Source organism: Streptomyces sp. NPDC093544, assembly GCF_040683495.1.
GTDB lineage: Bacteria > Actinomycetota > Actinomycetes > Streptomycetales > Streptomycetaceae > Streptomyces.
In genome coordinates this window covers 1-40,994 of the sequence record NZ_JBFBEA010000048.1, presented here as the reverse complement: position 1 = coordinate 40,994, position 40,994 = coordinate 1, and the positions used below count along the sequence as shown (strand labels likewise).

The 40,994-nt window shown below is 68.6% G+C and carries 43 protein-coding genes and 1 pseudogene; 23 read left to right on the top strand and 21 right to left on the bottom strand.

Annotated features, from left to right (window positions below):
* Positions 1 to 56 precede the first annotated feature (56 nt).
* A complete protein-coding gene (locus tag AB0N66_RS40560; RefSeq protein ID WP_365445343.1) occupies positions 57 to 821 on the bottom strand; it encodes a GntR family transcriptional regulator in 765 nt (254 codons plus the stop codon).
* 404 nt (positions 822 to 1,225) lie between these two features.
* Between AB0N66_RS40560 and AB0N66_RS40555 the strand changes: the two genes are divergently transcribed.
* The 4 genes from AB0N66_RS40555 (at position 1,226) to AB0N66_RS40540 (ending at position 5,913) form a co-directional block, all read left to right on the top strand.
* Positions 1,226 to 2,503 (top strand): extracellular solute-binding protein, encoded by a 1,278-nt coding sequence (locus tag AB0N66_RS40555; RefSeq protein WP_365445340.1) that lies wholly within the window; start codon positions 1,226 to 1,228, stop codon positions 2,501 to 2,503.
* Between the two features lie 84 nt (positions 2,504 to 2,587).
* Positions 2,588 to 3,577, top strand: a complete 990-nt coding sequence (locus AB0N66_RS40550) for a sugar ABC transporter permease (RefSeq protein ID WP_365445337.1) — start codon at positions 2,588 to 2,590, stop codon at positions 3,575 to 3,577.
* Positions 3,574 to 4,404 (top strand): carbohydrate ABC transporter permease, encoded by an 831-nt coding sequence (locus AB0N66_RS40545; protein ID WP_365445334.1) that lies wholly within the window; start codon positions 3,574 to 3,576, stop codon positions 4,402 to 4,404. The genes AB0N66_RS40550 and AB0N66_RS40545 overlap by 4 nt, the downstream gene beginning before the upstream one ends.
* 9 nt (positions 4,405 to 4,413) lie before the next feature.
* Positions 4,414 to 5,913, top strand: coding sequence for a glycoside hydrolase family 3 protein (locus tag AB0N66_RS40540; protein ID WP_365445331.1), 1,500 nt, complete (start codon positions 4,414 to 4,416; stop codon positions 5,911 to 5,913).
* 212 nt (positions 5,914 to 6,125) lie between these two features.
* Here the strand turns inward: AB0N66_RS40540 and nagB are convergent, their stop codons facing one another.
* Both nagB and AB0N66_RS40530 read right to left on the bottom strand, forming a co-directional pair.
* Positions 6,126 to 6,911 carry a glucosamine-6-phosphate deaminase gene (gene nagB / locus AB0N66_RS40535; RefSeq protein ID WP_365445328.1) on the bottom strand — a complete coding sequence of 262 codons (786 nt, stop codon included), beginning with the start codon at positions 6,909 to 6,911 and terminating at the stop codon, positions 6,126 to 6,128.
* Positions 6,912 to 7,088: 177 nt separating this feature from the next.
* Complete coding sequence (locus tag AB0N66_RS40530; RefSeq protein ID WP_365445325.1) at positions 7,089 to 7,841, bottom strand: SDR family oxidoreductase; 753 nt, start codon at positions 7,839 to 7,841, stop codon at positions 7,089 to 7,091.
* Between the two features lie 97 nt (positions 7,842 to 7,938).
* Here AB0N66_RS40530 and AB0N66_RS40525 point away from each other — a divergent pair, with 97 nt between their 5' ends.
* Together AB0N66_RS40525 and AB0N66_RS40520 are read left to right on the top strand one after the other, a co-directional pair.
* On the top strand, positions 7,939 to 8,655 hold the full coding sequence (locus AB0N66_RS40525) for a TetR/AcrR family transcriptional regulator (RefSeq protein ID WP_365445322.1): 717 nt from the start codon (positions 7,939 to 7,941) through the stop codon (positions 8,653 to 8,655).
* A 430-nt stretch (positions 8,656 to 9,085) separates the two neighbouring features.
* The gene (locus tag AB0N66_RS40520; protein ID WP_365445352.1) at positions 9,086 to 10,552 is read left to right on the top strand and encodes a PAS domain-containing sensor histidine kinase; all 1,467 of its coding nucleotides are present in this window, start codon (positions 9,086 to 9,088) and stop codon (positions 10,550 to 10,552) included.
* 227 nt (positions 10,553 to 10,779) lie between these two features.
* Here AB0N66_RS40520 and AB0N66_RS40515 read toward each other — a convergent pair whose 3' ends face one another.
* Together AB0N66_RS40515 and AB0N66_RS40510 are read right to left on the bottom strand one after the other, a co-directional pair.
* Positions 10,780 to 11,037, bottom strand: coding sequence for a WhiB family transcriptional regulator (locus AB0N66_RS40515; RefSeq protein WP_016639615.1), 258 nt, complete (start codon positions 11,035 to 11,037; stop codon positions 10,780 to 10,782).
* A 318-nt stretch (positions 11,038 to 11,355) separates the two neighbouring features.
* Positions 11,356 to 12,324, bottom strand: a complete 969-nt coding sequence (locus AB0N66_RS40510; RefSeq protein WP_365445319.1) for a diacylglycerol kinase family protein — start codon at positions 12,322 to 12,324, stop codon at positions 11,356 to 11,358.
* A gap of 182 nt (positions 12,325 to 12,506) precedes the next feature.
* Between AB0N66_RS40510 and AB0N66_RS40505 the strand changes: the two genes are divergently transcribed.
* On the top strand, positions 12,507 to 12,953 hold the full coding sequence (locus AB0N66_RS40505; protein ID WP_365445316.1) for a hypothetical protein: 447 nt from the start codon (positions 12,507 to 12,509) through the stop codon (positions 12,951 to 12,953).
* A gap of 48 nt (positions 12,954 to 13,001) precedes the next feature.
* Here AB0N66_RS40505 and AB0N66_RS40500 read toward each other — a convergent pair whose 3' ends face one another.
* The 3 genes from AB0N66_RS40500 to AB0N66_RS40490 form a co-directional block, all read right to left on the bottom strand.
* Positions 13,002 to 14,165 (bottom strand): RNA polymerase sigma factor SigF, encoded by a 1,164-nt coding sequence (locus AB0N66_RS40500; protein WP_365445313.1) that lies wholly within the window; start codon positions 14,163 to 14,165, stop codon positions 13,002 to 13,004.
* Positions 14,162 to 14,575 carry an anti-sigma regulatory factor gene (locus AB0N66_RS40495; RefSeq protein WP_266454474.1) on the bottom strand — a complete coding sequence of 138 codons (414 nt, stop codon included), beginning with the start codon at positions 14,573 to 14,575 and terminating at the stop codon, positions 14,162 to 14,164. Before AB0N66_RS40495 ends, AB0N66_RS40500 begins: the two co-directional genes overlap by 4 nt.
* Positions 14,576 to 14,885: 310 nt before the next feature.
* A complete protein-coding gene (locus tag AB0N66_RS40490; protein ID WP_365445310.1) occupies positions 14,886 to 15,146 on the bottom strand; it encodes a UBP-type zinc finger domain-containing protein in 261 nt (86 codons plus the stop codon).
* 62 nt (positions 15,147 to 15,208) lie between these two features.
* Here AB0N66_RS40490 and AB0N66_RS40485 point away from each other — a divergent pair, with 62 nt between their 5' ends.
* Positions 15,209 to 16,804: a Na+/H+ antiporter gene (locus tag AB0N66_RS40485; protein WP_365445307.1), complete on the top strand. Its 1,596-nt coding sequence runs from the start codon at positions 15,209 to 15,211 to the stop codon at positions 16,802 to 16,804.
* Between the two features lie 53 nt (positions 16,805 to 16,857).
* Here the strand turns inward: AB0N66_RS40485 and AB0N66_RS40480 are convergent, their stop codons facing one another.
* The 3 genes from AB0N66_RS40480 to AB0N66_RS40470 all read right to left on the bottom strand — a co-directional run bounded on the left by AB0N66_RS40480 (position 16,858) and on the right by AB0N66_RS40470 (position 18,959).
* Complete coding sequence (locus AB0N66_RS40480) at positions 16,858 to 17,844, bottom strand: pyridoxal-phosphate dependent enzyme (protein WP_365445304.1); 987 nt, start codon at positions 17,842 to 17,844, stop codon at positions 16,858 to 16,860.
* 117 nt (positions 17,845 to 17,961) lie between these two features.
* Positions 17,962 to 18,552 (bottom strand): N-acetylmuramoyl-L-alanine amidase, encoded by a 591-nt coding sequence (locus AB0N66_RS40475; protein WP_365445301.1) that lies wholly within the window; start codon positions 18,550 to 18,552, stop codon positions 17,962 to 17,964.
* Between the two features lie 173 nt (positions 18,553 to 18,725).
* A complete protein-coding gene (locus AB0N66_RS40470) occupies positions 18,726 to 18,959 on the bottom strand; it encodes a hypothetical protein (RefSeq protein WP_365445298.1) in 234 nt (77 codons plus the stop codon).
* A 254-nt stretch (positions 18,960 to 19,213) separates the two neighbouring features.
* On the opposite strand from AB0N66_RS40470, the gene AB0N66_RS40465 reads away from it, so the two are divergent.
* Together AB0N66_RS40465 and AB0N66_RS40460 are read left to right on the top strand one after the other, a co-directional pair.
* Positions 19,214 to 20,620: a family 2B encapsulin nanocompartment shell protein gene (locus AB0N66_RS40465; protein ID WP_365445295.1), complete on the top strand. Its 1,407-nt coding sequence runs from the start codon at positions 19,214 to 19,216 to the stop codon at positions 20,618 to 20,620.
* A gap of 116 nt (positions 20,621 to 20,736) precedes the next feature.
* Complete coding sequence (locus AB0N66_RS40460; RefSeq protein WP_365445292.1) at positions 20,737 to 21,819, top strand: family 2 encapsulin nanocompartment cargo protein polyprenyl transferase; 1,083 nt, start codon at positions 20,737 to 20,739, stop codon at positions 21,817 to 21,819.
* Positions 21,820 to 22,098: 279 nt separating this feature from the next.
* On the opposite strand, the gene AB0N66_RS40455 is transcribed toward AB0N66_RS40460, so the two are convergent.
* Entirely contained in the window at positions 22,099 to 22,698 is a 600-nt protein-coding gene (locus AB0N66_RS40455) for a TetR family transcriptional regulator (protein WP_365445289.1), read from the bottom strand.
* A gap of 165 nt (positions 22,699 to 22,863) precedes the next feature.
* Between AB0N66_RS40455 and AB0N66_RS40450 the strand changes: the two genes are divergently transcribed.
* From AB0N66_RS40450 to AB0N66_RS40430, 5 genes are all read left to right on the top strand, one after another.
* Positions 22,864 to 23,451, top strand: coding sequence for a dihydrofolate reductase family protein (locus AB0N66_RS40450; protein ID WP_365445286.1), 588 nt, complete (start codon positions 22,864 to 22,866; stop codon positions 23,449 to 23,451).
* 26 nt (positions 23,452 to 23,477) lie between these two features.
* Positions 23,478 to 23,681: a hypothetical protein gene (locus AB0N66_RS40445; protein ID WP_365445283.1), complete on the top strand. Its 204-nt coding sequence runs from the start codon at positions 23,478 to 23,480 to the stop codon at positions 23,679 to 23,681.
* Positions 23,682 to 23,787: 106 nt separating this feature from the next.
* Complete coding sequence (locus AB0N66_RS40440; protein WP_365445280.1) at positions 23,788 to 24,201, top strand: YciI family protein; 414 nt, start codon at positions 23,788 to 23,790, stop codon at positions 24,199 to 24,201.
* Positions 24,202 to 24,206: 5 nt separating this feature from the next.
* On the top strand, positions 24,207 to 25,448 hold the full coding sequence (locus AB0N66_RS40435; RefSeq protein WP_365445277.1) for a sigma-70 family RNA polymerase sigma factor: 1,242 nt from the start codon (positions 24,207 to 24,209) through the stop codon (positions 25,446 to 25,448).
* Positions 25,449 to 25,457: 9 nt separating this feature from the next.
* Positions 25,458 to 25,796 carry a DUF952 domain-containing protein gene (locus tag AB0N66_RS40430; protein WP_365445274.1) on the top strand — a complete coding sequence of 113 codons (339 nt, stop codon included), beginning with the start codon at positions 25,458 to 25,460 and terminating at the stop codon, positions 25,794 to 25,796.
* Between the two features lie 7 nt (positions 25,797 to 25,803).
* On the opposite strand, the gene AB0N66_RS40425 is transcribed toward AB0N66_RS40430, so the two are convergent.
* The 4 genes from AB0N66_RS40425 to AB0N66_RS40410 form a co-directional block, all read right to left on the bottom strand.
* A complete protein-coding gene (locus tag AB0N66_RS40425; RefSeq protein ID WP_365445271.1) occupies positions 25,804 to 26,583 on the bottom strand; it encodes a VOC family protein in 780 nt (259 codons plus the stop codon).
* On the bottom strand, positions 26,580 to 27,419 hold the full coding sequence (locus AB0N66_RS40420; RefSeq protein ID WP_365445268.1) for a hypothetical protein: 840 nt from the start codon (positions 27,417 to 27,419) through the stop codon (positions 26,580 to 26,582). The genes AB0N66_RS40425 and AB0N66_RS40420 overlap by 4 nt, the downstream gene beginning before the upstream one ends.
* Positions 27,420 to 27,491: 72 nt before the next feature.
* Positions 27,492 to 27,914, bottom strand: a complete 423-nt coding sequence (locus tag AB0N66_RS40415; protein WP_365445265.1) for a VOC family protein — start codon at positions 27,912 to 27,914, stop codon at positions 27,492 to 27,494.
* A 175-nt stretch (positions 27,915 to 28,089) separates the two neighbouring features.
* Entirely contained in the window at positions 28,090 to 28,515 is a 426-nt protein-coding gene (locus AB0N66_RS40410; protein ID WP_365445262.1) for a helix-turn-helix transcriptional regulator, read from the bottom strand.
* Positions 28,516 to 28,697: 182 nt separating this feature from the next.
* Between AB0N66_RS40410 and AB0N66_RS40405 the strand changes: the two genes are divergently transcribed.
* From AB0N66_RS40405 to AB0N66_RS40385, 5 genes and pseudogenes are all read left to right on the top strand, one after another.
* Entirely contained in the window at positions 28,698 to 30,149 is a 1,452-nt protein-coding gene (locus AB0N66_RS40405) for an MFS transporter (RefSeq protein WP_365445259.1), read from the top strand.
* Positions 30,150 to 30,153: 4 nt separating this feature from the next.
* Positions 30,154 to 30,735: a helix-turn-helix domain-containing protein gene (locus AB0N66_RS40400; protein ID WP_365445256.1), complete on the top strand. Its 582-nt coding sequence runs from the start codon at positions 30,154 to 30,156 to the stop codon at positions 30,733 to 30,735.
* 326 nt (positions 30,736 to 31,061) lie between these two features.
* Positions 31,062 to 31,166, top strand: a pseudogene (locus tag AB0N66_RS40395) (SAM-dependent methyltransferase); the annotation flags it as partial.
* A 291-nt stretch (positions 31,167 to 31,457) separates the two neighbouring features.
* Positions 31,458 to 32,768 carry a hypothetical protein gene (locus tag AB0N66_RS40390; protein WP_365445253.1) on the top strand — a complete coding sequence of 437 codons (1,311 nt, stop codon included), beginning with the start codon at positions 31,458 to 31,460 and terminating at the stop codon, positions 32,766 to 32,768.
* 304 nt (positions 32,769 to 33,072) lie between these two features.
* Positions 33,073 to 33,780 carry a site-specific integrase gene (locus AB0N66_RS40385; protein WP_365445349.1) on the top strand — a complete coding sequence of 236 codons (708 nt, stop codon included), beginning with the start codon at positions 33,073 to 33,075 and terminating at the stop codon, positions 33,778 to 33,780.
* A 7-nt stretch (positions 33,781 to 33,787) separates the two neighbouring features.
* On the opposite strand, the gene sodN is transcribed toward AB0N66_RS40385, so the two are convergent.
* Positions 33,788 to 34,183 (bottom strand): superoxide dismutase, Ni, encoded by a 396-nt coding sequence (gene sodN / locus AB0N66_RS40380; RefSeq protein ID WP_365445250.1) that lies wholly within the window; start codon positions 34,181 to 34,183, stop codon positions 33,788 to 33,790.
* 145 nt (positions 34,184 to 34,328) lie between these two features.
* Between sodN and sodX the strand changes: the two genes are divergently transcribed.
* Complete coding sequence (sodX, locus tag AB0N66_RS40375; RefSeq protein WP_365445346.1) at positions 34,329 to 34,763, top strand: nickel-type superoxide dismutase maturation protease; 435 nt, start codon at positions 34,329 to 34,331, stop codon at positions 34,761 to 34,763.
* Here the strand turns inward: sodX and AB0N66_RS40370 are convergent.
* The gene (locus AB0N66_RS40370) at positions 34,667 to 35,296 is read right to left on the bottom strand and encodes a CGNR zinc finger domain-containing protein (RefSeq protein ID WP_365445247.1); all 630 of its coding nucleotides are present in this window, start codon (positions 35,294 to 35,296) and stop codon (positions 34,667 to 34,669) included. The genes sodX and AB0N66_RS40370 overlap by 97 nt on opposite strands.
* A 115-nt stretch (positions 35,297 to 35,411) precedes the next feature.
* Here AB0N66_RS40370 and AB0N66_RS40365 point away from each other — a divergent pair, with 115 nt between their 5' ends.
* Positions 35,412 to 36,170, top strand: a complete 759-nt coding sequence (locus tag AB0N66_RS40365) for a class I SAM-dependent methyltransferase (RefSeq protein ID WP_365445244.1) — start codon at positions 35,412 to 35,414, stop codon at positions 36,168 to 36,170.
* Between the two features lie 172 nt (positions 36,171 to 36,342).
* Here the strand turns inward: AB0N66_RS40365 and AB0N66_RS40360 are convergent, their stop codons facing one another.
* The 3 genes from AB0N66_RS40360 to AB0N66_RS40350 are packed head-to-tail and all read right to left on the bottom strand — an operon-like array spanning position 36,343 to position 39,054.
* Positions 36,343 to 37,104, bottom strand: coding sequence for an amino acid ABC transporter ATP-binding protein (locus AB0N66_RS40360; RefSeq protein ID WP_365445241.1), 762 nt, complete (start codon positions 37,102 to 37,104; stop codon positions 36,343 to 36,345).
* The gene (locus tag AB0N66_RS40355) at positions 37,101 to 38,066 is read right to left on the bottom strand and encodes an amino acid ABC transporter permease (protein ID WP_365445238.1); all 966 of its coding nucleotides are present in this window, start codon (positions 38,064 to 38,066) and stop codon (positions 37,101 to 37,103) included. Before AB0N66_RS40355 ends, AB0N66_RS40360 begins: the two co-directional genes overlap by 4 nt.
* A gap of 28 nt (positions 38,067 to 38,094) precedes the next feature.
* Positions 38,095 to 39,054, bottom strand: coding sequence for an ABC transporter substrate-binding protein (locus AB0N66_RS40350; protein ID WP_365445235.1), 960 nt, complete (start codon positions 39,052 to 39,054; stop codon positions 38,095 to 38,097).
* A gap of 540 nt (positions 39,055 to 39,594) precedes the next feature.
* Here AB0N66_RS40350 and AB0N66_RS40345 point away from each other — a divergent pair.
* Positions 39,595 to 40,860 (top strand): NADP-dependent malic enzyme, encoded by a 1,266-nt coding sequence (locus tag AB0N66_RS40345; protein ID WP_365445232.1) that lies wholly within the window; start codon positions 39,595 to 39,597, stop codon positions 40,858 to 40,860.
* Positions 40,861 to 40,994: the final 134 nt, after the last annotated feature.

Sequence of the window (40,994 nt, the reverse complement as noted above, 5' to 3'; positions counted from 1 at the left end):
GGCACCGGGGATCGCCGCGACCGGCCCACCCGGCCAACGTAAGATGACGACAGGACCTAGTCCTGCGGGCGCTTCAGGCGCGCCACGAACTTGTACCGGTCCCCCCGGTACACCGACCGCACCCACTCCACCGGCTCGCCCTGTCTGTCGAGCGAGTGGCGGGAGAGCATCAGCATGGGCAGGCCGACGTCGGTGCCGAGCAGGCCGGCCTCGCGCGGGGTGGCCAGCGAGGTCTCGATGGTCTCCTCGGCCTCGGCGAGGTGGACGTCGTACACCTCGGCGAGCGCGGTGTAGAGCGAGGTGTACTTGACGAGCGACCTGCGCAGGGCGGGGAACCTCTTCGCCGACAGGTGGGTCGTTTCGATCGCCATCGGCTCGCCGCTCGCCAGGCGCAGTCGCTCGATGCGCAGGATCCGGCCGCCGGCGGTGATGTCCAGCAGGCCGGCGAGGGTCTCGTCGGCGGTGATGTAGCCGATGTCCAGGAGCTGCGAGGTGGGTTCGAGGCCCTGGGCGCGCATGTCCTCGGTGTACGAGGTGAGTTGGAGCGCCTGGGAGACCTTCGGCTTGGCGACGAACGTACCCTTGCCCTGGATGCGTTCGAGGCGGCCCTCGACGACCAGCTCCTGGAGGGCCTGGCGGACGGTCGTGCGGGAGGTGTCGAACTCCGCGGCCAGCGTGCGCTCGGGCGGTACCGGGGTGCCCGGCGGGAGCGTCTCCGTCATGTCGAGCAGGTGTTTCTTCAGGCGGTAGTACTTGGGCACACGCGCGGTACGGATGGGGGCCCCACCCTCGTTCTCCGCACTGCTGACGTCGGTGCTCATGTCCTGCCTTCCCGGCTCCGGTGCCGAAGCGACCGACATAACCGATCGGCCACGGCTCACATCGTGGCACGGCTTGCCGTGCGAGTATCCCCCCGCACGCTCCGTGATCCCCCCTTATACCGTCGGCGTTCATGGTTGGTCTAGTCCATCGGGCGCGGACCAGCCGTGTGCGCGCGTGAACGCGCCTGCCTGTTATGCCTCTTACCTACTTAAAGGTCCCTGCGTATGTCGGTCCCATAACGTCCGTCTGGACGGGCTTACACACCCTTGACACCCCTTCTAGGTCTAGGCCAAGCTCCCCGTACTGGTCTACACCATTGGTCCAGGTCCCAGCCCCACGGTCATTACTCGGCGTGTGTCACGCGGTGGGCAGGGGGGATTGTGGCATCCCTGAGGAGGATGGCGTGAAGCGCAAGCTGATAGCCGCGATCGGTATCGCGGGAATGATGGTCTCCATCGCAGCGTGTGGGGGCGACGACGGGGACAGCGGCGACAAGGCCGGTGCGGACGGCTTCAAGGGCGAGACCCTGACCGTCTGGGCCATGGACGGCTCGACGCCTCCCAACTGGACCAAGGACCTGACGGCGGCCTTCGAGAAGCAGACCGGCGCCACGCTGAAGTTCGAGACGCAGCAGTGGAACGGCATCCAGCAGAAGATCACCACGGCGCTCTCCGAGGAGAACCCGCCGGACGTCATCGAGGTCGGCAACACCCAGACCCCCGCCTACGCGGCCACCGGCGGTCTCGCCGACCTGAGTGACCTCAAGTCGGAGATCGGCACCGACTGGACCGAGACCATCAACGCGTCCTCCGTCTTCGACGGAAAGCAGTACGCGGCCCCGTGGTACGTCGTCAACCGCGTCGTCGTCTACAACAAGAAGATCTGGGCCGACGCCGGCATCACGGACACCCCGAAGACCCGCGACGAGTTCTTCGCGGACCTCAAGGCGATCGACAGCAAGACCGACGCCGAGCCGCTCTACCTGCCGGGTCAGAACTGGTACTTCTTCGACGGCCTCACCATCGGCCAGGGTGCCGACCTGGTGAAGAAGGACGGCGACAAGTACGTCTCCAACCTCGCGGACCCGAAGGTCACCGCGGCGATGGACATCTACAAGGAGTACCAGTCCTTCTCCAAGGCCCCCAAGGACAAGGACGAGGCGACACCGCAGCAGGCCGAGGTCTTCGCCAAGGGTGACGTCGGTGCCTTCATCGGCATGGGCTGGGAGGCCGGCACGGCCATCGCCGCCAACAAGGACATCGAGAAGGACATCGGCTACTTCACCATCCCGGGTGAGACAGCCGCCAAGCCCGAGGGCGTCTTCCTCGGTGGCTCCAACCTCGCGGTGGCCGCGGGCAGCAAGAAGCAGGACCTCGCCAAGGAGTTCCTGAAGCTGGCCATGTCCGACAAGTTCGAGGGCGCGCTCTCCAAGGAGAACGGCGTCACCCCGAACAAGGAGTCGCTCCTGCCCAACCTCTCGGCCAACCCGGCCGCCGTGGCAGGCGCCCCGGCCGCGGCCGGCGGTGGCACCACGCCGCTGATCCCCGAGTGGGCCGCGGTGGAGAACGACCCGAACCCGATCAAGGCCTACATGACCGCCGTGCTGAACGGCAAGACGCCGGCCGAGGCGGCCAAGCAGGTCGAGGACGAGATCAACAAGCGTCTCTCGCAGACGAGCTGATCGCCCGCGCGCGGGGCGCCCTCCCCACGGGGGCGCCCCGGCGCCGTGGTGCATGACCAGTAGGGCCACAGAGAGATGGCGAGCATGTCAGTGCAGACCGAACGCGCGGACTCAGTCCCGGCGGCCGGGACAGGTAAATCCGACGTATCCCCACCGGGTGAGGGACAGAACCCGACGCGGAAGCGAGGCGGCGCGTCCGCCCCCTATCTGCTCCTGCTGCCCGCGTTGGCGGCCACCGCAGTGCTCCTGGGCTGGCCGTTGGTGAAGAACGGCATGCTGTCGTTCCAGAACCTCAACCCGCGGCAGTTGATCCTCCACCTCACCGAGTGGAACGGGATCGACAACTACCAAGAGGTCCTGTCCGGCTCCGAGTTCTGGAACGTCGCCGCGCGGACGGTCGTCTTCACCGCCGCCAACGTCGTCCTGATCATGGTGTTCGGTACCCTCGCCGGCCTGCTCCTGGCCCGGCTCGGCAAGCGCATGAGACTGACGCTGCTGCTCGGTCTGGTCCTTGCCTGGGCGATGCCCATGCTCGCGGCCACCACCGTCTACCAGTGGCTGTTCGCCCAGCGCTTCGGGGTCGTCAACTGGTTCCTGGACAAGCTCGGTTGGCACTCCATGGCCGACTACAACTGGTTCGGCACCCAGTTCTCCACCTTCTCCGTGGTCACCCTGCTGATCGTCTGGCAGTCCATACCCTTCGTGGCGATCAACCTCTACGCCGCGACGACCACGATCTCCAAAGAGCTGTACGAGGCCGCCTCGCTGGACGGTGCCGGTGCCTGGAAGTCCTTCACCTCGGTGACCTTCCCCTTCCTGCGGCCTTTCCTGTGGGCCACGACCTTCCTCGAGGTCATCTGGGTCTTCAAGTCGTTCACCCAGATCTTCGCGCTGAACAAGGGCGGCCCCGACCGGCTCACCGAGACCCTGCCGATCTACGCCTTCGTCGAGGGCGTCGGCAACCAGCACTACGGCATGGGGGCGGCGATCTCGTTCCTCACCATCCTGACGCTGCTGGCCCTGACCGCGTTCTACCTCCGGACCGTCATCAAGCAGGAGGACGACGAGCTGTGAAGCGCTCCCTGATCGGCCGCCTGTGGCCCAACGCGACGGCGATCGTCCTCTTCGTGATCTTCGCGTTCCCTGTTTACTGGATGTTCGCCACGGCCTTCAAGCCGACCGGCGACATCATCTCCGAGACCCCCGTCTTCTTCCCGACCGACGCGACCCTCGATCACTTCAAGACGGCCATGGACGCGGACCACTTCTGGACGCTGGTCGGCAACTCCCTGACGGTCACGGTGTGTTCGGTGCTGATGTCGCTCGTCATCGCACTGCTCGCGTCGTTCGCGCTCGCGCGCATGCGGTTCAAGGGGAGGCGCGGCTTCATCCTCACGTTCATGGTCGCGCAGATGGCCCCCTGGGAGGTCATGGTCATCGCGGTCTACATGCTCGTGCGCGACGCCGACCTGCTGAACAGCCTGGTCCCGCTGACCTTCTTCTACATGATCATGGTGCTGCCCTTCACCGTCCTGACGCTGCGCGGCTACGTCGCCGCCGTGCCGAAGGAACTGGAGGAGTCGGCCATGGTCGACGGCTGCACCCGTACCCAGGCCTTCATCAAGGTGATCTTCCCGCTGCTCGCGCCCGGCCTGATGGCCACCTCGCTCTTCGGGTTCATCACCGCCTGGAACGAGTTCCCCATGGTCCTCATCCTGAACAAGGACATCGAGGCCCAGACCCTCCCGCTGTGGCTGAGCAGCTTCAGGACGGTCTTCGGGGACGACTGGGGGGCCACGATGGCGGCGTCCTCGCTCTTCGCCGTACCCATCCTGATCCTCTTCGTCTTCCTTCAGCGAAAGGCCGTCAGCGGCCTCACCGCAGGCGCTGTGAAGGGATAACGCCACCTGATGACGACACTCGCCAGTGGTACGGACACGCTCACGCGCGACGCGCTGACTGTCCTCCAGCCCGGCTTCACCGGGACCACGGCCCCCGACTGGCTGCTCCGGCATCTGGGAGAGGGCCTGGCCTCGGTCGGCCTGTTCAGCCGCAACATCACCACGCCCGACCAAGTCGCCGCCCTGACCGCTCAGTTGCGTGCCGAACGCGACGACGTGCTCGTCGCGATCGACGAGGAGAGCGGCGACGTCACCCGCCTGGAGGTCCACACCGGTTCCTCCTTCCCGGGCAACCACGCCCTGGGTGCGGTCGACGACGTCTCACTGACGCGTGATGTCGCCTTCGAACTCGGCCGCCGCCTGGCCGCGTGCGGGGTGAACCTCAACTGGGCCCCGTCCGCGGACGTGAACTCGAACCCGGGCAACCCCGTGATCGGCGTACGTTCCTTCGGCGCCGACACCGACCTGGTGGCCCGGCACACGGCCGCCTACGTCACCGGGCTCCAGGCGGCGGGCGTCGCTGCCTGCACCAAGCACTTCCCGGGGCACGGCGACACGGCGGTCGACTCGCACCACGCGCTGCCGCGCATCGACGCCGACCTGTCGGTGCTCGACGCCCGCGAACTCGCCCCGTTCCGGGCCGCGATCGCCGCCGGCACGCGTGCGGTGATGAGCGCGCACATCCTGGTGCCGGCCCTGGACCCGGACCGCCCGGCCACGCTCTCCCCGCGCATCCTCCAAGGCCTGCTCCGCGAGGAACTCGGCTACGACGGCCTCATTGTCACCGACGGCATGGAGATGCAGGCCATCGCCGCCACCTACGGCATCGAACGCGGCAGTGTGCTCGCCATCGCCGCCGGCGCCGACGCGATCTGCGTGGGCGGGGGGCTGTCGGACGACGACACCGTACGTCTCCTCCGCGACGCCCTCGTCTCGGCGGTGCGTAGCGGTGAACTCCCCGAGGAACGCCTCGCGGACGCGGCGGCACGGGTGCGGGCACTCTCCCGGTGGACGGCCTCCGCGGCTGCTGCCGGATCGAGGACGGCCAGTGGCCAGGACGGGCTTGCCGAGGTCGGACTCGTCGCAGCGCGCCGGGCACTCACCGTGACGCGCGCCGAGGCGTACGTCCCGGTCACCGAGGCGCCGTACATCGTCGCCCTCACCCCCGTCTCGAACATCGCCGTCGGCGACAAGACCCCCTGGGGTGTGACGGCGGAACTCAGCCGTCTGCTCCCGGGCACGGAGACCGGCAGCTTCGTCGGCGAGGACGCCGGCCCGGTGGCGCTCTCCGCCGCGGGCAACCGTCGCATCGTCGCCGTCGTCCGTGACGAACACCGTCACCCCTGGATGGCGGCGGCCCTCGACACCCTCCTCGCCGTCCGCCCCGACACGATCGTGGTCGAAATGGGCGTACCTCAGGCCCCGCCGAGGGGTGCCCTCCACATCGCCACGCACGGCGCCGCAAGCGTGTGCGGCCGGGCGGCGGCGGAGGTCATAGCGGGGGTGTAGCTGGGATGTAGCGGGGCGTAGCAGCTCCGCGGCTCCGCATAGACAGAAGGTGCCTGGTCGCCCACGGGGGGCGACCAGGCACCTTCGTGCATCTGGGTCCGTGTATCTGAGTCCTTGTGTCCGCGTCCGCGTCGTCCGTGCGTCCCCGTCCCCGTCCGTGGGCCCGCGTCCCTGTCCGTGCGTCCGCGTTCGTGCGACTGCGGCCGGATCCCCTAAATACCCTGCCAGTCCGGCTTGTTGATGAAGGTGTGCCGGAAGTAGTCCGCGAGCTTCAGCTTGGAGGCCGCCGCCTCGTCCACGACAACGGTGGCGTGCGGGTGGAGCTGGAGTGCCGAGGCCGGGCACACCGCGGCGACCGGCCCCTCCACGGTCGCCGCGACCGCGTCGGCCTTGCCCTCGCCCGTCGCGAGCAGCACCAGGTGCCGCGCCTCCAGAATCGTGCCGATCCCCTGCGTGATGACGTGGTGCGGCACCTGCTCGATGTCGCCCTCGAAGAACCGCGCGTTGTCGACACGGGTCTGCTCGGTCAGCGTCTTGATCCGGGTCCGCGAGGCGAGCGAGGAGCAGGGCTCGTTGAACCCGATGTGCCCGTCCGTACCGATCCCGAGCAGCTGGAGATCGACTCCGCCCGCCGAGGCCAGCGCCGCGTCGTACGCCTCACACGCGGCCCGCACGTCCTCGGCGGTACCGTCCGGCCCCAGGAACGCGTCCAGGCCAAGCCCGAGCGGCTCAAGCACCTCCCGCCGCAACACCGACCGGTACGACTCGGGATGGTCGGCCGACAGCCCCACGTACTCGTCCAGCTGCGCGATCCGCGCCCGCGAGGCGTCCACGGCACCGGCGTTCACCTTCGCCGCCAGCGCTTCATATATGGGCAGCGGAGTCGAGCCGGTGGCCACGCCGAGCAGGGCGTCGGGCTTGTGCCGGAGCAGCTCCGACATGGCCTCGGCGATCAGCTCGCCGCCCGCCTTGGCGTCCGGGACGATGACAACTTCCACGCTGGGCCTGCCGATCTGGAGAGGGGACTCGACTGGAATCCAATGGAATCCAAAGGGGGACACGTGTGGTATAGACCAATCTAGCAGAGCCTCACCATCTCATCGTGTCGAACGCCCCCCGTTCCCGCACCCCACCTCGCCCCGCCCGACCGTCGAGCCGGAGGAACCCGGGCCGGTCTAGGTCAGCGAACCCCCCGTCGCGTCCACCCAGCTGCCCGTCACCCAACGCCCCGCGTCCGAGGCCAGGAACGCCACCACATCCGCCACGTCCGCCGGTGTCCCCACCCTGCCCAGCGCCGAGTAGGCCGCGGCCTGGGCCCATGACTCGTCGCTCGCGTGCAGGAACTCGGCGTTGACGTCGGTGTCGATGATGCCCGGCGCCACCGAGTTCACGGTGATACCCCGGGAGCCGAGGACCTTGGACAGATCGCGGGTGAAGACGTCCAGAGCGCCCTTCGTCATCGCGTACGCCATCTTGTCCGGCATCGCCGCGGTCCGCGCGAGCCCCGAGGAGATGTTGATGACCCGCCCACCGTCCCGCAGCCGGCCGAGGCCGTGCTTGACGATGAAGTGGGGCGCCTTCACGTTCACCGCGAAGACCTTGTCGTACTCCTGCTCGTCTATCTCGCCGAGCGCTCTCGACGTGCCGATCCCGGCGTTGTTCACCAGGATGTCCAGACCGTCCGCGTGCCGGTCGAAGGCCTCCCAGAGGGCCTCCGCGTCGCCCGGCCGGCCCAGCTCCACTCCGAGCGCGAAGGCCGATCCGCCCGCCGCCTCGATCACGGCGACCGTCTGTTTCGCCGCCGTCTCATTGCTGCCGTAGTGCACGGCCACCTGTGCGCCGTCCCTCCCCAGCCGCTCGGCGATGCCCCGCCCGATGCCCCTGCTGCCGCCCGTGACGAGTGCTGTCCTGCCTGCGAGCACGCCCATGTCGGCGCCCCCTTCGCATTTCGCTAGTGGTCGTTACAGAAAAAACCGTACAACAGCCCACCGACATTTCTCTAGCACCCGCTATAAAATCCATCCCATGGTGAGCAGGCAGGTGAGCAGGCGGCAGGCCGAGCCGGATGACCGGGTGGACGGCGGTGCGGAGGCCGAGGCGCCGGTCAAGGTGGCGGCCGAGGTGTCGGTCAAGGCGCAGGCCAAGACGCCGGTCAAGCAACGCGGCCGTCCCCGTTCCTTCGACCGTGAGACCGCGCTGGAGAAGGCGGTCCTCGCCTTCTGGGAGCACGGGTACGAGGCGACCTCCGTCGCCGACCTGACGCGCGTCATGGGCATCGGAGCCCCGAGCCTGTACGCCGCGTTCGGCGACAAGCGGTCGCTCTTCGACGAGGTCGTTCGCGCGTACGGCACGAAGTACGGCTCGTTCGGCGAGCGTGCCCTCGCCGAGGAGCCCACGGCCCGAGCCGCCGTGGAACGGATGCTGCGTGAGGCCGCGGCCGAGTACACCGATCCGGACCACCCGCACGGCTGCCTGGTCATCCACGCGGCCACCAACTGCACGTCGCCGGAGGTCGAGGAATCCCTGCGCGAGCGGCGCAACGCCAACATCGCTGTCTTCGAGAGTCGTATACAGGCGGGGATCGCCGCAGGTGAACTGCCTTCGAGTACCGACGCCGCGGCCCTCGCCCGGCACACCGGGGCGATGATCCAGGGGATGTCCCAGCAGGCCCGCGACGGAGCCACCAAGGAGGAGCTGCAAGCCCTGGCCGAACTCGCGATGGCGATCTGGCCCCGCTCATGAATCCTGGCGGGCTAGTCTGCGTGGTGGATGCTGGCGAATGTCGGACAAGCGGATGTTGGATAAAGAGACAACAACAAACATCCGTCCGCGCATGGACACAGGCACCATGGACGCAGGAGCATGGTCTAGTCCACAATGCATGGGTAAGGCATTAAGAGCTTCAACTGAACAAGCCTCCGTCTTCCCCGCACAGGAAGACGGACCGAGGAACCGGTGCTCTCTGCCCTGACTGCTCCGGCTCCTCTCTTCGGCCGATCGGGACCGCACACCCCGTGGCCGTTGTTGCTCCGGGCTGCGGTGCCGGGAGGGCTGAGGGTCCCTCTCAGGCGCCGCGGCCCGCGGGTGTCTCCGGGTCCCGCCGGCAGTCCTGCGACCCGGCTGATTTCGAGGCCTGTCGTATACGCCGGGTACGCTCGCACCTGTGCCCTCCATGAACGACCTCGTACGCCAGCACACCGCTCTCGGTGACTCCGACCTCGAGTGGCTGCATCTGCTGGTCTCGGAGTGGCAGTTGCTCTCCGACCTCTCCTTCGCCGACCTCGTCCTGTGGGTCCCCACGCGCGACGGCACCCGCTATGTCTCCGTGGCTCAGATGCGGCCCAACACCGGCCCCACCTCGTACCAGGACGACATGGTCGGCCACCTCGTCCCGCGCGGCCGCCGTCCCATGCTCGACATCGCACTCGACGAGGGCCGGATCGTGCGCGAGGGTGACCCGGAGTGGCGGGAAGAGGTTCCCGTAAGGGTCGAGTCCATTCCCGTACGGCGGGAAGGGCGCGTCCTCGGCGTCATCGCCCGCAACACCAACCTCCTCACCGTGCGCACCCCGAGCCGGCTGGAACTGACGTACCTCCAGAGCGCCTCCGACCTTGCCCAGATGATCGCGGCGGGCTCCTTCCCGTTCCCGAACCAGCAGGTCGACATGGATGCCTCGCCGCGCGTCGGTGACGGGCTGATCAGGCTAGACGCGGACGGCATCGTCCAGTACGCCTCGCCGAACGCGCTGTCCGCGTACCACCGCCTGGGCCTGGCCTCCGACCTGGTGGGCCACAACCTCGGCGTGACGAGCGCGGAACTCGCCCCGTCCCGCGGCCCGGTGGACGAGGCGCTGGTCAAGGTCGCCAGTGGCTGGGCGCCCCGCGAGTTCGAGATCGAGAGCGCGGAGGGCGTGATCCAGCTGCGTGCGATCCCTCTCAAACCCAAGGGGACGCGCGTCGGTTCCCTGGTGCTGCTGCGTGATGTCACCGAACTACGGCGCCGCGAGCGCGAGTTGATCACCAAGGACGCGACCATCCGGGAGATCCATCACCGGGTGAAGAACAACCTCCAGACGGTGGCGGCGCTTCTGCGGCTGCAGGCCAGGCGGATCGAGTCGGACCGGGGCCGGGAGGCTCTGGAGGAGGCCGTACGCCGGGTCGGATCGATCGCCATCGTGCACGAGACGCTGTCCCAGAACCTGGACGAGCGGGTGGAGTTCGACGAGATCGCCGACCGGGTGCTCGCCATGGTCGCCGAGATCTCGCCCGGCAAGGTCACCGGCCGGCGCACCGGCCGTTTCGGGATTCTGGACGCCGAGGTCGCGACCCCGCTCTCCATGGTTCTCACCGAAATCCTGCAGAACGCCCTGGAGCACGGCTTCCGCGAGGGTGACCGCGGCACGGTCGAGGTCTCGGCGGTCCGTGGCGGCAGCACCAAGGACGCCCGGCTCCTGGTCACCGTCCAGGACGACGGCGTCGGTCTCCCCGAGGGCTTCGACCCGCACCGCTCGGGAAACCTCGGTCTCCAGATCGTACGAACGCTGGTGGAGGGCGAGTTGGGCGGAACCTTCGACATGGTGGCGGCACCGGAGCGTGGGACCCAGGTGATCCTGGACATCCCGGTGACGGCGCACAAGTAACGGGCGACGACAGCACAACTGACCAACACCTGCACGCAATCCACGCAGGCGCAAAGAGCGGCAACGGTAACGGCGCATGACAGTGGCCCCGGACCTTTTGGTCCGGGGCCACTGTCAACGCTTTACGCTGCTATGCGCATTGGGGGTACTGCGCGCTGCGGCTCGGGGGCGGGAGATGCGTACTCGCTGTACGCGCCGCCAAGCTCAGGCTCGTGCGGGGTGGTGCGTCAGGCGGATGCCTGACGGGCTCGGTTGCGGGCGGCGCGGCGCTTCATCGCGCGACGCTCGTCCTCGCTGAGGCCACCCCAGACGCCGGAGTCCTGGCCGGACTCAAGCGCCCACTGCAGGCACTGCTCCATGACGGGGCAGCGGCGGCAGACGGCCTTGGCTTCCTCGATCTGCAGCAGCGCAGGACCGGTGTTGCCGATGGGGAAGAAGAGCTCGGGGTCTTCCTCGCGGCAAACGGCGTTGTGACGCCAGTCCATGGCTGCTACCTCTCCTTGGTATTACATGCACGTTGCTTGTGAATGTGAACGCTTTCACGAATCCCTCAACAAGTGAAGGGCCGACTGTCAGATGACCTGACGTGGTCCTGGTTTTTGAGGAGGGGTTCTGGCTCTACGTGGGGCCGATGTTGCGGGCCGTCCCGATCGCCACGTAGAGACTCGCAAACCTCAGCGGCGGATACAACCCCTTCTGGAAAGTTTTTTTTGATTCCTCGGTGTCGGCTAGGTCACAGCCGTACTTCCATGGGGTGGACCCTGGTCTAAACGTTCGAGTGAAAGGACTTTGGGCTCTTCCACTCACACAATCACACGCAGTGCACGGCGTACGCCTGTGAACGTCACGCTCGTACGCAGTCCGAGGTGGTCGCCGTCCATCTGGAGGGGGAGCGGCACCTTCGAATGCAAGGTGAAGTCCGTCAGATCATGCAGGGACACCGCGTGCTTGCCGTGGGGTCCGCGCTCGGGGGACGAAGTGAGCAACTGGGTGGCATACCGGGCAACCGCGGCGGTCGACATGCGGCTGAGGCCGAGTACGTCGAGCCCGGTATCGAACGAGGCCTTAGGTGAGGCGTACACCGGACGATTGCCGAGAAACGTCCACGGCGCGGTGTTGCAGATTATGGACAGGACCAGATCGGTGACCGGGTCCTGGCCGGGGCGCTCCAGGGTGATGGTTCCGTGCCTGCGGTGAGGTTCGTCCAAAAACTGCCGTAGTACTTGGCGCAAATACAGCGCGTGCGTGGAGCGCTTGCCGCGCTCGCGCTGTTGCTCGACCCGGCCGATCACGCCCGCGTCGAAGCCGAGGCCCGCGCAGAAGGTGAACCAGCGGGACGGCACCGACTCGTCCTCGGTACCAGGGGTGCCGGCGGCGAGGCCCAGGCCGATCGTGCGCTCGCGCTCCTCGCGCAGTGCGTCCAGCAGGGCGCCGGTGGCCTCCACCGGGTCGTTGGGCAGGCCGAGGGCGCGGGCGAAGACGTTCGTCGAGCCGCCGGGGACCACCGCGAGGCGGGGCAGGCGATCGGGATCGGGGCCGTGGTGCAGCAGGCCGTTCACGACCTCGTTGACCGTTCCGTCGCCGCCGAGGGCGACGACCAGGTCTATGTCCTCGCTGTCCGCGGCCTGCCGGCCGAGGTCTCTGGCGTGCCCGCGGTACTCGGTGGTGACCGCTTCCAGCTTCATCTCGCTCGCGAGTGCGTGGATCAAGACGTCACGCGTACGCGCACTTGTGGTGGTTGCCGCCGGATTGACCACGAGAAGTGCACGCATGCGATGCAGCGTACCCAGTCGGTGGTACTCGGCCCATGCCGAGTAGGGATCAAGTAAGAGTCCGGGCCGTGAGCCTGGCCACGTCGGGCGGTGGGTCGAAGCGGCGGGTGAAGGGCCCCAGGGCCCGTGTGATGTGGCCCCGGGGCAGCCGGCCGGCCGAGGCCGCGGGCTACTCTTCAGGAGTGAGCCGTGAGCAGAATCCCAGCCCCGAAGCCCCCACCGAAGAGCCCCGCCCCGGGCGGCTGACCGCCGCTGCGGCGCTGACCGCGCTGGAGGGGCTCGCCTTGGCCGCGGGGGGTGTCTACCTGCTCGCACTGGGCCTCATGGGCCACCCGGACGACCGGCAGCAGGCGGTCACCGGGGGCGTGACGCTGTTGGTGCTCGCCCTGCTGCCGCTGCTGGCCGCGCGCGGACTGCTGCGTCGCCGCAGCTGGAGCCGGGGCCCTGGGGTGATCACCCAGATCATGGCGCTGCCCGTCGCCTACAACCTGCTCCAGGCCGACAGCGTGGCGATCCCCGCAGGCATCGCCCTGGCCGTCGTCGCGATCGCGGCCCTGGTGCTGCTGGTGAACCCGGCGACGACCCGGGCGCTGGGAATCCAAGGCCCGGGCGGCGTCCGAGAGAAGTAGCGGATCCCCAGGACCCAGGACTCCGCCGTGGCGCGGCGGAGCGCAGTCCTACTCCTCGACGAGCAGCTTCTCGCGGAGCTGGGCCAAGGTCCGGGCCAGCAGCCGGGAGACGTGCATCTGGGAGATGCCGACTTCCTGGGCGATCTGGGACTGCGTCATGTTGCCGAAGAAGCGCAGGAGCAGGATTCGCTTCTCGCGGGGCGGCAGGTCTTCCAGGAGCGGCTTGAGGGACTCGCGGTACTCGACGCCCTCCAGAGCCTCGTCCTCGGAGCCCAGGGTGTCCGCGACGGCCGGGGACTCGTCGTCGGTGTCGGGAACGTCCAGGGACAGCGTGGAGTACGCGTTGGCGGACTCCAGGCCCTCCAGGACCTCCTCCTCCGAGATGGCGAGCTTCTCGGCCAGCTCGTGGACCGTGGGGGACCTGCCGTGCTGCTGCGACAGCTCGGCCGTGGCCGTGGTGAGCGCCAGGCGCAGTTCCTGAAGGCGGCGCGGGACACGCACCGCCCAGCCCTTGTCACGGAAGTGCCGCTTGATCTCACCGACCACCGTCGGCGTCGCGTACGTCGAGAACTCGACGCCGCGCTCCGGGTCGAAGCGGTCCACCGACTTGATCAGGCCGATGGTGGCGACCTGCGTGAGGTCGTCCAGCGGCTCACCGCGGTTACGGAAGCGGCGCGCGAGGTGCTCGACGAGCGGCAGGTGCATGCGGACCAGCTGGTTGCGCAGCTCCGCGTACTCGGCGCTGCCGTCCTTCAGCTTGCGCAGCTCGATGAACATCGTCCGTGCCCCGCTGCGGTCCCGGGGGTCGTGCCGGATGTGCTGGGCACTCGGCCCGTGCTGCGCGCCCTGCACGCTCTGCGCCTCCGGCTTGTCGTGCCGCTCGTGCTCGCTCATAGTCCCGCCCGTCACCATTCCCCGAGCTCCCGGCTCTGCTCGAGCAGGGGAGGCGCCCAGCAGCCCTTCTGCGGACGTGCTCGGCGCGGCATCCTCCGGATCCCGTCGCCCGTCGCCCTGGCCGGAGAGCTTCTCCCGTTCGTCCTCGTCGACCGGCGCGGTCTGTGCGGACGCCGCGCCGTCCTCCGGGTGTGGCCGGGCCTGCTCGGGGATGCCGTCGGCGCCGTCCGCCGTGCGCCGCGGCCCGCCCAAAAGCTCGGCGGGAAGCTCCCGTGTGCCGCGCTCTTCCTCCCGCACCGGCCCGTCCCCGTTCCTCACGCCGGCCCGGGTCCCGCGCCGCGCTGTTTGTAGAGGCTGATCGTCACGGTCTTGTCCTCGGCGACGGTGGATTCGACCTTGCCCGCGAGGGCGGAGAGGACGGTCCAGGCGAAGGTGTCACGCGCGGGGGCGTGACCGTCTGTAGTCGGGGCCGAGACCGTGACCTCCAGTGAGTCGTCGATGAGCCGGAAGACACAGCTGAGCACCGAACCGGGGACGGCCTGTTGCAACAGGATCGCGCAGGCCTCGTCCACCGCGATGCGCAGGTCCTCGATCTCGTCGAGGGTGAAGTCCAAACGGGCCGCGAGTCCGGCCGTGGCCGTACGCAGCACCGACAGGTAGGCGCCCGCGGCGGGCAGCCGGACTTCCACGAAGTCCTTGGTCGCGGGCTCGCCTGCGATCTGGGACACCCTCACCTCCATGGTGGTACAAGCTCTTTCAGGGGCCGAGGGTCGCCCCCCGGGGTAACGCGCTAGGTGGTTCAGCGGTGACGCTACCGCGCTCCCAAGTTTCCTGTCCCGGGGACCCCGCCCCTTGCTGTCACTCATAGTAAGCATATGAGTACGGACAGTGGCTAGGGGTCTGCGGCCCCAATTAGGAAGAGAACGCGCCGGGTTGACGTACCCAGGCGTCAGACGGTCGAACCGTCCGGATCGCGGGTCACACGCGCATGTGATCCGCGACCCCTGTCAGTATGCCGTCGACGCGGCAGTCGACGGGTCATACGAGTACGTGGTCGACGAAGCACCAACGCCAGTTCTCACCGGGTTCGAAGGTACGCATGATCGGGTGCCCGGTGACCTTGAAGTGCTCCGTCGCATGCCGCAGCGGAGAGGAGTCGCAGCAGCCGACGTGCCCGCACGAGAGACAGAGGCGAAGCTGCACGAAGTGCGTGCCGGCGGCAAGGCACTCCAGGCAGGTCTCGCTCAGGGGCTCGGGCTCGGGGTGCGGCAGCGCGTCGGCGTGCGTGCACTGTTTCATGATTGCCAGGTTACGTCGGGTGTGCGGGAAGTCGCGCGAAAACAGAGGGCGGGCGGAAGACGATGCACATTTTGCCACTGCTGTTGCTGGTCGCGGGGAGCGCGGCATGTGCGGCGGCCGCACGCCGCACCCCGGTGCCGGCACCGCTGCTGCTTGTCACCGTGGGCCTGATGATCTCGTACGTCCCCGGTGTGCCGGACTACGAACTCGACCCCGAGGTCGTGCTCCCGCTGCTGCTGCCCCCGCTGCTGTATACGGCGGCCAGCGACAGCTCGTACCTCGATCTGCGGGCGCAACTGCGACCCGTCGCCCTGTTGTCGGTCGGCTACGTCCTCTTCGCGACCCTGGTCGTCGGCTGGGTCGCCTATCTCCTCGTGCCGAGCCTGCCGCTGACCGCGGCACTGGTCCTGGGGGCGGTGGTGGCGCCGCCGGACGCGGTCGCGGCCACGGCGGTGGCGCGCCGGGTGGGGCTGCCCTCGAGGATCACCACGATCCTGCAGGGCGAGTCCCTGGTGAACGACGCGACCGCGATCACCGCCTACAAGGTGGCGATCGCCGCGGCGGTCGGCGAGGGCGCGACCTGGGCGGGCGGCATCGGCGAGTTCCTGCTCGCGGCGGTCGGCGGAGTCGCGATCGGACTGCTGATGATGGTGCCGCTCCACTGGCTGCGCACCCACCTCAGGGAGGCACTTCTCCAGAACACCCTCTCCTTGTTGATCCCTTTCGTCGCGTACGGGGTCGCCGAGCAGGTGAACGCCTCCGGGGTGCTCGCCGTGGTCGTCGTCGCCCTCTATCTCGGACACCGCTCCTGGGAGGTCGATTTCGCGACCCGGCTCCAGGAGGAGGCGGTGTGGAAGATGGTCGCCTTCGTCCTGGAGTCGGCGGTGTTCGCGCTGATCGGGCTGCAACTGCCGGTCGTCCTGGACGGGCTTGGGGACTACCAGGGCCTCGACGCCGCCTGGTATGCGGTGGCCCTCTTCCTCGTCGTGGTCGCGACCCGGTTCGTGTGGGTGTATCCGGCGACCTTCCTGCCGCGCATTTTCTCGGCACGCATCCGGGAGCGGGAGGAGAACCCCACCTGGAAGGGGCCCTTCGTCATCGGCTGGGCCGGGATGAGGGGTGTCGTCTCGCTCGCCATCGCCTTCTCGATCCCGCTCACCATGCACGACGGTGAGGACTTTCCGGACCGCAACCTCATCCTCTTCCTGACCTTCACGACGGTGATCGGGACCCTGGTCGTGCAGGGGCTGACGCTGCCCCCGCTGATCCGCCTCCTGAAGCTGCCGGGACGCGACACGCAGACCGAGACGCTCGCCGAGGCCAACGCCCAGGCGCAGGCTTCCCGGTCCGCCGAGAAACGCCTTGAGGTGCTCCTAGAAGACGAGCGCAACGCCCTGCCGCCACCACTCGCCGACCGCCTCCGTGCGGTCCTGGAGCGCCGCCGCAACGCCGTCTGGGAACGCCTCGGCGCGGTGAACCCGGTGACCGGCGAAACCGCCGACGACACCTACCGCCGGCTGTCCCGCGAGATGATCGGCGCCGAGCGCGAGGTCTTCGTACGGCTGCGCGACCTCCGCTTCATCGACGACGAGATGCTGCGGACGCTGCTGCGCAGGCTGGACCTGGAGGAAGCGGCGGCGTACCGGGAGGTGACGTGAGAGGTCTCTTCTGCTGCGTGGCACCCGCTCTGCTCGACTGAACGACACCCGCTTTAGGAGAGCGGTGCTCCCGTGATGACGGCCGCCACCGTCGTCCCGCGCGGGAACGCGCCCTCCTCGGCAAGAGCGACAAGTCCGTACAGCATCTTGGCGACATAGAGACGTTCGACGGGCAGGCCGTGGCGTTGCTCGAAGTCCTCGGCGAAGGTGTCGAGCTCCGGGGTGGTGCGGGCGTAGCCGCCGAAGTGGAAGCGTTCGTCGAGGGACCAGGCACCGCGGCGGGCGCCGAAGGCGGTGACTTGGAGGGCCTGTATCTCGGCGCTCAGGAAGTCGCCCTTGAGGACGGGTATGCCGAGAGCGCGCTGGTCGGGGGCGAGTCCGGCGGCCAGGCCGGCAAGAGTGCCGCCGGTGCCGCAGGGCAGGGCGACGACATCGGCGTGGCCGCGCAGCTCCTCGCCGAGCGCCTGGCAGCCGCGTACGGCAAGGGAGTTGCTGCCGCCCTCGGGCACGACGTACGCGTCCTCGGCGCCCAGCGCGCTCAGGATCCCGGCGAGTGTCTCCGGCTCGGTCTTGTGGCGGTACGTCGATCTGTCGACGAAGTGCAGCCGCATGCCGTCGGCCGCACACCGGGCGAGTGAGGGGTTGAGGGGGCGCCCGGACAGCTCCTGGCCGCGGACCACACCGATGGTGGGCAGGGCGAGGAGGCGGCCCGCGGCGGCCGTGGCCCGCAGATGGTTCGAGTAGGCCCCACCGAAGGTGACCACCGCACGGCCCGCCGCCACCTCCAGGTTCGGGGCCAGTTTGCGCCACTTGTTGCCGACCAGCTCCGGGTGGATCAGATCGTCCCGCTTGAGCACCAGCCGCACGGCATGGCGGTCGAAGCGCTCGTCCACGACGTCCTGCGACGGCGACGGAAGCCGGGGACGCAGGACATCGAGGTCGAGCGCCGGCGCTTCGGGGGTGCGGGGGACGTCGGGGGCGGTGGGGATCGTGGGGGTGGTCGGGATGTCCGGGCAGGTCACTCCGCCATTGTCGGACATGCGTCCAGGCCGGGCTTCCGGAGGGCGGGTGGTGTGCGGGCCGGGCGGGGGCAGCCGTACCGAGCCGCGCGCTCACGACGGGCTTCGGGGATCCCACTGCCCTGCCCGGCGCCGCGGTCACTTCAGCCGGTCGCGCACCCGCTCCCTCATGGAGTCCATGGTGAAGCCGCGCGGGTCGATCTTGCCCGGCTGCCATTCCAGGTGGCCGATCACCGAGCGCTCCGTCCAGCCGTGGTGGCGGCAGATCGCGGCGGAGACCTTTTCGACGGTGGCCAACTGGGCTTCGGGCCAGGGGTCCTCGCCGTTGCCGAGGTTCTCGCATTCGAAGCCGTAGAAGTGGCGGTTGCCGTCGGTGTTCGCCTCGTTGTCCGGCGGGAGTCTCTTCTCCGCGATCACGGCACGAAGCACCTCGTCGTCACCCAGGCCCGCGTGGTTGACCCGGCCGTAGCCGACGAGGTGGAGGACGCCGTCCTTGGTGATGACGCCGTGGCACAGCGGCCCGGGCAGCTCCGCGTAGCCGTCGCGACAGAGGTCGACGGTGCGCTCGCTGCCCGAGGTCACCGTGTGATGGATCATCACGCCGTACACCGGACCCCACGGGCCCTTGTGATTGCGGTTGTGTCGCTCCCAGTCGCCGACCTCGACGACGGTGACGCCCGCCGCCCTGAGCCGGTCCAGGAAACCACTCGCGGACATGGGTGGGGCCATGACCGCCTCCTTCGCGCTGCACGCCGACCACCTGTCGCGGCCGTCTCCTGCCACCGCTTTGTACTCGGAACCCGGTGGCCGGGCCCAGTCGTTCGCACAGCGTGCGAGCCGATTCGGTCAGTGGCGTGCGGTGACGTCCGGCGGTGGGCCGTGGCGCGAAGGGAAGCCTGGGATCAGGCGTGCAGGAAGCTGTCCCCGTGCGTCGCGATGTGGTTCTCCACTGCCTGCAGGGCCTGCTGCGTCGTCTGCGGAGAGCCGCTGCCGCGCCGCTCCGCCAGGTACGCGGCGCCCAGTTTCTTCAGCAGGTCGCCGCCCGCGCGCTGCGCCTGCACGTCGTCGATCTTCTGCTTGCCCTGGGTGAGCCCTCGCTGCGCTTGTTCTTTGGCGCGGTCCAGAAAGCCTGCCATGCCGTCTCCCGTCCTCGTGCGTCGAAGCATCAGCCGAAGCGTCGATCGAAGCATCGGTCACAGCGTCAAACGCTTGACCAGATCTTGAAGTTCCCGACCGCAACAACCGCGCACTGTTCGACGGAGTGACGAAAACCGGCCACTGTGCCCACTCCACAGTGATCCATTCCCCCTCATTCGTGTAATAGCACCGGCACGCTCCGTGATGGAAGGCTTGCTCTCGCAGATCAGTGCACAACGGGAGGGCAATTTTCATGTCGGTAGGCGAAGAGGTCCGCGCGGGTCAGGGCAAGCCGCAGCAGAGTCTCGGCACATCAGCCGCGCGGAACCTGGCCACCACCACCAAGTCCGCACCCCAGATGCAGGAGATCAGCTCACGCTGGCTGCTGCGGATGCTTCCTTGGGTGAACGTGCAGGGTGGCACGTACCGCGTGAACCGGCGGCTCAGCTACTCCGTGGGCGACGGCCGCGTGACATTCGTGAAGACCGGTGACCGCGTCCAGGTCATCCCCGCGGAGCTCGGCGAGCTGTCCGTGCTGCGGTCGTACGAGGATCAGGAGGTGCTCGGCGAGCTCGCTCAGCGTTGCCAGCAGCGGGAGTTCGCACCGGGGGAGGTGCTCGTCTCGTTCGGCAGCCCGTCCGACGAGGTGTTCCTGCTCGCGCACGGCAAGGTGGAGAAGACCGGCACGGGTCCCTACGGGGACGACGCGGTCCTCGGCGTCCTCGCCGACGGCGCGTACTTCGGGGAGCAGGCGCTCATCGACCCGGACGCCATCTGGGAGTACACGGCCCGCGCGGTCACCGCGTGCACAGTGCTCACGCTGCCCCGCAACGACCTCGAACAGGTCGCGGAACGCGCCGAGTCCCTGCGTGACCACCTCCAGTCGCTGCGCGCGATTCCGGAGCAGCGCGCCAACAAGTACGGAGAGAGGGAGATCGACCTCGCGGCCGGCCACACCGGAGAGCCGGACATCCCCGGCACCTTCGTGGACTACGAGGGGGCGCCGCGCGAGTACGAACTGAGCATCGCCCAGACCGTGCTGCGCCTGCACTCGCGCGTGGCCGATCTCTACAACCAGCCGATGAACCAGACGGAGCAGCAACTCCGGCTCACCGTGGAGGCGTTGAAGGAACGCCAGGAGCACGAGCTCGTCAACAACCGGGACTTCGGGCTGCTCAACAACTGCGAGTACGAGCAGCGGCTACAGCCGCACGACGGCGTGCCCGGCCCCGACGACCTCGACGAACTGCTCAGCCGCAGGCGCGGCACCAAGCTGCTCCTCGCCCACCCGCGCGCGATCTCCGCGATCGGCCGCGAGCTCAACAAGCGCGGACTCGTCCCCGAGACCATCGACATCGCAGGCAACCGCATTCCCACCTGGCGCGGCGTGCCGATCTACCCGTGCAACAAGATCCCGGTCAGCGACGCCCGTACGACCTCGATCATCGCTCTGCGTACCGGCGAGGCCGAACAGGGTGTCATCGGGCTCCAGCAGGCGGGTATCCCGGACGAGATCGAGCCGAGCCTGTCGGTGCGCTTCATGGGTATCAACGAGCAGGCGATCATCTCCTACCTGGTGACGGCGTACTACTCGGCCGCGGTGCTCGTGCCCGACGCCCTGGGCATCCTGGAGAACGTCGAGATCGGCCGCTGGCGTTGACGACCCCTACGCCGGGCGTTGTGTCCGCGCCCGGCCGGCCGGGTAGACCCGGAAGACCGACGGCGCAGCAGCGTCCGGCCGAGAGTCTCGAAAGGCGGAGCCCCATCGGGAGGCCCATGGAGGAGCAGGTGCGGCCGAGTCCGCGGCGGGGATCCCCCCGTTCGGGCGAGGTCGAGAGTGGGGGAGGGCAGGAAGCTGCGGTGATCCTGGAGCATGCCCGGGCGTCCGTCGACCCCGAGCTGCGCAGGGCCATCGATTCACTGCCCGGCTCGATACGCCGGATCGCGCTCTACCACTTCGGCTGGGAGCACGCGGACGGTACGCCCGCGGCGGGCAATGCGGGCAAGGCGATCCGGCCCGCGCTCGTGCTCGCCGCGGTCCGGGCGCTCGGCGGACAGCACGCGAGCGCCGTACGGGCGGCCGCCGCGGTGGAGTTGATCCACAACTTCACGCTGCTGCACGACGACGTGATGGACCGGGACACCACCCGCAGGCACCGCCCCACCGCGTGGACCGTGTTCGGCGACGCCGACGCGATCCTCGCGGGGGACGCCCTGCAGGCGCTGGCTCAGCGGCTGCTCGCCGAGGACCCGCATCCGGCGTCCTCGGCGGCCGCCGCCCGGCTCGCGTCCTGTGTCGTCGAGTTGTGCGAGGGGCAGCACGCGGACACCGCTATGGAGAAGCGCGGCCCCGAAGAGGTCACCCTCGAGGAGTGCCTCGCCATGGCGGAGGCCAAGACGGGTGCGTTGCTCGGCTGCGCCTGTGCGCTGGGTGCGCTGTACGCGGGGGCGGGGGATGAGGACGTCGAGGCGCTGGACGCGTTCGGCCGGGAGGCCGGGCTCGCCTTTCAGCTGATCGACGACGTGATCGGGATCTGGGGGGATCCGAGCCGCACCGGCAAAGCCGCCGGGGCGGACCTCATCGCCCGTAAGAAGTCGCTGCCCGTGGTGGCCGCGCTCGCCTCCGGTACGGCGGCGTCGGCCGAGCTCGCCTCGCTGTACGGGGTTCCTTATGTGGAAGGGGAGTTGGAGCGTACGGTGCTGGCGGTCGAGCGGGCGGGGGGTCGGGACTGGGCGCAGGTCCAGGCGGCGGACCGGATGTCCCGGGCGATGCATGAGCTGGCTCGGGCGGTGCCTGATCCGGAGGCGGCGGGTGGGCTTCTCGCGCTGGCGGAGTTTGTGACGCGGCGCAGTAACTGACGTCGTCGACGGGGTGGTTGGAGGTGCCGGTGCCGCCGGTGCCGCCGGTGTCCCCAGAATCACCGGAGTTCCCGGTTCCGTGCGGCACCTGACCTCCGTACGGTTCCGGGCTCCGGTTGGGCCCCGCACATCCCCACGGTGTGCGGGGCCTGTTTTTTCGCCCCCTCCGCCCCTTCCCGTCCCGTTCCTGGGGGCTGCCGCCCCCAGACCCCCGCATCGGCCTGAACGGCCTCGTCCTCAAACGCCGGACGGGCTGAAAGATCTCCAGCGCCGGACGGGCTAAAAATCTCTCGCCTCCGGCACGATCGTCGTCACGATTCGTTCCACCAGGCCGTCCGGGACGGTGACTTCCGGTAGTACGCCGTCCAGGACGCCGGGGAGTGTCAGGTGTTCCAGGAGCAGGCCGAGCATGGCGAGATAGAGGACTGTGACGGTCTCGTCGCTGCCGGGGAGGCCGGCGTTGCGGTGGAACGCCATGCCCTCTTCGAGGTCGCCCCGTATCGACTTGGTGTACGAGGCGCGTAGGGCCGGGCGGCGGGTGGCCTCCAGGCGCATTTCGAAGAGGGCGAGATAGCCGGTGCGGTCGCGGGTGGCGCGGGCCACTAGGTCGCGCATGAAGTTCAGGACCAGTGAGCGGTCCTTCGGGGCCTTCAGTAGCTCGGCGAGCACGGACGGGTCGGGGGCCAGCCGCTGGTGGAGGTGGGCGTCGACCTGGCTCAGCAGGTCGTCGCGGTCGGTGAAGTAGTTCGACGAGGTACCCACCGGCACGTCGGCCGCCGCGTCCACCGCGCGAAACGTCAGTCCGCGCGCCCCCTCGCGTGCCAGTACCTCGACGGCCGCGTCGACGAGAGCCGCCCTGCGCTCCGGGTTCCTTGCCATCGGTGCTTCCTCCGGACATCTCAGAGATCTCTTGGACAACTCAGAGATCTCTTGGTGCTGCTGAATCAATCCCTTGCAACCACTACAGGTGAAGTACTATAACTGAAGTGGTTCGAGGGCGGCCGTCGGAGTCGCCACGAACGTCGCCCACGAAAAGAGACCCGCTTGCGCAAGCTCACGTACTTCATCGCCTGTTCGATCGACGGCTTCATCGGAGCCCCGGACGGTGACGCGCAGTTCTTCGTGCCGTTCGTCGACGAGGAGTTCTTCGAGGACTTCCTGAAAGCGGAGTACCCGGAGACCCTGCCGACCCACGGCCGTCAGCCGCTCGGCATCGACGACCTGGAGAACCGGAGGTTCGACACGATCATCCAGGGCCGCGCCAGCTACGACGTGGCACTGGAGGCCGGCGTGACCAGCCCGTACGCGCACCTGCGGGAGTACGTCGCCTCGCGCACCCTCAAGGAGTCGCCCGACCCGCATGTCGAGATCATCGCGGACGACGTCGTCGGAAAGGTTCGCGAACTCAAGGCGGAGGACGGCGAGTTCGGTATCTATCTGTGCGGTGGCTCGCGGCTCGCGGGCGCGCTGGTCGACGAGGTGGACGAGTTGGTCATCAAGACGTACCCGGTGGTGCTGGGCTCCGGTATGCCGATGTTCGGCTCCGGGTTCGACGTGGCCGAGTACGCCCTCGACCAGGTGCGCGTGTTCAAGAACGGGGTGCTGGTGAGGACGTACAGCAGGAAGCGCTGAACGTCCTTCCGCAATACCCTGAAGGTATGGGCACCGATGAGTATGTTTGTTCCGCTTGCGGGCAGCCGGTCGCCACGGTTGTGAAGAGGCACAAGACCCTGGGCGCGTGGGTTCCCGTGTGGGTACCCGGACCTTGCCGGGACCCCGATTGCAAGGCGTATGCCGACGCAGTCGAGGAGGATCCCCGGGCCGCCGTCCGGCCTGCGGATCCCGTCACGAAAAAAACCTGATCGAGTCCGCGTGGCCGTGTAGAGAAACGTGGGTCGGCTCCGACGTCTCCTGCGAGAGCCGCCCGACACGGGCGGTCAGAACCGAGGAAACTGAAGGAGCGGACTCATGAAGTACCTGGTGATGGTGCAGGGATCGCAGGCCGACTACGAGGCCATGCAGGGCAAGCCCTCCCCCGGGTCCCCCGTCTGGAGCGAGCAGGAGCTGCAGGCCATGTTCGCCCACATGGGCGCGATCAACAACGACCTCTCCGAGTCCGGGGAGTTGCTCGACGCGCAGGGCCTGGCCGAGTACGACCGGACCCGGCTGGTCACGGCCGACAAGGACGGCAAGCCCGTCATCACCGACGGGCCGTACGGCGAGACCAAGGAGCTGATGGCCGGCTTCTGGATCCTGGAGTGCGAGAGCCTGGAGCGGGTCACCGAGATCGCCGCGCGCGTCGCCCAGTGTCCCGCTCCCGAGGGAGCCACTGAGTACCCGGTGGTCATCCGGCCGATCATGGACGGCTCAGGGGACGTCTGAGCCGTATGGGGCAGTTGAGTCGTACGAGTGAGGTCGAGGACCTGCTGCGCAGCCACGCGCCGCAGGTCCTCGGCGCGCTTGTACGCCGGTACGGGCATTTCGACGCCGCCGAGGACGCCGTACAGGAGGCGCTGCTCGCGGCGGCCGGTCAGTGGGGCCCGGGCGGTGTGCCCGACAATCCGCGTGGCTGGCTGATCAAGGTCGCCTCGCGGCGGCTGACGGACGCCCTGCGCAGTGAGGAGGCGCGGCGGCTGCGGGAGGAGAAGGCGGCGGCACTCACGCCCCGGGACGAGTTCCTGGCGCCGCCGCCCGGAGCGGCCCGGGCGCCGAGCGAGGACGACACGCTCTCCCTCCTCTTCCTCTGCTGCCACCCGGAGCTGACCCCGCCCGGCCAGATCGCGCTCACCCTGCGCGCCGTCGGCGGTCTGACGACGGCGGAGATCGCCCGGGCCTATCTCGTGCCCGAGGCGACGATGGCCCAGCGGATCAGCCGGGCGAAGCAGCGGGTACGGGGGACGGGATTCGGGCGCCCGGACAACTGGGAGGAACGCCTGCCCGCCGTTCTCCACACGCTGTATCTGATCTTCAACGAGGGCTATACGGCGACCTCCGGAGCGGCCCTCCAACGCGCCGAACTCGCGGGCGAGGCCGTGCGGTTGACCCGCACGGTCCGCCGGCTCCTGCCCGAGGACCGCGAGGTGGCGGGGCTGCTGGCGCTGATGCTGCTGACCGACGCCCGGCGCGCCGCGCGCACCGGCCCGCACGGCGAACTGGTCCCGCTCGACGAGCAGGACCGCGGTCTGTGGGACAAGGCGGCGGTGGAGGAGGGCGTGGCGCTGGTGACGGAGGCGTTGTCGTGGTCACGGGGGAGGGCGGGGCCGTATCAGCTGCGGGCGGCCATCGCCGCCGTTCACGACGAGGCGCCGTCGGCGGACGCCACGGACTGGCGCGAGATCCTCGGCCTGTACGACATCCTGGTTCGCCAGGTCCCCGGGCCCGCCGAGCGTCTCAATCGTGTGGTGGCCGTGGCCATGGTGCACGGGCCCCGGGCGGGACTTGCCGAACTGGAGCCGCTGGAGGCGGAGTCGGCGCCCGGGCATCGGCTCGACGCGGTCCGTGCCCATCTGCTGGAGCGCGCGGGGGACGCGGCGGGGGCTCGTGCCGCCTACGAGTCGGCGGCCGGGAAGACCCTCAGCCTCCCCGAGCAGCGCTATCTTCAGGCGCGGGCCGCCCGGCTGAGGCCGTAGCGTTCGGGTATGGCCGATGAACCCCTCCTTCACATCACCGAGCGCTCCCTGTGGGACGCGGCGCGCACCTCCGGCGCGTACGAGATGTCCACCCGTGGCCGGACCCTCCAGGAGGAGGGCTTCATCCACTGCTCTTTGCGTCACCAACTCCCGCGCGTGGCGGCCTTCTTGTACGGCTCCTACGCCGGGCCCGACGAGCTGGTGGTCCTGGTGATCGACGCCGAACGGCTGGGCGTCCCGCTGCGCTACGAGGCCGTGGAGGCCGGGGGCGAGGAGTTCCCGCACATCTACGGACCGATTCCGGCGGCGGCTGTCGTGGACGTAGAGGTGTGGGACTCCGGCGGCTGACGGACCGCTAACGCAGGCTGCCCGTTTCGGGATCGCGGGGCGTCAGACAGTACGTGCCGCCCGACGGGTCCCGCATCACCGCCCAGCGGGCGCCGCGGCCGATGAGCATGGCGCCGAGAAGCTCGTGGCGGATACGGACCGCGTCGATGTCCGAGCAGGCGATGTCGATGTGGGCGGAGGTGGGGCGGGCGGAGCCGAGGCGTTGCAGGAGGATGCGGACGGGGAGCGTGGCGGGCGGCCTGACCGCGTGGAACTCCGGCAGCGCGCCGGGGTCGGACTCCCATCCGGTGAGGGCGGTCCAGAAGGCGATCTCCGCCTCGTACACGGAGGGCGCCAGGTCGATACACACCTGGTCGACACGGCTGGTTACACCGGACGGCCCCTTGACCACCGGGGGCCGCGTCGACTCGCCGTGCCACGGCACCGCGCAGAACAACTGCCCACCGGGGGACCGCAGTACGGCCCACCCTCCGTGGTCCGCGACGGTCTCGGCACCCAGTCGCAGCGCCGCCTCCACCAGCGCGCGTACGTCCTCGACGGCGAGGTCGAGATGCGCGCCTCCGGCGCCCGGCCCGGACCCCGCGACGCCCTGCGCCTTCACGCAGGCGTCGGCCGCCCCCTCGGGCAGCAAGGTCACGAACTCACCCCGCTCGCCGCGCCGTTCGGACAGCTTGGTGCGCGTGACCGCGGCCCAGAAGTCGCAGGCCGCCCCGAACTTCTTCATCGGCCGGTCGACAAAGGCGTACGTCCACCGGATCGGCTCCGTCGGCCGGATCGGCTCCGTCATGATGTCTTCTCTCCGATCAGGCCGTGCAACGACGTTTTCACGCGCGCGACGAAGGCGTCGCACGCGGTGGGGGAGAGTGCGTCCAGGGACAGATAAGGGTTGAGATCCTCCAGCTCTACGAGGAGGAGCTCACCGTCGGGTGCCCGGCAGGCGTCCACGCGCTGGATTCCGTACGCGATGTCGTTCCAGTCGACGAACCGCTGCGCGAACTCCCGGTCCCGCTCGGTCGGTTCGTAGGTTTCCAGGGCCCACCGCTCGTCGGGGCGGGGCGCGTACAGGGCGTACTGGAGGGTGTGGTCGACGAAGTAGAAGGACACCTCGTAGTCGAAGTCGACCCGTGGCTGGACGAGGACGTCGCCGTACACCGCCGGGTCGGTGAGCCGTTCGCGGGTCACGAACTCCAGGCCTATCGAGTCCGCTCCCAGCTTCGGCTTCACCACGTACGTGTCGACGTCCCCGAGCCGGCCGAGGTCCTCCGCGCGGTCGATGGTGGGTATCACCGGATACCCCGCCGCCGTGAGCTCCAGCAGGTATCCCTTCCCCGCCATGTCGCCCTTGCCCGACAGCTGGTTGTAGACGCGTACGCCGTCCGCGACCGCCCGCTCGCGGAACGCGTCGTGGTGCGCCTGGTAGTTCAGGACAGGACCGCTGTTGCGTACGACCACCGCGTCGAAGGCGTTCATCAGCGCGACCGCGTCCAGCGGGTGGCACACGGCGATGTCGAACTCCTCGCGCAGCCGGGAGGTGAGGAAGATGTCCTCGTCGCAGTACCGGCGGCCCTTGGCGGGATAGGCCAGGTCACTGACGTACAGGATGCTGGGGCGCGCCGACGGCATGGGGTCTCCCGGAGGTGGTGATCAGCCGATGGTAGGCCCCGCGCATCCGGGACCGGGCCGTCCGCGGTGCGGTCAGGCGACGGGGGCGCGTGTGTTGAAGCGGAGGAGGTTGCCCGCCGGGTCGCGGAAGGCGCAGTCGCGGACTCCGTAGGGCTGGTCCGTCGGCTCCTGGAGGACTTCGGCGCCGGAGGCCTGGACGCGGGCGAAGAGGGCGTCGCAGTCCGGCGTCGAGAAGATCACGCCGCGCAGCATGCCCTTCGCCAGGAGCTCGGCCATGGCCTGCCTGTCGGCGGGGGACGCGTTCGGGTCCGCGGCGGGGGGCTCCAGGACGATCTCCACGTCCGGCTGGAGCGGCGAGCCGACGGTGACCCAGCGCATTCCCTCGAAGCCGACGTCGTTGCGGACCTCCAGGCCAAGGACGTCACGGTAGAACGCGAGCGCCTTGTCGTGGTCGTCCACGGCGATGAAGCACTGGGACAGTTTCAGGCCATCCACGGGTCCATCCACGGGTCCATCCACGGGTCCAGTCACGGGTCCAGTCATGGGGCCACGCTAGGGCCTGTCCGGCCGATCAGGTCGGAGGAAATCGGCGGCGCCTCATTGACGCAGGTGAGGGGGGTTGGTGCGTCGAGCTGCAAGCCGTTGTCACCAACGTGCCGGGACAGCAAACCTAGAGGCGTGTGCCCGGTTCCGCCTCCGGATTGCGGTGGCGGGCCGGGCGGGTGAGGCGCTGGGCCACGCAGGACGGGATCGGGGCGCCGTGCTCGTGCGGCCGCGCCCGGTACGCGCTCGGGGTCTCACCGACCAGCTCCGTGAAACGGGAGCTGAAGGAGCCGAGCGAGGCGCAGCCCACGGCGAAGCACACCTCCGTGACCGTCAGCTCGCCGCGGCGCAGGAGGGCCTTGGCGCGCTCGATCCTGCGGGTCATCAGATAGGTGTACGGAGTCTCGCCGAAGGCGGCCCGGAAGCTCCGCTGGAAATGGCCCGGCGACATCAGCGCGGTACGCGCGAGCTCCGCCATCTCCAGCGGCTCCGCGTACTCACGATCCATCCGGTCACGGGCCCGGCGCAGCCGGACCAGGTCCTCCACAGTCACTTCATCAGGATGGCACGGGGCACTGACAGGGGGTACGGGCGCGGGGCGCTGACGGAGAGGTGCGGGCGCCGGAGCACGGCACCCCGGACGTAAATGGACCCTTGAGACCGGTTGAAGTACTCTCGGGCAGTAAAACGGATCCATGGGTCCGATTAACTGTTGCGAGTGGAGAGAAATACGAGATGAGTGCCGACTCGAAGAGCCCCCCGAAGGGCTCGCTCCTGGTCTTGGCCCTGGCAGCCGCGGCCTATGCGCTCGCCCAGACCGCTGTGGTCCCGGCCATGACCAGCATGGCGGCGACGTTGCACACCAGTCCCGCGAACGTGACATGGCTCCTGACGGGCTACCTGGTGTCGGCGGCGATCCTGACGCCCGTGATCGGCCGGCTCGGCGACATGTTCGGCAAGCGCCGCATGCTGCTCATCGCGCTGCTCCTCTTCGGCGTCGGCGCCGTGATGGCCGCTTTGGTCAGCAACGTCTGGCTCCTCGTCGTGGCCCGCGTGATCCAGGGGGCCGGCGGCGGTATCTTCCCGCTCTGCTTCGGCATCATCAGCGACGACTTCCCGCCGAACCGCAAGCCGGGGGCGCTCGGACTGATCTCGGCGATCGCCGGTATCGGCGCCGGAGCGGGTCTGCTGCTGGGCGGTCTGCTGATCGACCACACCTCGTACCACTGGATCTTCTGGTCCGGCGCGATCATGGCCGGACTGGCGACCTTGGGCGTACGGACCCTGCCCGCCGGCAGCCACCACGTCAAGGGCAAGGTCGACTACATCGGTGCCGTGCTGCTGGCGATCGGTGTGACAGCTCCGCTGATCGCCCTCACCAAGACCGCCGCATGGGGCTGGACCGACGCCCGCGTCCTGGGACTCATCGCCGCCGGTCTCATCGTCCTGGTGCTCTTCGGCCTGTTCGAACAGCGCGTCCGTGAGCCGCTGGTGGACATGTCGGTGCTGCGCCGTCCGACGGTGCTCGCCACCAACGTCACCACCTTGCTGGTCGGCTTCGGCATGTTCGGAGCCTTCGTTCTCATCCCGCAGATCGCGCAGACCCCCGAGGTGTCCGGCTACGGCTTCGGCATGGACGCGACCAAGGCGGGTCTGCTCCTCCTGCCGGCCTGCCTGGTGATGCTCGTGACCGGCGCTCTCTCCGGGAAGCTTTCGCTGAGGTTCGGTGGCAAGGTCACGCTCGCCGTCGGCGTGCTGGTCGCGGCGGTCGGTCTGGGACTGCTGGCCGCCCAGCACGGCTCCGTCACCACCATCGTGATCTACTCCATAGTCGTCTTCGGTGGTATGGGACTGGCCATGGCGGCGATGCCCACCCTGATCGTGGACGCGGTCCCGCCCTCCATGACAGGGCAGGCGACCGGGGTGAACGCCCTGATCCGTTCGCTCGGTTCGTCCATCGGTTCGCAGGTGGCCGCCACGCTGCTGGCCGGCAGTATCACCGCGGGGACGCTGCTTCCCGCCGATTCAGCCTTCACCGATGCGTTCGCCATCGGGGCGGTCGCGGCGCTCGTCGCGGGGGGCGCGGCCCTCCTCATCCCCCGTGCCCGTGCCGATCGGGCGCAGCAGGCAGGGGCCGCCGCCGCTCCCGCCACGGTGGGGAGTGCCGGGTCGCGTCAGGGAGACTGACCGTATGCCGCAGTCACAGCCCGCCCCGCCAGCGTCTCTGGACCAGGACTGGTCCGAACGGCGCGCCGACGCCCGCCGCAACCACGAGAGGATCATCGCCGCCGCGCTGGAGGTCTTCTCCGAGCGCGGTCTGGCGGCGACGGTCCCGGAGGTCGCGAATCGGGCGGGGGTGGGGAAGGCCACTGTCTACCGCAGCTTTGCGACGAAGGCCGACCTGATCGAGGCCGTCGCCGACTATCAGCTGCGGTGGATGGAGCAGCGGGTCGTACAGGCGCTGGCGGAGTCCGATGCCTACCAGGCACTCGCCGACTTCACGGGCGACGTGGCGGAGCGGCTCGCGGGCGACAGGGTCCTGGCGGACGTCGTCCCCACGATCTTCCAGGCACGCAACCGCTCCATCCGGGCCCATCTCAACGGTCTGGTGACCGCAGCGAGGGAGCAGGGCGGGATCGGTCCGGAGGTCACCGTCGAGGACCTCCAGATCCTCTTCGGCGGCTACATCCGTCAGCTCGTCGCCATGGAAATCCGCGATCCGGCCGTGTGGCGCCGCTACAGCGAGCTGGTTCTGAAAGCCCTCAGCACCTGACCACAGAGCCACCAGAGGGCCACCACAGAGTCATCGCAGAGCCACTGCAGAGCCCCGGATGGCATCCGCGCGCTGCGGGAGAAGGCCATCTGAGCCGCTACGGGACGGGACCCCGCAGCGGCTCAGGTAGTCCCTTCCATCCGCACCACCCTCGACATCTGGGCGCAGATCAGCGCCGAATTCGTCCCCACGGCGCGAGCCCTCGTCTCCACGGTGCGAGGGTTCAACCGGTCGGCCCTGCGCGGACATTGTCACCACAGTCATCCGCCGCAGCCTGACCGGGCCCTTCGGGCCCGGCTGATCCACTGCGACCGCCCCTCCGTACTCACCTGCGCCAGGCGGGCTTCCGGCTCACTTCGGCCCAGGAGTTCCACGACTCCCGCACGGACCACTGGCCCACCACTCTCCTGATCCGCGCTCGCAGGCTCTGACGGTCATCCGCCCGGTTTCCCATGGAGGAACCGATGCGTCCGCCCTACCTGCTCTTCGACGTCGAACGGCGACCCTGCTTGTGCAGCCCGACCCGCGCCTCGGGCTGCGGCCCGAGCACATGAACGAGGTGCGGACGTGGGTCTCGCAGTTACCCACAGCGCGCGCGGGCTGAGGACTGGAAGTTAATCCTTTAGGTGATCATCCTGGGGGCTCAATGTCATTGAGGATCAATACAGTTGCTTCGCCGACTGCGTCCGTGCGGCCGGATCCCTACTCGAAGGAGCTGTCAAATGCGCATACGAAGACGTGCGGCTGCTGCCGTGCTGGTGCTGGCGACCGCGTCGCTCAATCTGCTCGGTGCTCCCGGCGCGGAAGCGGCACAATCTCAGGGCGGCATCGTTCTGCCCGTGCGGTCGCACTGGCAGACCCTCGCCGACAGCGATCACGTCTACGTCAGCGCGCCCGGCGATGATGCAGTGCTGGCCACCGACCACGACGGACAGGTCGTGAAGAGGGTGGAGGGTCTGGACGGGGCGCGGGGCATGGCCGAGTCCGTCGACGAGTCCACCCTGTACGTGGCACTCCCGGACGCTGACGCGATCTCCGTGATCGACGTCGCGACCTTGACCGAGACGCAGCGCATTTCGACCGGGGCCGACACCGAACCGGAGAACCTAGCCCTCGCCGGCGGCCGACTTTTCTTCAGCTACCAGGCCACCGTCTTCGACGCAGGCATCGGGTCGGTTGCTGTCGCCGACGCGACCCCGAGTGTCACCCTGGACGACAACCCCGTCTGGTATGGCAAGCCGCGACTCGCCTCGTCGGCGGGCGCGCCCGACCGGCTCGTCGCCGCGGACAGTCAGGGCATGGCAGGCATGCGCGTCTACGACGTGGGCTCCGGCACGCTTCGGGAGACTGCCTACAGCGACGCCGTCGGCGATGTCGAAGACCTGGCGGTGACGCCGGACGGCAGCAGTGTGATCACTGCGGACGGCTATGACTACTACCATCAGCGGTGGCGCCTGTCGGACTTGACGGAAGAGGTTCGGTACGACACCGGCCCATACCCCAATTCTGTCGCCGTCGACTCCCACGGCACGGTCGCTGCGGGGATCGTGGCGGGAGGGGATTGGGACGTCTACATCTACCGCCCCGGAGAGACCACCGCGTACCGCACGGTCGCGCTGTCATGGCCGTACATGGATCTACTCGACCGGGGCCTGGCCTGGGCGCCCGACGGCAGCAGGCTGTTCGCCACTCGATTCCCGTACTCCGGCGAGGTCACTCTCGACATCGTCTCCGACCTGGCCAAGGCGTCCAGCACGATCACTCTGTCCGCCCCGCTGACCAACCCCGTTGGCACGCCTGTCACCGTAACGGGGAAACTGACCTCCATGGTCCCCTTCCCGAAGGGTGGCCAGGTCAAGGTGACGCGCAACGGCCTGGAGCTGCCGGACGTGAGGATCCGACGGGACGGCACCTTTAGCTTCGGTGACACTCCGCCCGACTGGAATATGTACGCTCAGTACACGGTCACCTACGCGGGGGACGCCCAGCATGTGTCCGGAACGGCGACCACCATGGTCGAACTCGTCGGCTGACCAAGTCGAGCGGTTCGCCCGGCTCTGTCGAACGATTTTGGGGTCAGTGTCCCGGAGGGACACTGACCCCACGCAACTGCGCCCCGACCGCCGGGTTGTAAACGCGGCTCGCTGAGACGTGGCGTCGCTGACGGTGCTTCGCCTGCGAGCCGCTTGCGCTCGCCGGTTCGGTTGGGCGGTGATGCGCCAGTTGCGGACCTCGGCCGGGCAGTCGGCGCTGTCGTCTTCTCGCTCGGTGCCGACCGCGGCCGTCGAGGACAGGGTCATCGCCCCCAGCCCGTGCCGCCGGATCACCCTTCCGGCCATGCCGGGCGAGGAGGTCACGCCGCCCACGGTCCCGCAGGTCGAAGCTATGGCCCGCGTGATGCCGCCGTACATCCGCGCGGCGATCGTCCCGCTCGCCGGCTCAGGCGCGCGCATCGGTGAGCTGTTCGGCCTGAAGGTGTCGGACGTGGACTTCAAGGCCGGCACCATTCGCGTCGACCGTCAGAGGGTCCAGTCCGGGAAGCACGGCCCACCGAAGACCGCCAAGTCGAGGCGCACCGTCCCGGTCGGCGAGGTCGTCACCGATGCCCTCCTCCAACACCTCGCCGCGCGCCCGTCCAAGGAGTGGCTGTTCACGATGGAGGAGGGGGAGCCGATCAACTACCGCCGCTGGAAGACGGAGTGGAACTGCGCTGGAACTGCGCCCGCAGGGACCTCCAGGCAGCCGAGAACGACGCTGTCGGGCGCGAAGGCCGCAAGCCCGCCCGTTGAACTCCCGCACATGGTGACCCACGACCTGCGGCACTTCTACGCCTCCGCGCTCATTGCCGGCGGAGCAAGCGTCACGCAGGTCCAGTCGGTCGTCGGTCACGCGTCCGCTGTCATCACCCTGCGGATCTACGCGCACCTCTGGCCGGGCGAAGAAGACCGCACCCGCTCCGTCATTGACGCCGTTCTCGGCGGCCTGCGGACCGGGTGCGGACAGGTAGGCGACGCGACCCGCGAAAACGCAGGGCAGACGGCCTAGACAAAGATCAGGCCTTCTTCGTCTCCCAGAAGATCTTGTCGATCTGGGCGATGTAGTCCAGCGCCTTCTGGCCCGTCGCCGGGTCGGTGGACGCCTTGGCGGCCGAGAGGGCCTTGAGGGTGTCGTTGACGAGCTGGTGCAGCTCCGGGTACTTCTCGAAGTGCGGGGGCTTGAAGTAGTCGCTCCAGAGCACCGAGACGTGGTGCTTGGCGAGCTCGGCGCGCTGCTCCTTGATGACGGTGCCGCGCGTCTGGAAGTGCGGGTCGTCGTTGGCGGCCAGCTTTTCCTGGACGGCCTTTACCGACTCCGCCTCGATGCGGGCCTGGGCGGGGTCGTACACACCGCAGGGCAGGTCGCAGTGGGCGCTGACCATGACCTTGGGGGCAAACAGGCGGGAGAGCATGCTGCTGTCCTTCCTCGTGATCGTCTTCTCAGGTGGGACATTACTCCGTAGGAGACGGGTTTTCGCGAGTGCCCCCGTGGGCTTAGGACAAAAGTCCAGGGTGAGACTGGGACTCGTGGAGGATAGGACCGGGGAGGTGCCGGTGATGCCGGAGCTGTCGCAGGAGACCGAGCGTGGGAGGGCCGTCCTGCCCTTTGGGGTGGCGGAGGTGACGGGGCCGTCCATGGTGCCCACGCTGCGGCACGGGGATCGGCTCGTCGTGCAGTACGGGGCGCGGGTCAGGCCGGGGGACGTCGTCGTGATGCGGCATCCCTTCCAGCAGGATCTGCTCGTCGTGAAGCGGATCGCGGAGCGGCGTGAGGGCGGGTGGTGGGTGCTCGGCGACAACGCGTACGCCGGTGGGGACAGCACCGACTACGGCACCGTGCCCGAGGAGCTTGTCCTCGGGAAGGTCCGGTTCCGGTACCGCCCGCTGCGAAGGGATCAGCGGTCGCCGTTCACGCTGGTGCGCTGGGTGCTCGGTGCCGCCAGGCCAGTGCTGTCGGACCGGTCCGCGTCCAGGCGCTTGCGGGCGCGGTAGGCGGCCACGTTGGCGCGGGTCGCGCAGCGGTCCGAGCAGTAGCGCCGGGAGCGGTTGGTGGAGGTGTCCAGGTAGGCGTTGCGGCAGGGGGCTGCCTCGCACAGGCCCAGGCGGTCGACGCCGTGTTCCGTCAGATGGAAGGCCAGGCCCATCGCCGCGATCGCCGCGTAGCCCGCGGTCGCGTTCGACGGGTGGTCCGCCAGGTGCATGTGCCACAGCGGGCGCCCGTCGTCGTCCCGGTAGTCGTGCCCGGAGATCTGAGGGCTCACCGGGAACTCCAGCAGGAGTGAGTTCAGCAGGTCCACGGCCAGGGTCTCGTTGCCGCCGTCGGCCGCCTCGAAGATCGCGCGCAGCCGGGCCCGTACGGAGCGGAATCGGGTGACGTCCGCGTCCGTGGTCCGGCGGGCCGCCGAGGAGTTGCCCCCGAAGAGGTCACGGACGGCGTCCACCGAGGTGAGCGAGTCCTTGCCCCGGAGCGGCTCCTCGCTGTTGACGAGGCGTACCGCGTAATCCGAGTAATAGGCCAGTTCCACTTGTAGTCCTTACGGGGGCGCTCTATCGTCGTGGATGTGCAGAAGTAACAGATGACTGTGCTTCAAGGGTATTACGGGCAGGGCCGGTATCACGCGGCCGAGCGAAGGGGCTTTCATGACCACCACCACCGGAACCGACTGGGGCGCCTGGCAGGAGAGCTGGGACCGGCAGCAGGAGTGGTACATGCCGGACCGCGAGGAGCGCTTCCGGGTGATGCTCGACATGGTGGAGGCCCTGGTCGGACCCGCGCCGCGCGTCCTCGACCTCGCCTGCGGCACCGGAACCATCACCGCCCGGTTGTTCGACCGCCTCCCGGAGGCCACCAGCACCGGCGTCGACCTCGACCCCGCGCTGCTCGCCATCGCCGAGGGCACCTTCGCGGGCGACGACCGGGTCACCTTCGTCACGGCCGACCTCAAGGACCCGCAGTGGCCCGCCCGGCTGCCGTACGACTCGTACGACGCCGTTCTGACCGCCACGGCCCTGCACTGGCTGCACAGCGAACCCCTCGCGGCCCTCTACGGTCAGATCGCGGACCTCGTCCGCGACGGCGGTGTCTTCATGAACGCCGACCACATGATCGACGAGACGACGCCACGGATCAACGCGGCGGACCGTGCGCAGCGGCACGCCCGTATGGATCAGGCCAAGGCGAAAGGCGTCCTCGACTGGGCCGAATGGTGGCAGCTCGCGGCCCAGGACCCCGTCCTCGCCGCGCCGACCGCCCGCCGGTTCGAGATCTACGGTGAGCACGCCGACGGCGACACACCCTCCCCCGACTGGCACGCGCGCGTACTGCGCGAGAAAGGTTTCGGGGAGGCCCGCCCTGTGTGGCGCTCACCGAGCGACGCGCTGGTGCTCGCGGTCAAGTAGCCCAAGCGGCCACTCCGGTACGTGAGGCTCGCGGAGGCCCAGGGAGCTAAATGGAGGCTCACGGAGACCCACAGAGGCTCACGGCGGCTCACGGAAAAAGGGGCGGTACGGATATCCCGTACCGCCCCTTTCCGCACGTACCGCCGAAGCACCAGCGACAACGCGCGTACCGCTACAGCACCTTCGACAGGAACGACTGCGTCCGCTCGTGCTGCGGATTCGTCAGTACGTCGCGGGGGTTGCCGGCCTCGACCACCACGCCGCCGTCCATGAAGACCAGCGAGTCGCCCACCTCGCGGGCGAAGCCCATCTCGTGGGTGACGACGATCATCGTCATGCCGGACTCGGCGAGGTCGCGCATGACGTCGAGGACGTCACCGACCAGCTCCGGGTCGAGGGCCGAGGTGGGCTCGTCGAAGAGCATCAGCTTGGGGTCCATCGCCAGCGCGCGGGCGATGGCGACACGTTGCTGCTGGCCGCCGGAGAGCTGCGAGGGGTAGGTCTTCGCCTTGTCGGCCAGGCCCACCCGATCCAGGAGCTGGCCCGCGCGCTCCCGCGCCTGGGCCCTGCTGACGCCCTTGACCTGGACCGGCGCCTCCATGACGTTTTCGAGCGCGGTCATGTGCGGGAACAGGTTGAAGCGCTGGAACACCATGCCGATGTCCCGCCGCTTCAGAGCGACCTCGCTGTCCTTGAGCTCGTACAGCTTGTCGCCCTTCTGGCGATAACCGACCAGCTCACCGTCGACGTACAGGCGCCCGGCGTTGATCTTCTCAAGGTGGTTGATGCACCGCAGGAAGGTCGACTTGCCGGAGCCGGACGGGCCGATGAGGCAGAACACCTCGCCGGTGTTCACCTCCAGGTCGATGCCCTTGAGGACCTGGACGGGGCCGAAGGACTTGTGGACGCCCTCGGACTTCACCATGGCGGTCATCCCTTGCCCCTTTCACTGCCGAGCGCAAGCATGTTCGCCTTGATCTTCTGCCAGGGGGTGGCCGGCAGACTGCGGAGGGAGCCGCGCGCGTAGTACCGCTCCAGGTAGTACTGGAAGACGCTGAACACGCTGGTCATGACCAGGTACCAGATCGACGCGACGAAGAGCATCTCCATCACCGCGTACGACGTGGAGCCGATCGCCGAGGTCGAGCGCAGCAGTTCGTTGTACGTGACCGCGTACACCAGCGATGAGGTCTTCAGCATGTTGATGAACTCGTTGCCGGTCGGCGGCACGATGACGCGCATCGCCTGCGGGATCACGATCCGGCGCAGGGTCTTGGTGTGGCTCATGCCCAGCGCGTGCGAGGCCTCCGTCTGGCCCTCGTCGACGGCCAGCAGGCCGGCCCGGCAGATCTCGGCCATGTACGCGGCCTCGTTCAGGCCGAGGCCGAGGAGGGCGCACATGAACGGGGTCATGACGTCGGTCATCTCGTCCTTGTAGATCGGACCGAGGTTGAGGACGGGGAAGATCAGCGCCAGGTTGAACCAGAGCAGCAGCTGGACGTAGACCGGTGTGCCGCGGAAGAACCAGATGTACAGCCACGCGACGGTGCTGGTCACCGGGTTCTTCGAGAGCCGCATCACCGCGAGGATGATGCCGAGGACCACACCCACGATCATGGACAGCACGCTGATCAGCAGCGTGCGGCCGGCGCCCTGGACGACGCTGGACACGAAGAGCTGGTCGCCGACCGTGTGCCACTGGATGTTGCCCTGCGAGAACGCGTAGATGAGCGCCGTGAGGAGCGCGATGACGATGATGCCGCTGGCCCACCGGCCGTAGTGCGGGACGGGGATCGCCTTGATGGCCTCAGGACCGCCCGCGGGCACCGGGGACGGGGAAACCGTCTCTCCCGGGGGCGGGTTGTCCGAGGGGGACTTGTCGAACTTGTCAGTCACGTGACTGCCCTTCAGTGGTGCGCTCGGCTCACTTGCCGCCGTTGATCGCGGACTTGTCGATCGCGCCCGACTCCGCGCCCCACTTCTCCAGCACCTTCTTGTAGGAACCGTCCGCGATGATCGCGTCGACGGCTTCCTTCAGGACATCGCGGAGCTCGGTGTTCTTCTTGCTCAGTACGATGCCGAACGGTCCGGCGTCGTACTGCTCGCCGACGACCTCGAACGCGTTGCCGTTGTCCGCCTTGCGGGACAGGTCGAGGGCCACCGGGTAGTCGTTGATGCCGGCCACGGCGCCGCCGGACTTCACCCGGGTCTGGGCCTCGGTGTCGTTCTCGAACGACTCGATGTTGATGGCCTTCTTGCCGCCGTCCGTACACTTCTTGGACTGGTCCTGGAGGGCCTCTTCGTACGTGGTGCCGCGCTGCACGGCAGCCGTCTTGCCACACAGGTCCTCGATGCCGTTGACGCCCTCGGGGTTGCCCTTCTTGACGTAGATGGCCGTGCCCGCGACGAAGTAGTCGACGAAGTCGACGCCCTCACCGAGCTTCTTGCCACTGTCGTCCAGGCCCTCCTGGCGCTGCTTGTTGTCCGTGATGGACGACATCGCGATGTCGTAACGACCGGAGTTGACCGCGGTGATCAGGCCGTCGAAGGAGCCCGAGGTGAACTTGAAGTCCACACCGAGCTGCTTGCCGAGCGCCGCGGCGATGTCCGGGTCGACCCCGACGATCTTGCCGTTCTCCACCGACTCCATCGGGGCGTACTCGGCGTTCGTGCCGACCTTGATGACGCCCGCGTCCTGGATCGCCTTCGGCAGCTTGGAGAACAGCGGGGCGCTGTTGGACGGCTCCGAGGAGCTGTCGCCTCCGTCGCTGTTCGTCTGGTCGCCGCAGCCGGCGAGCAGCAGGGCACCCGCGACCGCGATCGCGCCGACCGCAGCTGTCCGGGAGCGCATGGCGGTCGTACGACGGGTGGAGCTTGCGGTCATGTTGGGTCCTCCGGCGGATGAGTGAGGTGCCGATGGGTCGACGAGAACACACACCTTCGGGTGTCGCGACCTTGTGTGATTACGGCATCTTGCCATTCGGACCTCGTCATTCAGACGACCAGCTATGTCAAAATCGGATAACGGGTGACCCCCGAACCGCCCCAGGCCGGTACATCGAGGCCGGATCTTGTGCGGGAACTGATCCTTCCGACCGGAAGATCTTCTGCGCATCCCAGGATGCGAGCGGCCACCACTCCGCACATGCGGTGCCATGTGGGCAAATCCAGGACTTGTCCATATATTCGGCTATGAGTCATCTCACCGGCGTGTGACCTTCCCGCTATGGACTCGCCGTCCACACCGTCCGTCCGGTAGGAAGGTTCTTTACACCCCTCATCCGGGGCTCAGGGCGCGTGTGCGGCGCGCCCGTCGCGTATACGCCCGTACGCAACCACGGCGGCTGGGCTTGCGCGGTGCCCGCCCACCCCTCAATCAGGAGTGGTCACCCTCAAAACATGCAGACTTAAGGGGTAAAACAAAGTGGCAGCGGAGATTGTCAATCCTCGCACCGCGCTCAGTGGTGACAGCAGCGGCAGCAGCAGCGCCGGCATCGACGGCAGTACGGATCAGGAGCGGGCGCTCAAGCCCCTCGATCCCTTCGACCCCGCGTTCGCGCTGCACCGTGGCGGCAAGATGGCCGTGCAGGCCACCGTGCCCATCCGTGACAAGGACGACCTTTCCCTCGCGTACACGCCCGGCGTCGCCAAGGTGTGCAGCGCGATCGCCGAGCAGCCGGAACTCGTCCACGACTACACGTGGAAGTCGTCCGTCGTCGCTGTGGTGACGGACGGTACGGCCGTCCTCGGCCTCGGGGACATCGGTCCTGAGGCCTCCCTTCCGGTGATGGAGGGGAAGGCGATCCTCTTCAAGCAGTTCGGCGGGGTCGACGCCGTGCCGATCGCGCTCGCCTGCACCGGCGTCGACGAGATCGTCGAGACAGTGGTCCGGCTGGCGCCCTCCTTCGGGGGAGTGAACCTGGAGGACATCTCCGCGCCCCGTTGCTTCGAGATCGAGCGGAAGCTTCAGGAGCGGCTGGACATCCCGGTCTTCCACGACGACCAGCACGGGACCGCGGTCGTGACCTTGGCGGCCCTGCGGAACGCCGCGAAGCTGACCGGCCGGGAGCTGGGCGACCTGCGCGCGGTGATCTCCGGCGCGGGTGCGGCCGGTGTCGCCATCGCCAAGTTCCTGCTCGAGGCGGGGCTCGGGGATGTCGCCGTCACGGACCGCAAGGGTGTCGTCTCCTCGGACCGCGACGACCTGACGGACGTCAAGCGCGAGCTGGCCGCGATCACCAACAAGGCGGGTATCTCCGGCTCGTTGGAGTCCGCCCTGGCGGGCGCGGACGTCTTCATCGGTGTTTCCGGCGGTACGGTGCCGGAGCCGGCGGTGGCTTCCATGGCCGAGGGTGCGTTCGTGTTCGCCATGGCCAACCCGAACCCCGAGGTGCATCCGGAGATCGCCCACAAGTACGCGGCTGTCGTCGCGACCGGGCGGTCGGACTTCCCGAACCAGATCAACAACGTGCTGGCGTTCCCCGGGATCTTCGCGGGGGCCCTTCAGGTGCGGGCCTCCCGGATCACCGAGGGGATGAAGATCGCGGCGGCCGACGCGTTGGCCGCGGTGGTCGGGGACGATCTTGCCGCCGACTATGTGATTCCCTCGCCGTTCGATGAGCGGGTGGCCCCGGCGGTTACGGCCGCGGTGGCGGCGGCTGCTCGGGCGGAGGGCGTGGCTCGGCGTTGAGGTGTGTGGGACTGGCCCCGCTGGGATTTCCTCCCGGCGGGGCCTGTTTTTTTCGCCCCCTCCGCCCCTGCCCGTCCCGTTTCTGGGGGCTGCGCCCCCAGACCCCCGCTTTCGGCCTGGACGGCCTCGTCCTC

Bases quoted from the DNA above. Each gene is read 5' to 3' on its own strand.
- AB0N66_RS40525 (WP_365445322.1), top strand. From the start codon at position 7,939: ATGGTGAGCAGGCAGGTGAGCAGGCGGCAGGCCGAGCCGGATGACCGG.
- AB0N66_RS40400 (WP_365445256.1), top strand. From the start codon at position 30,154: ATGCCGCAGTCACAGCCCGCCCCGCCAGCGTCTCTGGACCAGGACTGG.
- AB0N66_RS40385 (WP_365445349.1), top strand. From the start codon at position 33,073: ATGCCGGGCGAGGAGGTCACGCCGCCCACGGTCCCGCAGGTCGAAGCT.
- AB0N66_RS40550 (WP_365445337.1), top strand. From the start codon at position 2,588: ATGTCAGTGCAGACCGAACGCGCGGACTCAGTCCCGGCGGCCGGGACA.
- AB0N66_RS40445 (WP_365445283.1), top strand. From the start codon at position 23,478: ATGGGCACCGATGAGTATGTTTGTTCCGCTTGCGGGCAGCCGGTCGCC.
- AB0N66_RS40470 (WP_365445298.1), bottom strand. From the start codon at position 18,959: ATGGCAGGCTTTCTGGACCGCGCCAAAGAACAAGCGCAGCGAGGGCTC.
- AB0N66_RS40560 (WP_365445343.1), bottom strand. From the start codon at position 821: ATGAGCACCGACGTCAGCAGTGCGGAGAACGAGGGTGGGGCCCCCATC.
- AB0N66_RS40520 (WP_365445352.1), top strand. From the start codon at position 9,086: ATGAACGACCTCGTACGCCAGCACACCGCTCTCGGTGACTCCGACCTC.
- AB0N66_RS40405 (WP_365445259.1), top strand. From the start codon at position 28,698: ATGAGTGCCGACTCGAAGAGCCCCCCGAAGGGCTCGCTCCTGGTCTTG.
- AB0N66_RS40440 (WP_365445280.1), top strand. From the start codon at position 23,788: ATGAAGTACCTGGTGATGGTGCAGGGATCGCAGGCCGACTACGAGGCC.
- AB0N66_RS40510 (WP_365445319.1), bottom strand. From the start codon at position 12,324: ATGCGTGCACTTCTCGTGGTCAATCCGGCGGCAACCACCACAAGTGCG.
- AB0N66_RS40360 (WP_365445241.1), bottom strand. From the start codon at position 37,104: ATGACCGCCATGGTGAAGTCCGAGGGCGTCCACAAGTCCTTCGGCCCC.
- AB0N66_RS40420 (WP_365445268.1), bottom strand. From the start codon at position 27,419: ATGCCGTCGGCGCGCCCCAGCATCCTGTACGTCAGTGACCTGGCCTAT.
- AB0N66_RS40350 (WP_365445235.1), bottom strand. From the start codon at position 39,054: ATGACCGCAAGCTCCACCCGTCGTACGACCGCCATGCGCTCCCGGACA.
- AB0N66_RS40540 (WP_365445331.1), top strand. From the start codon at position 4,414: ATGACGACACTCGCCAGTGGTACGGACACGCTCACGCGCGACGCGCTG.
- AB0N66_RS40475 (WP_365445301.1), bottom strand. From the start codon at position 18,552: ATGGCCCCACCCATGTCCGCGAGTGGTTTCCTGGACCGGCTCAGGGCG.
- sodN (WP_365445250.1), bottom strand. From the start codon at position 34,183: ATGCTCTCCCGCCTGTTTGCCCCCAAGGTCATGGTCAGCGCCCACTGC.
- AB0N66_RS40515 (WP_016639615.1), bottom strand. From the start codon at position 11,037: ATGGACTGGCGTCACAACGCCGTTTGCCGCGAGGAAGACCCCGAGCTC.
- sodX (WP_365445346.1), top strand. From the start codon at position 34,329: ATGCCGGAGCTGTCGCAGGAGACCGAGCGTGGGAGGGCCGTCCTGCCC.
- AB0N66_RS40455 (WP_365445289.1), bottom strand. From the start codon at position 22,698: ATGGCAAGGAACCCGGAGCGCAGGGCGGCTCTCGTCGACGCGGCCGTC.
- AB0N66_RS40490 (WP_365445310.1), bottom strand. From the start codon at position 15,146: ATGAAACAGTGCACGCACGCCGACGCGCTGCCGCACCCCGAGCCCGAG.
- AB0N66_RS40465 (WP_365445295.1), top strand. From the start codon at position 19,214: ATGTCGGTAGGCGAAGAGGTCCGCGCGGGTCAGGGCAAGCCGCAGCAG.
- AB0N66_RS40460 (WP_365445292.1), top strand. From the start codon at position 20,737: ATGGAGGAGCAGGTGCGGCCGAGTCCGCGGCGGGGATCCCCCCGTTCG.
- AB0N66_RS40435 (WP_365445277.1), top strand. From the start codon at position 24,207: ATGGGGCAGTTGAGTCGTACGAGTGAGGTCGAGGACCTGCTGCGCAGC.
- AB0N66_RS40425 (WP_365445271.1), bottom strand. From the start codon at position 26,583: ATGACGGAGCCGATCCGGCCGACGGAGCCGATCCGGTGGACGTACGCC.
- AB0N66_RS40530 (WP_365445325.1), bottom strand. From the start codon at position 7,841: ATGGGCGTGCTCGCAGGCAGGACAGCACTCGTCACGGGCGGCAGCAGG.
- AB0N66_RS40430 (WP_365445274.1), top strand. From the start codon at position 25,458: ATGGCCGATGAACCCCTCCTTCACATCACCGAGCGCTCCCTGTGGGAC.
- AB0N66_RS40390 (WP_365445253.1), top strand. From the start codon at position 31,458: ATGCGCATACGAAGACGTGCGGCTGCTGCCGTGCTGGTGCTGGCGACC.
- AB0N66_RS40365 (WP_365445244.1), top strand. From the start codon at position 35,412: ATGACCACCACCACCGGAACCGACTGGGGCGCCTGGCAGGAGAGCTGG.
- AB0N66_RS40485 (WP_365445307.1), top strand. From the start codon at position 15,209: ATGCACATTTTGCCACTGCTGTTGCTGGTCGCGGGGAGCGCGGCATGT.
- AB0N66_RS40480 (WP_365445304.1), bottom strand. From the start codon at position 17,844: ATGTCCGACAATGGCGGAGTGACCTGCCCGGACATCCCGACCACCCCC.